The following is a 55039-nucleotide window of genomic DNA, read 5'->3' as shown; positions in this document are numbered from 1 at the left end:
GCAGGTCACGCTCCCGCTGGCCGTGGGCAGCTCGATCGCGGGCTGGAAGGCCATCCGCATCGTCAACACCGGCGGCCGCGACTCCGGACGGGCCGCCTACACGGTGACCTGCACGACCACGCCGCCGACCTCGCCGAGCCCGTCACCCTCGCACAGCCGGTCGCCCAGCCCGTCGCCTTCGCCCAGCCCGTCCACGAGCCCGAGTCCGTCCACGAGCCCGAGTCCGACGCCGCCGGCCGTGCAGACGCCGGTGCCGCGGATCGTCGACCTCACGCCGGGCGACTACGAGGGCGGCTGCCTCGAGCCCGTCGCGTACCAGGCCGGCGGCCAGATCTCGCTCCCGGCGGGCGCGGCCCAGAGGGTCAGATACTGGTGGAGCCTCGACGGCTCCATGTGGCAGGAACAGTTCGCCGACTTCCCCGCCGGCGACCAGCCCCGCGTGCAGAACGTGTCCGCGACCTGGAGCCTCGACTCCACCCGGAGCGGCTCCCACACCCTCGGCCTGCGGGCCGAAGGCGGCCCCGCCCAGCCGGCCCAGCGCACGTTCACCTTCACCTGCGTGGCCGAGGGCGGCGACGCCAACCTGACCGTCGAGTACATGCTGACGCCCCACTTCAACGGCGAGTGCGACGGCTCGTTCCCCATGCGGGCCAGCGCGATGGTCCTGACGGACCGCGACGCGGAGGTCAGGTATCGCCTGGTCGTCGATGACAAGCCGGGCGTGCTCAGGACGGCCCAGCTCAAGCCCGGGGTGCGGAGCACGATCGGCGACTTCTGGTACGGCAACGCCAGGTCCAGTGGTTCTGGCGTCGTCCGCCTGGAGATCCTGAACCACAACAAGCCCGTCAAGCAGGTGCCGTACACCTGGACGTGCGTGGCGCCGGACCCGTCGCCGGGCACCGTGCAGATCACCGAGATCGAGTCCGTCGGCTACTACGGCGACTGCGTCATCGCCCCCTACGTGACGGCCTTCGGCGAGTTCAAGGCGCCCGCCGGGACGGAGGTCACCTACCGCTGGGTGGTCGACGGCGTGAACCAGCAGACCTTCACCCACACGATCCCGGAGAGCGGCGTGCTGGGCATCCAGGCCTGGTACTGGACGCGGGCCGAGAAGACCGACGGAACGGTCAAGATCGAGGTCTTGAACCACAACAAGCCGACGGCGCAGGCCACCTATCCCGTCCACTGCCAGAGCTGACGAAAAACCAGGTGAGCGCACGGTCCGGCCTCATGGGCCGGGCCGTGCGCCACCGCTGTAATTTGAAGTGTGGATCCACGGAGGCGGGTGCCGCGCACCGACGCCGTGCTGGCCGATCCGCGGCTGGTCGCCGCCGCCGAGCGGCTCGGCCGTCCGGCGGTCAAGGGCGCGGTCGTGCGGGCGCAGCAGCGGGCGCGGCAGGGCGAGATCGAACCGGAGGACGTCGCGGACGTCGCGCTGGCCGCGCTGCCGCGCCACGCCACGAGCCTCCGTCCTGTGATCAACATGACCGGCGTGCTGCTCCACACGAACCTGGGCCGTGCGCCGCTGTCCCCGGCCGCCGTCGAGGCGGTGACGGTGGCGGCGGGGGCGACCGACGTGGAGTTCGACCTGACCACGGGGGCGCGGGCGCGCCGGGGACGCGGCGCGGTCGAGGCGCTCGCCCGGGCCGTGCCCGACGCAGAGGGCGTCCACGTGGTCAACAACAACGCCGCCGCCCTCGTGCTGGCCGCCACCGTGCTCGCCGCGGGGCGGGAAATCGTGATCAGCAGGGGTGAACTGGTCGAGATCGGCGACGGTTTCCGCATCCCCGACCTGCTCGTGTCCACCGGCGCGCGCCTGCGCGAGGTGGGCACGACCAACCGCACCACCCTGGCCGACTACCGGGACGTGATCGGGCCGCAGACGGGGTTCGTGCTCAAGGTCCACCCGTCGAACTTCCGGGTCGAGGGCTTCACCGGCTCGGTCGAGGTGGACGAGCTGACCGGGCTGGGCGTGCCCGTGGTCGTCGACATCGGCTCGGGGCTGCTCGACCGCGATCCCCTCCTGCCCGAGGAGCCCGACGCCGCGAGCGTGTTGCGGGCCGGCGCCGACCTGGTCACCGCGAGCGGTGACAAGCTGCTCGGCGGCCCGCAGGCGGGCCTGCTGCTCGGCCGCCGCGACCTCGTCGAACGGCTCAGACGGCATCCGCTCGCCCGCGCGCTGCGCGTGGACAAGCTGACGCTGGCCGCGCTCGAGGCGACGCTGCGGGGCCCGGAGCCCCCCGTACGGCAGGCTCTCCACGCCGACCCGATCGTTCTCGGCGAGCGGGCCGAGGCGCTGGCCAAGGCGCTGTGCCAGGCGGGCGTGGACGCGGCGGCCGTGTCCGCGGAGGCGACCGTGGGCGGGGGCGGAGCCCCCGGAGTGCGTCTGCCGAGCGTGGCCGTGAGCCTGCCGGAACGGCTGGCCGCACCGCTGCGGCGGGGCGAGCCGCCGGTCGTCGGCCGGGTCGAGGGGGGCCGCCTGCTGCTCGACCTGCGCGCGGTGCCGCCGGACCGGGACGGCGAGGTCCTCGCGGCCGTCCTGAAGGCGACCTCCTGATGGCCCCGGGAACGCACGTCGTGGCCACGGCCGGACACGTCGACCACGGCAAGTCGACGCTGGTGCGGGCGTTGACCGGGATGGAGCCCGACCGGCTGGCGGAGGAGCGGCGGCGCGGGCTCACGATCGAGCTGGGTTACGCCTGGACGACGCTGCCCTCCGGGGAGCGGGTGGCGTTCGTCGACGTGCCCGGGCACGAGCGGTTCCTCGGCACGATGCTCGCCGGGGTCGGCCCGGTGCCCGCCGTGATGTTCGTCGTCGCCGCCGACGAGGGGTGGATGCCCCAGTCGGAGGAGCATCTGGTCGCGCTGCGCACCCTCGGCGTACGGCACGGCCTGCTCGCCGTCACCCGCGCGGACCTGGCCGACCCCGCGCCCGCGCTGGAGGACGCGCGCGACCGGCTGGCGGAGGCCGGACTGGGCGACGCGGAGGCCCTGCCGGTCAGCGGGCGCACCGGCGAGGGCCTGGACGGGCTGCGCGCCGCCCTCGACCGGCTGGTGGCGGCGCTGCCCGCGCCCGATCCGCGGGCCCCGGTGCGGCTGTGGATCGACCGGGCGTTCAGCGTGCGCGGCAGCGGGACCGTCGTGACCGGCACGCTGCCCGCCGGCCGCGTCGAGGTGGGCGACGAACTGGAGCTGGACGGCGAGCCGGTGCGGGTGCGCGCCCTGGAGTCGCTGAAGGAGCACGTCGAGTCGGTCACCGGGGTCGCGCGGGTGGCGCTCAACCTGCGCGGGCGGATCGCGCCGCAACGCGGGCACGCCCTCGTCACGCCCGGCGCCTGGACGGCGACGAGCCTGGCCGACGTGCGCGTGACGATGGCGGAAGGCGCCCGCGGGCCCCTGCCCGCCCGGCTCACCGCCCACATCGGCTCGGCGTCGGTGCCGTGCGAGGTGCGCCCGCTCGGCGCCGAGGCCGAGGGGGCGGCGGCCCGGCTGCGCCTGGCCCGGCCGCTTCCCCTGCACCTGGGAGACGCGCTGCTGCTGCGGGACCCGGGCCGGGGACAGGGCGAGCCGCGGGTGCTCGCGCGGGCGACCGTGCTCGACGTGCGGCCCCCGGAGCTGCGCCGCCGGGGGGCGGCCAGGGAGCGGGCCAAGGCGCTGGCGGACGCGTCGGCGGACGCGGCCTCCCTCCTGCGTACGCACCTGCTGCTGCGCGACGGCGAGCTGGCCGCGATGGGCTGTCCGCCCGGGGGACGGCCGGTGGTCGCGGGCTGGCACGCCGACCCCGATCACTGGTCGGATCTGTCCACCCGGCTCCCCGAGGTCGTACGGCGGTACGCCGCCGATCACCCCCTGGAGCCAGGGATGCCGGTGGAGGCCGCCCGCCACGAGCTGGGCCTGCCCGACCGCCGGCTCGTCACGGCGCTCGTACGGCCGCCGCTGACGGTGGCCGACGGGCGGATCACCACGACGGGCCGCGTCGTGGCCGGGACGGCCGGGCTGCCCGCCCCCGTCGCCGGGGCGGTGCGGGCCCTGCTGGACGACCTGGCCAAGGCCCCGTTCCAGGCGCCGGAGGCAGGGCGGCTGGCCGCGCTGGGGCTCGGACCGCGCGAGCTCGCCGCCGCCGTACGCGCCGGGGCGCTGCTGCGCGTGGCCGAGGGCGTCGTGCTCGCGCCGGGCGCCGACGCGCGGGCCGCGGCGCTGCTGGCCCGGCTGCCGCAGCCGTTCACGGTCAGCCAGGCCAGGAGCGCGCTCGGCACCAGCCGCAGGGTCGCGGTGCCGCTGCTGGAACACCTCGACCGCGAGGGCCTCACCGAGCGGGTGGACGAGGTCCACCGCCGGTCAACGTGAGGCGACGTCGCGCTTGCCGGCGGCGGGGTTGCCGGGGTCGACGCCGAAGCTGATGATCCGCCGCGGATGGACGCGGATGATCGGGCCGGACAGTGGGGCCTTCGAGCCGGCGGGTTCGGTGAGCGCCTCGCCGTGCCCGCGTATCTCCAGGCAGCGCACCTGCCAGGGATCAGTGGACGGGAGGTCGTCCACGACGAACGCCACCTTGCCGTTGGCCAGCACGTTGCGGAACTTGCGGCTGGCCGCCATGTCGCGCCCGCCGATGTCGATCGTCTGCAGCTCACGGTTGAAGCGGAACCCGACCGGGCTCACCTGGAGCGTGCCGTTCGGATGGAGCGTGGCCAGGCGCCCGATCCGCTGACCGCCGAGGTACTCGATTTCGCGCTCTGTGAAGATCATGCGCTCATCCTAATCAAGTAGTTGATTGACATTTGTCATTCAACTGCATGATTGGCTAGGGTGCGGCGCATGGCTTCAACAGCACGGCGTGCGCCACAGGAGCGCGGGAAGGCGGCCGAACGGACCCGTGAGCGGATCCTGGAGGCGGCGGTCGAGGAGTTCGGCGCGAAGGGGTACGCCGGAGCCCGCACGGCCGCCATCGCGGCGCGGGCGGGGGTCAACCAGCAGCTCATCTCGTACTACTTCGGCGGAAAGCAGGGGCTCGTCGAGGAACTGCGGCGCAGGTGGGCGCGGGCGCAGGAGAGCGTGACGCCGCCCGGCGCGACGTACGCGCAGAGCGTGGCGGCCCACCTCGACGCGACGCTGGACAACCCGGACTGGTCCCGGCTCGTGGTCTGGCAGGCGCTGGGGGACAGCCCGGCCGCCGCAGGCGACGACGAATGGGCGGCGGCGCAGCGGGCCCGGCTGCGCCAGGCCGTGGAGCGGACCCGCCGGCGCCAGGAGGACGGCGAGATCACCGGCGAGCTGGACGCCGAGTTCGTCCTGCTGGTCGCCTACGCGCTGGCCTTCGCGCCCATCGCGCTGCCCCGGATGGTCGAGGGGATCGTCGGCGCCGACCCGCTGTCGAAGGAGTACCGCGAGTGGGTCGTCGGCCAGCTCGCCGCGATGACGAGGAGAGACTCGTGAGCAGGACGGTCGTGTTCTCCGCCTACGGCGGCCCGGAGGTGCTCGAGGTCGTCGAGACGGAGCCGGACGAGCCGGGGCCGGGCGCGATCAGGGTGCGGGTGCGGGCGGCGGGCGTGCAGCCGTTCGACGCGCTGTTCCGCGGCGGGGGCGCCCACGCCTACGTGCCCGCGACGTTCCCGCAGCGGCTGGGCAACGAGTTCGCGGGCGTGGTCGACGCCGTCGGGGAGGGTGTCACCGGCGTGGCCGCGGGCGACGAGGTCGTCGGCTGGGCGATGCTCGCGTCGTACGCCGAGCACGTCGTCGTCCCGGCCGGCCAGGTGGTCGCGAAGCCCGCGTCGATGCCGTGGCCGGAGGCCGGGGTGCTGTCGGCGTCGGGGCAGACCGCCGACACCGCGCTGGAGAAGCTGCGCGTCGGCGCCGGTGACACCCTGCTCGTGCACGCGGCGGCCGGCGGGGTCGGCACGTTCGCCGTGCAGATCGCCCGCGCGGTCGGGGCGACGGTCGTCGGCACCGCGAGCGAACGCAACCACGCCTACCTGCGCGACCTCGGGGCGATTCCCGTGGCGTACGGCGACGGGCTGGCCGAGCGGGTGCGGGCGGCCGTCCCACACCGCGTGGACGCCGCGCTCGACGCGGCCGGGACCGTGGAGGCGCTGGAGGCCTCGGCGGCGCTCGTGGCCGACCGCACCCGGACCGGCACGATCGCCTACCAGCCCGCCGCCGAGCGGCTCGGCGTCCGGCGGCTGGGCACCGAGCGCTCGGCGGACCGGCTCGCCCGGCTGACCGCCCTGTACGAGAAGGGCGACCTGAAGGTGCGGATCCAGGAGGCGATCCCGGTCGAGGAGGTGGCGCGGGCACACCGGCTGATCGAGACCGGCCACACCACCGGCAAGCTCGTTCTGATCTTCTGAGCGGTCAGCCTTCGGCGACGGCGGCGATGAATCGGTCCACCGCCGTGGCGACCGCGTCCGGCGCCTCCACGGGCAGCAGGTGCCCGCTCCCGGCGACGACGTCCAACCGCGCGTGGGGGATGTGGGGCAGCAGGTGGTCGCGGAGCACCTGCGGCGGCTCGACCCGGTCGTGTTCGCCGGAGAGCACCAGCACGGGAGCCTCGATCGTCCGCGCGGCGGCGGTGATGTCGGCGGCGATGCCGTTGAGGGGCCACTCCCGGCCCGCGGGGTCGTCGGCGGCCAGGCTGTCGCGCACGATCGCCTCGCGGACCGCGCCGGGGATCGCGGTGGCGGTCAGTGCGGTGTCGATGGCCTGTCCGACGGCCTGCGCCGAGTCGTAGGCGCCGGCGAGGAACCGCCTGTAGTCGGGCGTGACGGTGGCGGGCGGCTCCGCGGGCGCGGGCGCGACCAGCACCAGACCGGCCAGGCCGGCCGGACGCCGGGCGGCGGCCAGTTGGGCGATCTTGCCGCCCATGGAGTGCCCGACGAGCACGTATCGTTCCAGGCGCAGCTCCCGCACCACGGCGGCCAGGTCGTCGGCGAGCTGCTCAAGGCCGTACGGGCCGGGCAGCCCCCGCGAGGCGCCCCACCCGCGCGGGTCGTAGCGGACCGTGCCGCGTTCGCGCGGCAGCCGCTCCACGACCGCGTCCCAGGTCGCGGCCGACCCGCCCCAGTAGGGCAGGAACACCGCCGCCGGCGTGCCGCCTCCCTGGTGGCGCACCTCGATCGTGCCGCCCGTCACCGGGACGTCCTGAGTTGTGAAAGTCGTCGTCATCATGTCCTCCGATCCATGGCACGAGCAGGCGTACGTGAGCGGTGCGTCCCGCCCTCCGACGCCTCTGTCGTGCAGGGGTGTGGAGAAAACGCTAGGGTGACGGGCCGGGGAGATCCCGGTCGAAAGGCGCTCGGTGCTTGTGGAAAACGGTCAGCTTCCCGGTGTCCGGCAGCTCCGCTACGCCCCGGCGCCGGGACCGGACTTCGGCGTCGAGGTGCTCGGCTTCGACGCGCTGCGGCGCATGGACCCCGATCGCCGCCGGGCCGGCCCCCAGCGTCCCGACTTCCACGTCCTGGCCCTGATCCGCTCCGGGCGCGGCCGGCACACCGCGGACTTCGTGGACCATCCGCTGTGCGAACGCACCGTCGTGTGGATCCGTCCCGGCGTGGTGCACCGCTGGACCGACGTCGATCGGGTCGACGGGTCTCTCGTGCTGTTCGAGCAGGGCGTCCTTCCTGCGTCGGGACCCGCGGCGCGGGCCGCGGCCGACGTCTTCGCCCCTGCCACCTGGCGGGCCGGCGAGGACGCCTGGCCCCTCTGCCTGACCGCCGCCGACCACCTGGGCCGGGAGCACGCGGCCGCCCTGGCGGATCCCCGGCCGGCGTCGGCGCCGATCCTCGCCCATCTGCTCGCCGCGCTCGTGCTGCGGATGGTCCCCGAGACGGGCTCCGCGCCGGGCTCCGACGGCCCCGAGCACGAGGTGTTCCGCCGGTTCCGGGCCGCGGTGGAACAGTCGTTCGCCACCTGGCACCACGTGGCCGACTACGCGGGCACGCTCGGCTACACGCCCCGCACCCTCACCCGGGCCACCCGCGCGGCGGCCGGAGTGGGCGCCAAACAGTTTCTCGACCAGCGGATCCTGCTGGAAGCCAAACGGCTGCTCGCCCACACCGACCTGTCCGTCGCGCGGTGCGCGCAGCGGCTGGGCTTCGACGATCCCGCGAACTTCACCACGTTCTTCCAGCGCCAGACCGGCATGCCGCCCAGCCGCTGGCGGGACGGGCACAGCGGCCGTCACGCCCTGAGCTCACCTCCGAGGGGCGAGGAGGGGTAGCCCGGCACGCCGCCGCGTACCCTCCACGGCTCGTGGACCAGGTCGCCGGGCAGCGACGCGAGCTCGGGGACGTAGCGCCGCACGTACTCCCCCTCCGGATCGAATCTCTTCGCCTGGCGCAGGGGATTGAGCGTGCGGTAGGGCCGGGTGTCGTTGCCCGTCCCCGCGACCCACTGCCAGTTGCCGCAGTTGTTCGGCATGTCGCCGTCGAGCAGCCACTCGGCGAAGTGCTCCAGCCCGGCCCGCCAGTCGATCCCGAGGCGTTTGGTCAGGTAGGAGCCGGTGATCAGGCGCACCCGGTTGTGCATCCAGCCCTCGGCGCGAAGCTGGCGCATGCCCGCGTCCACGATCGGAACCCCGGTCGCGCCCTCCCGCCATGCGGCCTCCGCCTCCTCGTCGCGCCGCCATTCCACGTCCCTCGGCCGGTAGTCGCGCCGGCCCATCTCGGGGAAGGCGTCGACGACCTGGTAGTGGAAGTCGCGCCAGCACAGTTGCCTGACGTACTCCTCGCCGCCCGGCCGTTCGCAGGCGCGGTCCACCACCTCCGACGGCGACACGCAGCCGAAGTGGAGGTAGGCGCTGAGCATCGAGGTGCGCCCCGCCATCCGGTCGCGGGTTTCAGCGTAGGAGGCCAGGCCGTCACCCACCCACCGCTCCAGCCGCCGCCGCGCCTCGCTCTCCCCGCCCCGCACGATCCCGTACGGCTCGGGGGACGCCTCGGGCAGGAGGCCCGTATCGATGCCGGGCGGCAGGCACAGGCGGTGGGGCGCGCCGAGGACCGGCCGTCTCGCGGTGGCCGACCAGGCCCGCCAGTAGGGCGAGAAGACCCGGTAGTGGCTCCCGCTGCCGGGTCGCAGCGCGCCGGGGGGCACCACGGTCACGCCGGGGAAGAGGCGGAACTCCAGCCGGTGGGCCCGGCACTCCTCCGCCAGGCGCCGCTCCCGCCGCCGCGCCAGCGGGCTGACGTCCGCGCTCGCCCAGATCGCCGACGCGCCCGCCTCCCCGGCGACCCGTACGGCGTGGGCCACCGGGTCGCCGTGCCGTACGACGAGGTCCCCGCCGAGCACGCGCAGGGACGACCGCAGGTCGTGGAGGGACGCGTGGAGGAAGTCGCGGCGGTGCCTGGCCTCGATCGCGGGGTCGAACACGAACAACGGAACGACGTGCCGGGCCACGGCGCACGCCTCGGACAACGCCGGGTGATCATGAATTCGCAGGTCCCGGTTGAACAGCACGACGACGGTCTCCACGCGTACCTCTTCGACGTAGGTCGCGCCCGTGGTTGCGGCTCCCGAGTAAATCGGGAGATCGTTTCGTCGTACGGCGGAGGCTGCTTCACGCCGAGACCGGTCGTGCGCATGCTGTAATGCCGAAAAAGCATGGAATGCTGGTTATTCCCCGGAAATATGAAGGCTATTCACATCGGATGTGGCGTACGGATGACGGGCGAAAGGCGGGCCGGGAAACCCGTCCATCTCCGGGAGGGTTACATGCGTGGAAACGGAATGAAAGGGCAGGTCATCCGGCCTGTGGGGCGGCGAGAGCAAGCATGATCCGCAACTTCTCCAGACAAGTCGGGAGATGATAACGGTGCCGCGACTGGGCCCCTTTCGGATGACCATATCGGTGTTATTTGCGGCTTATCCTCAACTCAGGATTTCTCTGGTTCTTTTCCTTCCCAACACATCGCAGTCAGTCTAAGATCTCGTTCTATGTATCGGTATGCATCAAGATTTCCTGTTAGGCAAGTGCGATGCCTAAGTCGCAGGGATGCTCTGGCCGAACATGACGCCGTCGTCATCCTCACCCCGATCCGGTGCGCATGAACCCGCCCGCCGGGGATCTGACGCTCGACCCCGGCCGGGGGATGGCATGGGTGGACGAGCATGGCGCCCACCTCGTCGACTACGCCTCCGGTCATCTCGAGTCCGGCCCCATGCTCGCGGCGGTGATCGCCGCGCTGGAGTCGTGTGCCGCCCGCGAACGGCCCGGGAACGTTTCAGACCGGGCCTGGCTGCTGTCCGCGCTGCGCCGTGAGGTCGCCACCGGCCCGGGGCGGGGGTTCCTGCCCGGGCCCGGTCCCGGCGGGCCCGACCACCTCGCGGTGCGGCGCGCGTGGCGCCTGGCGGACCCCCTGGGCGCGGAGACGCTGCTCCTGCTCTACCGCCACGAACTCCCGCTTCGGGATCTCGTGTACGTGCTCGCTCTGCCGCTGAAGGAGGCCGGCAGGCTCATCGCGCGTACCCAGGACGTGGTGGAGATCCTCGTGAGCGGGCTGGACGGCCTCGCCCGGGGCCGGCCGATCTGTCCGGAGATCGCGCCGCTGGCCGCCGCCGTCTTCCCGGACGAGCACGGCGAGGCGGCCGACTTCGGCGCCGCCCGTACGGCGCTGCTCCGCCACATCGTGACGTGCGTGGTGTGCAAGCGGCCCATCAACATCCGATACACCGTTCCGCAGATCCTCTCCCGCCCTCCGGTCGCCGACCTCACGCCCGAGACCAGGCAACGACTCCTGGACGCCCTGAACAGGGACCGGCCCGCGCCGGTGGAGCGGACGGGGCACCGGCCTCCCTCGTCGTTCGGCATGCCGCTGTCCGCTCCCGTGGACACCGCTCCCGTGCACACCGCGCCCGCACCTGCCGCCCCCGCACCGGCGTTCCCCGTGTCGTCTCCGGCCGCTCCGCCGCCGGTGCCGCCCGATTCCGGCCTGTCGCCGGCCGTGTCCCGTGAGGAGCCCCGCCCGCCGTCCCGGGAGGACACGAGACCCGGCCGCCTGGTCCCGCCCGCGCAGCCGGAGGCGCCGCGTCCTGCAGGCACAGTGACGAACACAGTGGCGAACACAGTGACGAACCCTGCTGCGAACCCTGTGGCCGGCACAGTGGCCAACACCGGGGCTGACACTGCGGCCGACACTGTGGCTGAGAGTGCGGCCGGTGCCGGGCCCGAACTGCCGGAGCGCCCGGTGCGGGCCATCTCGCAGGAGGACACCCAGCCGAGCCTGCCGTGGTCGCCGGGGACGTTGAAGTCACGCGGCGCGCAACGGCCCAACCCGTTCCCCGGGCCGTCGCGCGCGGCCGACTCACCCGGGTCGCGGGGCGCGACCGGCTCACCCGGGTCGCGGGGGCCGGGCTCGCCTGGGCCGGTTGGGCCGGTCGGACCGGTTGGGCCGGCGCGGGGGGCGCACCCGGTTTCAGGAGAGGGCACCGCGCTCCCGCCGGGGCAGGACACGCCTCTCTACAACGCGCTGCTCTCGCAGATCAGGGCCAGGGAGGCCCTGGCGCACGCCGCCGAGGCGGTTCCCGCCCCCGCCCACGTCGCCGACGTCACCGATGTCGCCGACACGGTGGGGGAGGTGGACCTCACCCACAGGCCGCTCGCCGGTGCGCAGATCAGGATCGTCGAGGTCCTGGCCCGGGTCGGCTCGCTGCTCCGGGCGACCGCCTTAAGGATCGTCATCGTCGTCGTCGCGGGGGCGGCGGGGACCGTGACGGGAATCAACCTCTTCGCTCCTGCCCCCCAGTCCCAGAAGGGGTCGCTGGAGGCGAGCGTCGCGCAGGCGTCCGCCGATCCGGCGGGAACGGGAACGGGCGCGAACCCCTTGGCGGCCGGCCAGACGGACGGCGCTGCGGTGGGCGGCGCAGCGACAGACGGAGCGGCGACCGGCGGGACCACGGCGGGTGGCGCGGCGGTGGGCGAGCGCGCGACGAGTACGGCCTCGGGCACGCCGCGGGCCACGGTGACCGCGACCGCCGCGGGGGCCGGGGGCGCCGCGCAGCCTGGCGGGCAGAGCACCGCGGCCGGGGGCGCCGCGCAGTCCGGCGGGCAACAGGGCACCGCGGCCGGGGGCGCCACAGGCGGGGGTGCCACGCGGCCTGATGGGCGCGGCGCCGCTCCGGACGCCCCCGCATCTCCCGGCGCCTTCCTGATGGGCGCCTGGGGCGTGCAGGCGCCGTCCGTCGTCACACTCGACGCGTTCGGGAGGGGAACCCTCACTCTCTCGACGACCTCCGGAAAACCCGTGAAATGGCGGATATCGGCTCCCGGCCTGGTGGTCGAGCCGTCCAGTGGAACGCTCAAGCCCGGGCACACCGACGTGCTCACCGTGCGCGCGATGCGCGTCCGCTACTGGTGCGGGGTCCCCTCGCCCGTGACGGCACCGCTCGAACTGCACGCCCCGAAGGGCAAAGGTACCGCCACCGTGCGATGGAGCACCTGCTGACCGCCCCCGTTTCCTCCCGTCCTCGGTGAAAGGACCCCCATGACCGAGATTCACACTTCGGTGCCCACTCCCGCCGAGCAGTTCCCGGAGAGCGTGCCTCTCACGGCAGAACATCTGTTGACCAACCGCCGCATAGAGCCGACCGGCGGGTGGCGCCGGCTCGTCTACCAGCTCTCCGGCGGACGGATCATCCCCTCGGAGTCGGCGGCAGAGCTGGAACGGCGCACACTGATCGCCCAGGCCCAGACGCCCGTCGCCAGCGGTCACCACAGGATCGCGGTCATGAGCCTGAAAGGCGGGGTGGGGAAGACCACGACGACGGCGGCGCTGGGCAACACACTGGCCTCGCTGCGCGGCGACCGGGTGATCGCCATCGACGCCAACCCCGACAGGGGGACGCTCGGCATCAAGGTCAAGTCGGAGACCGCGGCGACGATCCGGACCCTGCTGGCTGAGGCGCCGCACATCGTCCGGTACGCCGACGCCCGCGCGTTCACCTCGCAGTCGTCCGCCCGGCTGGAGGTGCTCGCGTCCGACACCGACCCGGCCGTCAGCGAGGCGTTCAACGCCGAGGACTACCGTACGGTCGCCAATCTGATCGAGCGCTACTACTCGATCTGCATCACCGACTGCGGCACCGGGCTCCTGCACGGCGCCATGGGCGCCACGCTGGAGCTCGCCGACCAGATCGTGCTGGTCACCATGGTCGCCGTGGACGGCGCGAGCTCGGCCGCCGCGACCCTCGACTGGCTGACCGCCCACGGCCACGGCCACCTCGTCAAGAACGCCATCGTCGTGCTGAACGCGGTCGAGCCGAAGTCGCACGTGGACGTCGACCTGCTCGAACGCCACTTCGCCGGACGCTGCCGCGCGGTGGTGCGGGTGCCGTTCGACCCGCATCTCAAGGAGGGCGCCGAGGTCGACCTGGCCCGGCTGCGGCCCACCACTCGCGGCGCGTACCTGCGCCTCGCCGCGGCTGCCGGGCAGGCGTTCTCACAGCGGCCAGACCGGAGCAAGTAGTGGGACCGGTCATCCCCGATCCGGCGCTCGACTGGGACCTGGGACCGCCGCGACGGTGGGATCCCCGGCACCTGATCGTCGCCATCGCGGGGGTCGTCACCGTCATTGCCGTCGCGGTGATCGTGCTGCAGACCCGGCACGCCGAGGCGCCGTCCACGCCGGCGCGCGTCGTCGCGCCGTCCGTCGCGCTGGCGGCGCCGACCGGTCATGAGGGCGACGGAGGCTATCCCGTCGGCTTCCCCCACAGCGAGATCGGGGCGGCGTCCGCCGCGGCCGCCGCCCTGGAGGCCGCCTGGACGCTCGACGTCGGCCAGGCGGAACAGGCGGCCGCGCTGTACGCCCCGCCGGACCAGCGTGAGGCGGCACGCGAGGGTGCTCGCGACGCCGTACGCGGCTGGCGGGAGACCCTCGGCCTTCCCCCCGAAGGCGAACTCCCCGCCGGGGCGGCCCTGCGGACGCAGACGATCGGCGTCCAGTGGAAGGTCCGCTCCGAGGACCAGGTGCAGGTCTCCGTCCTGGTGCAGGTGACGGCGACCACGGGCGCCGGTGCCACCGGCCCCGTCTACTCCAGCCCCTACGCCATGAGCCTGCTGATGGCGTGGAAACCCGATATGCGCGGTGCGAACAAGGGCGACTGGGTGAACATCCCCGACCCTACGCCTCCGTCCGTGCCCGCAGCCGCTCTCCCAGGGACGCCCGAGTTCGCCGCGGCGGGCTGGAAGTCCCTCATCGGTCCCCGGCCCACTCCCTAGATCGAGGAAGAGCCCCTCAATGACCCCCCGAATGTCCTCCCGGCGCGCCACCCTGGTCTCCGGCCTGCTCCTGGCCGCGGTATCCGCGACCGGCGGCGCCGTCGTCGCGCAGCCCTGGGCCGCCGTGGCCGAGCCCGGCCTGGACGCCCCCCCACCGATAGAAGGCGCCGCCCCCCTGGCCGCGCCCACCTCCGACGAGCCCGGCAACGCCTCGTCGTCCTCGTCTGATTCGGCGTCTGATTCGGCATCGAGCGGCTCGGGCGGTTCCGGCGGCTCGGCCGGCGAGGCCGACGGCGCGAGCGCCGACGCGGGCAACAGCCCGCAGGACGGCCCCGCGAACGCACCGGACGACGCCGCGCCTGACTCGCAATCGGCGGACAAGGCCGGTTCCGGTGCCTCTGGCGGCTCGGGCGGCACGGCCCACGACTCCCACAGCGGCCCGGACGGTCCGGCCCATGACTCCTCGGGCGGCTCCGGCGGTGCGTCGGGTACGGCGCAGGACTCGCCGGGCGGCCCGGGTGGTTCGTCCGGTTCTACGCACGACGACTCGCCCGGTGCCTCGAACCAGTCCGATGACACCGCGAAGGCAGCGGGCGACGCCGCGCCTGACTCGCAATCGGCGGACAAGGCCGGTTCCGGTGCCTCTGGCGGCTCGTCCGGCAGTTCCGATGGCTCGTCAGGGAAGTCACAGGAGTCCGCGGGGCCGTCCTCCGGGTCGTCCGGCGTCGCCGTGGGCGCCGGATCGAAAGACACCTCCACCCGAGACCGGACGGCCCACGAGTTGCGTGATCAGGACCGTGATGCCCGGAGCCGCGTCACGGGCGACCAGACGGCTCGCGACTCCCGTGCTTACGGCCGCCACGGGTCCGGCGGCAGCAGCGGCGACCGGCGGATCGGCACGTCGCGTCACGCGGGCGGCGACAGGCGCGCCGAGGGCTCCGCTCCGCCGCCACCCGCCACTCCGTCGCCGGACACGCCCGGTGGCACGGCGACGCCGCCCGTCCCCTCGCCATCAGCTCCGCAGGGGCCCGTCCCCACCGCGAGCAGCGGCCCCATGATGAAGGCCCTGGCCGCGCCGGGCGGGCAGGGAAAGCCGGCGCCGAACGGCGGGCAGGGCACCGCGTCGACTCCGAAGCCGACGGCCGGCGGCGCTGCCGCCGCCTCCTCCGGCCAGACCGGTCAGGGGGCGCCCGCGCCGGTCGCGAGCAGCGGGCCCGCCTCGACGGCGACTCCCGCACCGGCCGCGAGCGGCGCGACCGCGGCCACACCGGGCAACGGGCCCGCCTCGACGGCGACGCCGCAGGCCACCCCGCAGGCCACCCCGCACGCGACCGTCTCGGTGGACGTCTCGCCCGGCACGGGCTCCACGGCGAACCCCCAACCGAGCCCCACGGCCACAGGGAAGCCGACGGACAAACCCTCGGGCAAGCCCACAGACAAGCCCACCTCGAAGCCGACGGACAAGCCCACGGCCAAGCCGACGGCCAAGCCGACCTCGAAGCCGACGGACAAGCCGACGGACAAGCCCACCTCGAAGCCGAAGCCCACAGACAAGCAGGCGCCGAGCGGCAAACCGACGCACAAGCCGACGCAGCAGCAGCCTCAGGAGCCCAAGCCGAGCGCGACCGTCACCTCGACCGCGCTTCCCGCCGCCACTCCGCCCGCCGTCCCGCAGGCGGGCGGTACGGCGACGCCGACGCGGACGGCCCTTCCGCCCGTGACGCCTACGTCTCCCACCGCTCCCACAGTTCCCACAGTTCCCACAGTTCCCAGAGTTCCCACGGCCCTCCCGACGTCTCCGGGCAGCGCGGCGTGGGAGATTCCCGCGCCGTCGCTCACCGGCCGGTCCGCGGCGGTGCCGCCTCCCGCGGTCGGACAGCCGCCGGCCGCGCCGATCGCGATCCCGGGATATCTGCCGCTGCCGCCGCTGGTCGCCCAGGCGCGTGATCGATGCGGGGACGACGGCACGGCCGGCTGCTGGAGCCTGGCGCCCTGGCGGAGCCGTACGGCCGGGCACTCCCACGAGTTCTCGGGCGGCGGGGGGACGGGCGGCACGGCGACGCCGCGGTGGGCCTTCGCCCCGCCGAGCGTGAAGTCGGGCGTGCCCAGCCCGTCGGGCGTCCCCGGCGCGTTCCGCGCGCCGTTCGCCGGGTTCGCACTCGCGGCGGAGGAACCGGACGCGGGCCGGGCCGGATGCTGGGCCTTCAGCCCCTCCGCCCACTGCGCGAGATGGGACTGACCGTGCGCCGCTGACCACCTGTTATGCCGTCACCGTCTCGGGCAGGCTGCACCGCATGGAGCACATGGCGGAGGACCCGGCCACGGTGACGGCGGTCACGGTGACGCCCTGCGAGGACGGCCCGCTGCTGGTGCGCGGGCCGTTCGCGCTCATGACGCAGGACGGGCGGCGCATCGATCCGGGCAGGGCCACGGTGGCGCTGTGCCGCTGCGGCCGATCCTCGACCAAGCCGTTCTGCGACGGCTCTCACAAGGCGGTCGGCTTCCGCGCGACGAGTGAGCCCGATCCGCCCGGCTGACGGAGCCCCGACCACCGCCAGGCAACGCCCGATCCGGAAGGGACGGACTTTTAAAGTGCCCGGCGGCGGAGCCGGCGCGTCGAGTGCGCGGCGATCCGCAGGCGCCGCCCCGCGTACGGCACGCCGCCGAGCGCGAACCTGGCGGCCAGGGCCGCCCAGCTGCAGGTGGCGCGTTCGAGCACCCAGACCGGCGCGAACAGGCTGGCCGCGGCGGGGAAGATCCGGCGGCCTCCGGCGCGGCGGCGTCCGATCTCCGCCAGGCCGACCGCCGCCACCGCGCCCGCCGCGATCAATTCCGGCCGGCGTCGCCACAAAGCCGCGCCCACGCAGGGGAGGACGGCGAGGAAGACCGCCATCCGCGCGGGTTGCGCCAGGTCGTCGTACGCCTGCCGGACCCGCTGGGACCAGAACCGGCGGGTGCCGGGCGGCAGGCGCCGCACGTACAGGTCGAGCGGGCGGACCTCCCGGCCGCCGTGGGCACGGACCGTGCGGATGAGCTCCAGGTTCTCGAACAGCACGTCGCCGTCGTAGCCGCCCATCTTCTCGAACGTCGAGCGGCGTACGCCGAAGGTCCCCGGATAGTCCGCCCCGAGGCCGCGGTTGAGCAGGGTGCGGGCGCTGTCCCAGCGGGCGTGCCAGGGGAGCGGGTGGAAGTGGTTCTGCGGGCGGACGAGGTCGGCGTGGTCGAGCAGGGCGTGGACCCGGGCGAGCGCGCCCGCGTCGTAACGCACGTCGTCGTCGGCGATGACGACGTGCTCGCCCCGGGCGCGGCGCATGCCGGTGAGCACGCCCGCCACCTTGCCGTTCGCGACGGTCAGGTCGTCGTCGGGCCGCACGTGCTCGGCGATGCCGCGCCACAGGCGCGCGTGCCCTTCGAACAGCGGCGGCGGCGAGCCGTCGACCACCACGATCCGGGCGCGCCGGGACAGGCCGCGCAGGTAGCCGGTCAGCTCCGCAAGCCCGGCGTCGTCGTGCCAGCGCAGCGGCAGCACGTAGTCGATCTCCGCTGCGACAGGGCCCGATTCTGTGACAGGGCCCGACTCTGTGACAGGGCCGGACTCAGGCGGGCGGGGGCCGCGCGTGATCATCGCATCGACACCTGGGCGTCGGCCCGCCACAGGGAGGTGCGCCCCTCCCGCCAGCGGCCCAGCAGATGCTCCGCGAAGAGCCGGTCGAGGGTCAGCGCGCAGGCGGCGCCGTAGAGGATGTCGCCGGCCAGGCCGGGGTGTTCCGCGGCGAACGCGCCGCACATGTCGTGCGCGGCGATCTGCTCGTGTACGGCGTCGGCCTGCACGTGCTCGTCGTAGTAGCGGCGCGCGCCGGCGTCGCCGCCCAGCCGCCGCAGGCCCTGGCTGTAGCGGCGGTTGGGGAGCGACGAGGTCATCTCGAACGCCGCGAGGTGCCCGAGGAGCGCGCCCCGGTGACGGCGGTGCAGCCCGAACAGCGACATGACGTTGCTGATCGCGAACGTCACGCCGGGGACGCTGCCCAGGTAGGCGCCGTAGGAGTCGTCGAGCCCGAGCCCCCGCATGGTCGCGCGGAACAGCTCGGCGTGCATGCGCTCCGGCCTGCCCCCGCCGTACTCGTCGGACTGGATCTCCACCAGCGCGGCCTTCGGCCGCCCGAGCAGGCGCGGGATGCCCCACGTGTGGGGATCGGCCTCCTTGAGCTGGTAGATCGACCGGTGGACCACGAACTCGCGGAACTGCGCGGCGTCGCCTCTCCCACGCAGGTACGCCGACAGGGAGGGGCCGTCGTCGGACGCCACCAGCGCCGCCAGGGCCCGGGGCACCTCCCGCGGCGGCGGAGCGGGCGGGCGGGACACGCGCCGGGCCAGCCACCCCTCGAACCACGTCTCCAGGCGCTCCCGCAGGGCCAGCACCGACGGGTTCCACTCCCAGCGGTCGTCGACGCCGTCGAAGCCCTGGTAGTGCAGCTCGTAACAGACGAACAGCGCGAGCTGGGCGTCCTCCTCGTCGCCGTACCGGTCGCCGCATGGGTCGCCGTACGGGCCGGCGGGCGGCGGGCCGAAAGCGTGAGGCGGCCGGGCCAGCTCCGCGAAGAGCCGGTCGGTGAGCGGGCCTCTGGGCACGGGCAACTGCATCAGCTCTCCAGCAGGCGGTAGACGGACACGTGGGCGCGGCTGTCGTCCGTGAAAGGGGCGCCGGACCAGCCGGCCCAGCGGCGCTCCCGCGCCATCCCCGCGAGGCGGGCCATGAGGTCCAGCTCGCACGGCCAGGCGTAGCGGTGGTCGGCCGGCAGCAACCGCAGGCCGTCCGCGGTCATCCGCAGTTTCGTGGTGTGCATGAACTGCTCGGCCGGGCTCAGCCGGGCGGCCTCGACGACGACCTCGTCCTCGCCGAGCGACAGCAGCCGCAGCGACGTCCGGTCGCGGAAGGCCGCGGGGTCCGGCACCCACGCCTCGATCACGAAGCGCCCCCCGGGCCGCAGGTGGGCCGCCGCGTTGTGGAAGCACCGCACCTGGGCGTCCTGGGAGGGCAGCGCGAAGACGGTGTTGAAGGCCAGCAGGACGAGCGCGAACCGCCCCTCGACCCGGACCTCGGAGAAGTCGCCCACCGTGACCGGGATGTGGTCACCGCCGGGCTTGTCGCGAAGGACCGCCACCATGTCGGGCGACCCGTCGACACCCGCCACGGTCAGGCCGCGGGCGGCGAGGGGGAGCGCCAGCCTGCCGGTGCCGATCCCGAACTCCAGGACGGGCCCTCCCTCGGCCAGCCGGAAGACGCGCTCGACCGCCGGACCGGTGGGCAGGTGCTCCACCATCTCGTCGTAGACGTCGGCGATCGTCCGCCCGTACGCGGACGCATCGAACTCCCCCATACGTTCGTTCCCCCCAACACGACCGGCACGCGCTATGGGGCTGCCGGTCGGCCCGTCACGCCCCCAGGTCGCGGGCGACCGTGTCGAGCCGGTCCGCGAGCTCGCCGAGCCGCCGGTCGTCCACCGGGCCGTCTCCCAGCAGGCTCTCCAGGTCGCGCCTGCCGGCGATCACGAGGCCCTCGGCGCGCGACTCCGGCACGACCTCGCACCGCCCGCCCACCAGCACCAGCGTCGCGCCGGGCAACGGCGACTCCAGCAGCGCCCGGACCTCGTCCCGGCCGACGACACTCATGACATCTCCTTCCGGCCCCGATCGACCCCCTCCGCCTACCCCTGCGACCTGGGCGTACACGCTCGCGCTTACGGCGCGTCGGTGGGCAGCAGCGTGCCGAGGGGTCCCAGGTCGAGGTTGAGGTCGGACGGTGAGAGGTCGAACCGCTCGCACAACTCGGTCATGGCCTCCTCCAGGCGCATCAGCGTCAGGCCGAGCGTTTCGACCTGCTCGTCGGACAGGTCGCCCTGGTCCATCCGCCGGATGGCCTGCCGTTCCACGAGCTGGCGCACCAGCTCGACGAGCGTCAGCACGAGACGGCTCAGGTCACGCCGCACCGCCTCCGGGTCGGTGTTCAGCCGCCAGGGGCTGCCCCTCCCGGCTTCCGCGTCCCGCTCCCACTGGTCCTGCTCCCACCGATCCGGGCCGCCCGCCTCGGTCTCCACGCCCATCCGCCAGGGCCCTGCCGCGGTGTCCCACGGAGCGCTCCTGGCCTCACCACCGGTCATCCCCACTCTCCCTCCTGCCGCGGCGCGAGATCGTCCGTTGCCCGTCCGCCCTCCGCGTACGGCTCGCCGAGCGGGTCGAACGGCTCGGTGCCGCGTACGGAGCCGAGCAGCGCCCGCAGGGAGATACGGACGAGGTCGATGTCGGCGATCGACAGCACGATGTCGCCGGTGATCACCACGCCGCCCGCGAGCAGCCGGTCGAGCAGGTCGACGAGCGCCACGCGCTCGGGCGGCAGGCGGCCCTCGGCGGCGAGGGCGGCGCCCCGCGGCCGCTCCGGCAGGTACGCCGGGGTCCCGCCGGGTGTCATCGCACGCCCCCGGCACGGCCCGCCCCGAGGTCGATCGAGGTGAAGGAGTAGGGCGCCCACGGGCCCGTGAGCTCGACGTCCAGGAACCGGTCGCGGTAGCCGCCGAGCACCGCGGCGAACTCCTCCTCGCGGGCCGGATCCACCAGGTAGGCGCCGTTGAGCACCATCGACTCGCTCCGCCCGGACAACTGGGGGTCCTGCGGGCGGTGGCGGCGACTCGCCACGGCGACCTGCCCCAGCGCGGCGTGCAGGAGCTCGGCCCGCTCGGCCGCCGCGCGCCACAGGTCCTCCCTGCCGCGCAGGCTCTCCTTCTTCCGGCGCAGGTACGCCATGCCGGGGCTGTCGCCACCGGCCGCGGCGGCGGCCGCGGGCGCGGGAGAGGGGGGTGGCGTGTCCCGGCGCAGGTAGGCCTTGACGCCCCACTCCCGCCGTCCCGCGACATGCGACAGGATCTCCGCGAAGTCGTCGTGCCGCCGGTCGAGGAGGTCGCGGACCTGCTCCTCTCCGGTGTAGACGGTCACGAGACGCACAGGGGCGGTCGGCCCTGCCGCCGCCAGCGCCTCGACGACCCGATGATGGGCGCGGGCCACTCCCTCCACCCAGCCGAGGTCCTCCAGCGAGCGGCGCAGCGGTTCCTCGCCGAACCGGTCGAGGGGGACGTCGCCGATGTGGGCCACGAGCCCGCCGCAGGACACGGTCCGCACCACGCCGTCCATGACGCCGCGCAGGTCATGAGGGGGCTCTCCGCCGGACGTCACCGCGTACAGGTAGACCCCCTGGCCGGAACCGCCAGGGGTGGCGGTCTCACGGGCAACGCGCGGGGCGTCAGGGGCGTGGGGCTCCTGCGCCTTCTGCGACGGGGCGGCGGGAGCGGCGGGGTGGTTCTCGCCTACGGTGGGCTGGATCTCGCCCACGGTGGGCTGGTTCTCGCTCACGGCGGCGTGGTTCTCGCTCACGGCGGGGTGGTTCTCGCTCACGGCGGGGTGGTTCTCACTCACGGCCGGGCTCCGTTCCGCCGAGGCGGCCGAGCCGCCGGCCGCGGGCCTCGGCTTGGCGGTCGCCCCGCCGCTCACCCGTGCGTTCACCTTGGCGCCGGCCCGTGCGTTCTTCCGCGCGCTCGCCCGGTCGCTCGCCGGGTCGCTCGTGCGCGCGCTCGCCCGGTTCGAGTTCCGTCCGCTCCTCCCAGGCGAGCAGGCGCTCCTCGACCGCGCTCAGGCGCTCGCGGAGCCGGCGGTTCTCCTCGACCAGTTCGCGGTCCTTGCCGCTGAGCCACGGGTCGCGCTCCCACCAGTCGATGCCGATCTCCCGCGCGGTGTCGACCGAGGCGATGACCAGCCGCAGCTTGATGGTCAGCAGCTCGATCTCCAGCAGGTTCACCCGGATGTCGCCCGCGATCACGATGCCCCGGTCGAGCACGCGTTCCAGGATGTCGCCCAGGTTGGTCGACTCCCGGCCCATGACGGCCGGCGGCGCGTACGACGACTCGCGCAGGATGGGACGCGAGCGGGGATCGGTCATAGCCCACCGCCGTAGGCGCCCGTGCCGCGCCGGTAGGTCCGGGTGCGCCGGTAGGACATGAGATTGCCCTCGTCGTCCACCTGGCACTCGTAGATCGACAGCATGTCGCCTGTGGACGGGATCCTGCGGTCCTCGATGACCTCGACGTCCACCAGCCAGCCGTTCTCCACGGGTTCCACCGACGTGACCCCCTCCGTGTCCTTGGAGGTCAGATCCGCGATGTAGCGCAGGCCGAGCCGTCCGGCGGACACCGCGTTCAGCGCGGCCCGCCGCCGGCGCGGCTCGGCAGCGCGGTCGTCCCCGCGCTCACTCCTGCGCTCGTCCTCGTATTCGCCCTCGGACTCGTCGTACGGCCCGTCCTCCTCCTCGGGCATGCCCGAGGAGGCCCGCCGCCCGTAGGGCGCGGCGTCCTCGTCGTAACGGGCTCTCCGCCGGGGAGGCATGGGACGATCACCCCCTCCGCGGGCCGCTCATGAGCCTGAGGATCTCCTCCACGGCCTGGGCCTCCTCCTCTTCGGAGATCTGGCCCGAGCGTCTGGCCTCCTCGATGGCCTCCAGCCGCCGCCGGACCGCCGCCGGATCCCTCAGCTCATGCTCGACCTGCTGCTGGATCAGCTCGCCCAGCCGGATGACGCCGTGGACCGGGGCGAGCGGCCAGGTGAACAGCAGGCTGATCAGTCCCACGGCAGCCTCCCCTCACGAGTCAGGTGGTGACGAAGTCGTACGGCGCCATCGGCCCGAGCGACCGGACCTCGACCCGGTCTCCCCACTCGGAGCGCAGCTCCCCGACGACGCGTTCGAAGTCGGCCTGGCGGTCGTTCTCCACGAGGAACGCGACGTGCGCGGCGTCCCGCTCGTGGCTGGGGTCCCGGACCACCGCGCCGACGGTGCAGGGCTCGAAGCGTTCGACGACCGCCCGGGTGTCGGCCTCGCGCTTGGCCGCGATGATCTGCGTGATCAGTTCGCCGAGGCGGATCCGTTCGTTGCGTGTCACCTCTTCCGGCAACTGCCTGATCCGCTCGCGCAACTGCCTGGCCTCGGCGTTCTCCGTCAGCACCTCGACCAGCACCGGCTGCTCGGCGTACCGCGCCTTGAGGACGAACTGGGCTCGGCCTTCGATCTGCTTCAGCGCGGCCGCGAACGAGTCGTGGTGCGGGGCCAGCAGCTCCTCCACGACCGCCTCCGGCGTGGTCATCACGGCGCCGAACCGCAGGGGGAGCACGGGGACCTCGGCCGCGGCCTCGTCGAGCAGTTGCTCGTGGGCCACCAGGTCCTGGGCGCGGCCGAGGGGGCGGTCCACGTCGACGTCGCTCACCAGAGCGGCGATCTCACCGTGCCTGATGATCGTGATCCGGCCGGGAGGATCGCCCACCCCGACGGCGTCCTCGCTGATCTCGACGTCCTCGGGGAGGATGCCGTAGACGTAGCACGCCGTGTTGCGCTGCGGGGCCTCGGCCCGGTCGCCCGCCCCGGACTGCCTCGTGGAGCCCGTCATCTCAGTCCTCCTCCCTTCGACGCCTGCGGGTACGCGGGGCGGGTTCCTCCTCCGCGTAGTTCGCCAAGAGGTCCTGCAGCTTCTCTCCGGCCGCCTCGATCACGCCCTGGGCCACGCCCTTGGACTTGCCGCGGGCGATGCTCTGGGGCGCACTCGACAGGAGGTCGGGCAGCCCCTGCTGCTGGGACGCCAGGTCCAGCCGGTTCACCGCCTCGGCGAATCGGAGATAGGTGTCGACGCTCGCGACGACCACACGCACGTCGATGGTCAGGATCTCGATGCCGACCAGTGAGACCCGTACGTAGGCGTCGATCACGAGGCCCTTGTCCAGGATCGTGTCAATGACGTCGGCCAGGCCCGATCCCGACGACCGGCCCGGCAATCCGCCGCCACCCGCCGGTGGAACGGCTACCGTCATGCGCTTCCCCTCCTCGATTCCATGTCGTGTTTCCGTGCCTGCTATTCCGTGCCTGCTATTCCGTGCCTGCTATTCCGTGCCTGCTATTCCGTGCCTGCTAATCCGGGGGACGGCGGCGCCGGACCAGGGGACGGCGGCGCGTCGGCCGCTCCTCGGCCTCGCCCGTCTCCTCGGTCTCCTCGCCTCTGCGGGCCTGCTCGCCCCTCCGGGGCTGTTCGCCTTCGCCCCGCTCGGCCTCCGCCCCGCGCCGCCTGGCCGGCGCCCGCGTGCCGCGCTTCTCGGGCTCCTCCCCGCGCCTGCGGGTGACCGGCGGCCTGGCGCGTCCGCCCGTCTCGGCGCCCGTGTAGGCGGGCCTGCGCGCCCGCTCGGGCTCCTCCTCCTCTTCCTCTTCCTCCTCCTCTTCGTACGGCTCCTCCTCGAACTCCTCGGGCTCGTGGGCCTCCCCGGCTTCCTCGCGCTCCTCGGGAGCCTCTTCCTCGGCCTCCTCGGGGGCCTCCTCGCCCCGCTCGCGGCCCTCGCGTTCGCGCTCCTCGCGCAGCGCCGTCTCGTGGTCCTTGACGACCTCGCTGTCGCGGATCTCGCCCCGCCAGCCCTCGATCTCGTCGGGACGCAGCAGGGCGTTGGTCATGACGTGCCGTCTGAAGTGCTTGAACTCGAGCCGGACCCGGCGGCCCTGGGCCCGCCACAGGTTGCCGAGACGCTCGAACAATCCCTGCGGGTGATACTCGACGACGAGCAGGACCCGGGTCAGTTCGGGAGCGATCTCGTGGAAGGTCACCGAGCCGTCCGGGAAGCCCTTCGGCCCCTGCGACCGCCAGATGATCCTGCTGTCGGGGACCTGCTCGACGATCGTCGACTCCCACGTGCGGTGGGACCAGAAGATCTGGGCCTTCCACCCGAGCTTCTCGTCGGACTTCTGCTCGACGGTCTCGACCTTCTTCATGAAGCTCGGGAAGTCTTCGAACTGTGTCCACTGGTTGTAGACCAGGCGGAGCGGCGCGCCGATGTCGAGCGACTCGACGATGTTGGTGACCTTGAGCTTCTTGCCCTTGCGGCCCTTGCCGCCGCCGCCCCCGCCGAACAGGCCCTTGATCTTCTCCTTGCCGTACGCCATGAGGGCCGCGCGTACGGGGTGGCCGCCTCCGCCGTCCTCGGTGAGAGCGCTGGTGAGAGCGCCGAGCAGGCCGCCTCCGCCCGTCGCGCCGAGCCGGTCGGCCGCCGACTTGAGCAGGTCCCGGGCGTTCCGGCCGCGGGTGAGGCCGCCGAGCAGCCCGCCGAGCGCCTCGCGTCCGCCGCCCTCTTTCCCCGTGAGCGCGCTGAGCAGCCCGGAGCCGCCGTGCTCCACGTAGTCGGTGAGACGGCCGGCGAGACCGTCGATCCTCTCGGCGACCCGGGACAACGCGCGCTCGGCCACGGCCGTGGCGAGGTTCTGGAACTCCTGCCCGAGCCGTTGCGTGGGCAGCGCCCCTTCGTCCGGAGCCCGTGCGCCCTGTGCCCGCTTCGTCTGGGCCCGCTCCGTCTCGGCCCGTTCCCGCGTCTGTTCGGTCATCGGTCTCACCTCCTCCGCAGCACCGGGCGGGTGGGACGGATCCGGGGTCGGCGCCGCTCCTCGGGTTCAGGCTCCTCCGCCTCCTCCTCGTACGGCTCCTCCTCGTACTCCTCTTCCTCCTCGTAGCCCTTTTCTGGCTCAGGCTCGCGCTGCTGCGGGCGGCGGCGGGGCACCCGGCGGCGGCCCTCCTCCGGACGCTCCTTCGCCTCTTCCTCTTCCTCCTCCTCCGCCGCCCGGCCCCGGCCCTTGGGTTGCCGGAGCGCCTCGGCGCGTTCGTGCAGCTTGTCGCTCAGGTTGTCGATCTGGCGGCTGGTGGCGCGCATGGCGGCCGCCTTGCCGATGTCCAGCAGGTCGCCGCGTACGCGCTCGGTGATCTTGCCAAGGTCGGGGGCGGCGCCGCCGAGGATCTTGGGGACCTGTTCGAGGAGGGCTCCCGCGGCTCCCTCTCCCTTGAGGCGGGCGGCGAGGATGGCCAGCGCGAGCACCAGCGCCAGGCGCAGCTTGTGGTGCCGGCCGAGGTAGTAGCCCGCGATGACAGCCAGGGCCACCTTCAGTCCGTCTTTCATGATCGCGCCTCCTACTGGCCGCCCCCCGAAGCGCCGTTCCGGCCATCCGCCCGTCTCGCCGTACGGCGCTGCGATCCGACTGAACGGTATGAATGCCCTAGACAGGCACATAAAAACTCGATCTCGTACATACCGGGCAGTTTTGGTCGGACTTGATCCAGTTCTTAGGGCTGTCCGTTCTGACCCCGGCCGGGCTCGCCGGTCTTGGTGTGTTGGAGGGGTTCCGATGACCCAAACTCGTCCGACCTCGGATGATTACTGAGTGCAAACCGGGTATCACGGGCGTGTATCGGCGGTAAGCGGTACCTACCGCGCGCGTGAAGCGGGGGAGTCACATGACCGAGACCAGAACGTCGTCGACCGCGACCGTCGAGCCGGCACCCGGGCGGTCCCTCGGGACGCAGGGCGGCTCCGGCCTGGTGACGGAGCGGGGCCGCACCACGATCGCCGACGAGGTGGTCGCCAAGATCGCCGGTATGGCGGCCCGCGAGATCGACGGTGTCCACGACTTCGGCACCGGCACGGCCCGCGCGTTCGGCGCGATCAGGGGCGCGCTCGGCGGGGAGGACGGCGTCACCCGGGGCATGTCGGTGGAGGTCGGCGAGCGGCAGGCCGCCGTGGACATCCACCTCATCGTCGAGTACGGCGTCGCGATCCCCGACCTCGCGCAGGCCGTGCGGAGCCATGTGATCCGCGCGGTGGAACGCATGTGCGGGCTGGAGGTCACCGAGGTCAACATCGCGGTCGACGACGTCCATCTGCCGAGGCAACAGGAGCCGCAGGCGCCCGCGGACGGGGAGCCGCGGGTCCAATGAGCGCCGTCCCGGAGAACGCGGGGGCGGAAGGCGGCGGCCGGCGGGTCGCGGTGCCCGAGCGGGCCGGGCCCGGCTCCCCGGGTGGCCCGCCGCCGGAGCGGGATGCCGGAGCGGGGCGAGAAGGCGAGGAACGCGAGGTTTCCGCCCGCCGGATCGCGGACCGCGTGCTGTCGTGTCCCGACGTCGCAGATCTGTCCCGGGGACCGTTCGGCGTGGTCGCGACGTACCTGCCCGGTGGTCTCGTCCCGGGCGTAGCCATACGGGACGACGCGATCGAGGTCGACATCGTCGCCCGGTACGGCAGGCCGCTGCCGGAGATCGCCGACCTGGTCCGCGACGCGATCGGCGGCCTGGCGGGCGGCCGCAAGGTGGACGTGACGATCGCCGACGTGGTCACAGACGACGGCGGAAGAAAGGAATGATCATGGAAGGCTATCCGCTCTGGGGCCTCGTGGGGCTGCTGTTCGGCACGGTGCTGGGGGTGGTCGGGGCCTTCGGCGGCCTCAGCGCGTTCATCATCGTCCTGGTCCTCGGCATCGTCGGGTTCCTCGTCGGCCTGGTGCTCGAAGGCGGCGTACACCTGCCGCAGATGCACCCGAGACGACAATGAGCGAGCCCGCGGCACACGGGACGACGACGATCTCGGACCGGGCCTTCGCGAAGATCGCCGAGCAACTGGCGAGCGAGGACGAGCACGTGACCGGTCTGCCCCACGTGTCGGCGTCGGTGTGCGGGGCGGTCGCGGCGGTCCACTGCGATCTGGCCGTGCGTTATCCGGCGCCGGTGCCGCGGCTGGCCGCGAAGATTCGCGAGCACGTCCGGCGGCGGCTGCGTGAGCTGACGGGCATCGCCGTGGAGAACGTGGACATCGAGGTCGTGGAGCTTGTGCCCGAGCGGAGGTCCGGGCGGAAGCCCGAGCGGAGGGGTGGCGATGAGCGAAGGCCGAGGCCTGTCTGAAAGGGTGCCGCGCTTCGTCCCGATGCGGGGGTTCGGGGACGGGGGAGCCCGCCGGGCCTTCCGGCCCAGCCGGGGGCTGCCGGCCGCGGTCGTCGCGCTGGCGCTGCTGGGGATCGGAGGCCTCACCGCCGTCCACGTGGTCTCCGCGCTGCTGGGGCTCCCCGTCAAGCTCGTGCCGTACGACCAGTGGGCCCGATGGGCGAGCACCACGGCCTGGGACGACGGCCGGGTCCTCGCGGTGGCATCCGCGCTGGCCCTGATCGGCCTGGTGCTGATCCTGATCGCGGCCGTCCCCGGCCGGGGACGGATGGTCGCGCTGCGCACCGGGGACCCCGACCTGATGGTCGGCCTGCCGCGCCGCGCGCTGGCGCGGGCGCTGAGAGCCAGGGCGACCGAGGTGGACGGCGTGCGCGAGGCCGGAGCGCGGATGTACGGCTGGCACGCGGACGTGTCGGTCCGGACGGACCTGCGCGACACGGCAGCGCTGGGGGAGCGTGTGCGGGCGGCCGTCGAGGACGAACTGGCCCGGCTCGCCCCCGCCCACCACGTCTCGCTGCACCTGCGCGTCCACGGCCCGTCCTAGGCGAAGGAGGCAGGACCGTGAAGACGAGATCAGGCAAGGGCAACCGGACGGGGCTGGCGCTGTCCGGCCTGGTTCTGCTGGCCGCGGGCGGCCTCGCGCTCGCGCGGGCGCTGGGCGCCTTCGGCGATGCCGCCGTGCGGGAGCCGGTGGTGGACGCCGGGGCAAGGGACCTCGCGGCGACGGCGCCGTGGTTCTGGCCGGTCGTGGCCGCCATCGGATTCGTGATCGGGCTCATCGGGCTGGCCTGGCTGCTGGCGCTGCTGCGGGTCGACCGGCCGCGGCGGCTGCGCCTGGAGTCGGGCACGTCCGGGGTAACCGAGGTCGACGCGCATCCCGCGAGCGAGGCCCTGGCCGAGCAGGTCAGCGCTTATCCGGACGTGCGCAGGGCGCACGCCGTGCTGCGCGGCCCGTCCGACGACCCGCACCTCGACCTCGGCGTCTCCGCGGTGGAACCGGCCGACCTCGGGGCACTGGTCACCCGGTTGCACGACGAGGCCGTCCCCGACCTGCGCACCACGCTCGGCCTGCACCGCCTCCCGGCGATGGTCCGGCTCGACATCACCGGCGGCCGCCGCACCCGCGCGGTCCACTGAGCGAGCCCGCGGCGGAGGGCGGCCCACCTGGTGTCCCGCCCTCCGCGGTCGTCACAGGTCGTTCTTGGTGCTACAGCTCACGAGGAAGGCACTTTGGCCCAGGCCCTGATAGGGGGAGGAGAGCTCCACCTTGAAGTAGCCGTTCTCCGACACGCTCGTGCTGTATCGGGTGGTTATGGTCTTCTCCTGTGCCCCGGTCGAGGTGAAGACGGCGCTCCCGGCGCCGAGGTAGACCCACTGGTTGCGGGTCTGGTTGCTCTTGCGATACCAGCGGTAGTCGACGGTGGAGGGGCCGTCGGCCACGGCGAGCTTCGCGGTGAGTGTGAGCTCGGCGGGCGCGCCGGGCCCGCACACCTCATTCTCGTCCGTGCGCTGCTTGCTGATGTCGGACACGGTCGGCTTGACGCAGACCGTGTCGAACGAGGCGGCCTGAGTGTCGGCGACGCCGGCCGGCTCGACGATCCTGAGGCGCATCGTGCCCCTGAGGCTGGTCGTGCGGAAGAAGACGTTGCTGACCGTCTTGCTGCCCGGCGCGTCGAAGGTCACCGAACCCGCGGTCCAGAAACCGTAGTCGGCCATCCACGAATAGTTGACGGTCATCGGCTTGCTGACCGTGATGGTCGCCGAGACGATGTGCTCCAGGCCGTACGGCCCCACTTTGCACGAGCCGGTGTAGGTGGAGGGAGTGACCTTCATGTCCGACGCGGTGACGTACGGGTTCGCCGTCGCGGCGGCGCTGGGCGTTGGGGTTGCCGTGACCGCCGCCTGTGCGGTCGCCTGCTGCACGGGCACGGCGAGCAGCAGCCCCGCCAGCAGCACACCGGCCGTTCCGAGCCTGCGGAGAAACGCTGAACGTCTCACATGACATCCCTTCTGTGATCGGAAGACGCTCATGATCTCCGGCCGGAATGGGAGTCAACTTGCGGATCACTGCAAGGGCGGGTCAGCCGGACAGGACCTCGGCGAGGACGGCGGCCTGGCTGTGCTCGACGTCCCTGGTCGCGGTGAGCAGGGTCAGCCGGCCGCTCTCCATGAGCCGGCGCAGCCGGTCGAGGGCGGCCTGCCGCTCGGGATCGTCGAGCTCGGCGAGGTAGCGGCTGCGGAACTCGGCGAACCTCTCGGGGACATGGCCGTACCAGGAGCGCAGGGCGCCGGACGGCGCGACGTCCTTGACCCATTCGTCCAGGTGAGCGGCCTCCTTGGTGAGGCCGCGCGGCCACACCCTGTCGACCAGCACCCGTGTGCCGTCCCCGGGCGCGGGATCCTCGTACACGCGGCGGACCGTGACGGACATCGCTCCCCACCTCCTCCTGCCGCCATACTCCCCGGCCGACGGCGGCGCACGCCGGTTTCCGGGAGCCGGACAGCACGTGTGACTGAAAGTTTCACTTTCCGTAAGGACGTTGTCGCTGGTCGGGGTTTCGTCCAAGTTGTCGATCAAATCCGCCCATGTCGCCCGTACTCGTCCCATGTCTATGGTCCGGGACATGAGGATGCGAATGATCACGGCGAGCCTCGCCATGCTCGGCTCGGTCGCCGCGTCGCTCGTCGTCGGTCAGGCGGCGCACGCGGACACGACGATCTGCGAGAAGTACGGCAGCACCACCATTCAGGGCGGCAAGTACGTCGTCATGAACAACGTGTGGGGGAGCAGCGCCCCGCAGTGCATCAACGTCACGAACACCGGCTTCACGGTGACGCAGGCGGGGCACAACAACACGGGCGGCACCCCGGCGGCGTACCCGGCCATCTACGCCGGCTGCCACTACGCCAACTGCTCCAGCGGCAGCGGCCTGCCCCTCCAGGCGAGCAACAGCCAGTTCAACACGGTCCAGACCAGCGTCAGCATGAGCTATCCCGGCTCGGGCGTCTACGACGCGGCGTACGACATCTGGTTCGACCCGACGCCTCGCAAGGACGGCCAGAACACCGGCGCCGAGATCATGGTGTGGCTCAACCACACCGGCTCGGTGCAGCCCGTGGGCTCCCGGGTGGGCACGGCGAACATCGCCGGAGGCACCTGGGACGTCTGGGAGGGCAACATCGGCTGGAACGTCATCTCCTACGTCCGCACCTCGCCGACGAACTCGATCAGCTTCGCCGTCCGCTCGTTCTACGACGACGCGGTGAACCGCGGCTACGCCCAGCGGTCGTGGTACCTCACCAGCGTCCAGGCGGGATTCGAGCCCTGGATCGGCGGCACCGGCCTCGCGGTGAACAACTTCTCCTACAGCGTCGGCGGCGTGGTCCAGAGCCCCTCGCCGACGCCCACCGCCAGCCCCACCCAGGGCAACGGCGGCGGCGCGTGCCGGGTGAGCTACAGCAAGAACGAGTGGCAGGGCGGCTTCACCGGCAACGTCACCGTCACCAACACCTCCTCCAGCCCGGTGAACGGCTGGAACGTCGGCTTCTCCTTCCCGAACGGCCAGAAGATCACCGGCTACTGGAGCGCCGACGTCACCCAGAGCGGGTCGTCGGTGACCGCGAAGAACCTGTCGTACAACGGGTCGATCCCGGCCGGCGGCAACGTCTCGTTCGGCTTCCAGGGCACCTGGAGCGGCTCGAACGGCGACCCGACCGGCTTCACGCTGAACGGCACCCGCTGCTCCTGACACCCTGACACCCCCCAGAAAAACAAGCGCCGCCGGAGGGACGTCCCTCCGGCGGCGCCGTCACGTCATCAGGGGTTGATGTTGATCGTGAAGGTGGACGTCGTGTTCTTGATGTCCTGGTAGTTGTCGCTGAGTTTCAGATTGTTGAAGGTCACCGACCCGACCGCCGGTCCCTGGTCGGGCTCCGGCAGCTCGTTCGCCCAGAGGCCGAAGCCCGACTTCGCGTCGAACGCGTCGCCGCTCCTGTGCGCTCCGGAGATCGAGATGTTGGTGAAGACGGTGTCCTTGATGGGGTTGACCGGCTGGCCGCCGAGGTACTGGGTCTGGAACATGATCCCCGAGTACGTCGGATCGACGATGTCCACGTTGCTGACCCGGATGCCCTGGAACACCTTCGAGGCGGAGAACAGCCAGATCGCCGGGAAGGTCTGCTGGCCCCAGAAGTGGCCGCCCGCGCGGACGATCGAGATGTTGTCGAACACCGTGGGCGGGCTCGCGCCGAAGCCGTTCATCGGGTAGCCGAAGTCGAGCGAGCTGATCGTGATGCCGGAGTAGGTCAGCGTGTCCGCGATGTAGATGTTCCTGAAGGTGTTCGCGTACCCGCCGTACACCGCGATGCCGGCCGCGCGCCACGGCAGGATCGCGGTCAGGTTCTCGTAGACGTTGTTCTTCTCGTCGGCGCCTCCCGCGTCGATGGCCGAGAACAGCGCGAAGCTGTCGTCGCCGGTCGTCCTCGCCTCGTCGTTCGAGACCAGGTTGTCGGTGCTGCCGTTGGTCATGTTGACGCCGTCGGCGAAGGTGTCACGGATCCGCGAGTTCCTGATCGTGATGTTGTCGGTGTTCGCGCCCCAGTACATGCAGACCTGGTGCTCGACCCAGACGTTGTCGATCGTCATGTTGGCGACGTTCTGCCAGTCGAACACCTTGCCCGGCCCGTCGATGCGGCTGGTGTAGTTGCCGAAGTAGGCGAACCCGGAGAACGTCGAGCCGTTGGCCGACGACTCCGCCCGGAAGCCGATGTCGGTGTTCTCCTGGTTGGAGGGCGCGTAGAACCGGGTGAACCACGGCCCCGCGCCGACCACCTTGACCGCCTTGCCGTACACCTGGAACTTGCCCGACGTCTGGTAGTCGCCCGGCGGCAGGTAGACGCCCACGAGCTTGCCCGTGGTGTCCATCCGCACCTTGTCGAGCGCGTTCTGCACGTCCTGGTGGGCGAACCCGGTCGGGACGGCGTACGTCGCGGGGTCGGGGTTGGGGATCGCCGACGCCTGCTCCAGGTTCACGAAGTCGATCGCGTACGTGGAGGTGTTGGCGGCGTCCTTCTGCAGCCGGATCTTGCTGCCCTTCGGGACGGTCGTCCCGAGCAGGATGTTGGCCTCGTCGTAGATGTGCCGCGGGGCGCCCGCGCCCGGCGAGTTGCCCGGGCCCGCCTCCGGGCCGTACAGCCACGCGTACTTCGAGGTCAGGTTGACCGCCTTGAGGAAGCCGCCGTTGACGTAGACGTTGAGCGTGGCGTCGGTGCCGCCGCCGCCCGCCGCGTCGGGGATGGAGAAGCGGGTGACCAGGGTGTTCGTGTCGGCCCTGGTCGTCCACTCCACGTAGCTGCCGGTGGTCGTGAGCCGGACGGCCTTGCGGCCGGACGCCTCGCCGGCCAGGTCGCCGATGGTCCGGTTCGGGCCGACCACCGTCGCGCCGCCGCCGGTCACGCCGTCCTCGGCCTCGTACATGTCGTAGGGCATGTTCGCGCCGCGGCCGACGAAGAACGGCAGCGTGGAGGTGTTGTTGGCCTGCTTGACCGGCAGCTCGCCGGCGTCGGCGGCGAGCACGGTCTTCACCGTGTACCTGCCGTTGGCGGCCGTCCACGTGCCCAGGTTGACCGGGCCGGTGGTGGACCCGGCCGCGATCGCGCCGCTGTAGGAGCCGGTCAGCGTCTTGACCACGGTGCCCGAGTCGTCGGTGATCGTGAGGGTGATTCCGTGGGCGCCGCCCGCCGAGGCGACCGTGCCCTGGTTCTTGATCGCCACGGTGAACGTCACCGTGCTGCCGGCCGCCGGGTTGCCGGGCGACCAGCTCACCGGGGAGGCCACCAGGTCGGAGCTGTCCACCGGCTTCACGACCAGCGGAGAGGAGGCGGTGAAGGCGTTGTTGGTCTCGTTCTGCTCGATCACCGCGTTCGACTCGTCGACCTTGGCGCTCAGCGGGTAGCTGCCCGCGTCGCGCTGGCCGATGTTCGCCGTCACGGTGGCCGAGGCGCCGGCCGCGAGCGCGCCGACCGAGGCGGTGCCTGCCTTGGTCCCGCCCAGGTAGAAGTTCACGGTGGTGGCGCCGGAGCCGAGGCTGCCCGTGTTGCGCACGGTCGCCGACAGCGTGACGGCGTCGGTCTCGACCGGTGACGCGGGGGAGGCCGACAGCGCGGTGACGGTCAGGTCGGGGTTGGGCGCCGGGGAGCCGATCACCTGGAACTCGGCGACCTGCCCGGCCGGGGCGCCGGAGTTGGCGGTGAACTTGAGCTGCACGTCGGCGACCGTGCCGGAGACCGGGATCGTCACCGTGTTGCCGGTCGCCGGGTTGAAGGTGTAGGTCGCCGCGCCGGTCAGGTTGGTGAATCCCGACGCGCTCTGCTCACGGCCCAGCACCTGGATCGTCTGCGTACGGGTGGACCAGGCGGCGTCGGGGTTGAGCTTGAGCACGACCGAGCTCACGACCGCGTTGGCCCCGAGCTGGACGGTCAGCGTCTGCGGGTAGGAGCCGCCCGCGCCCTCCCAGTATGTCGTCACGTCGTTGTCGTTCGCGTTCGCGGCGACGTACGTGAACGTGGAGGAGGAGGCGGTGATCGGCTTGCCGACGGCCATGTTCGAGCCGCCGCCCGAGCCGTTGCGGGTGACGGTGTTGCTGTTGATCGACTCGTTGCTGGCCGCGTCCTTGGCCCGCACGTAGTAGGACACGGTGGCGCTGGTGGGCTGCGTGTCGGTGTAGGTCGTGGTGTTTCCGGCGACGCTGCCGCGCAGCACGTTGTTCGCGTAGACGTCGTAGCCGGTGACGCCGACGTTGTCGGTGGAGGCGGTCCAGGTGAGCTTGACCTGCCCCGGCGTGGTCTCGGTGTAGGCGAGGTCGCCGGGCGCGGTCGGGGCCTGGGTGTCACCGGTCGAGCCCTTGCGGGTGACCGTGTTGCTGTCGGCCGACTCGTTGCCGGCCGCGTCCTTGGCCCGCACGTAGTAGGACACGGTGGCGTCGGCCGGCTGGGTGTCGGTGTAGGTCAGGACGTTCCCGGCGACGCTGGTGCGCAGCACCCCGTTGGCGTAGACGTCGTAGCCGGTGACGCCGACGTTGTCGGTGGAGGCCGACCAGGTGAGCCTGATCTGGTTGGCGCCGGGCTCGGTGTAGGCGAGGTTCGAGGGCGCGGTCGGGGCCTGGGTGTCACCGGTGGGCGCCGGGCCGTACACCTCGAACTCGGAGACCTGCGCGGCCGGCCAGGCGGTGTTGGCGGTGACGTTGACCCGGACATACCGGACGTTGGCGGTGGAGAAGCCGATCGTGACCGTGTTGCCGCTCGCGGGATCGAAGGCGCGGCCCGCCGAGGCGGCGAGAGTGGAGAAGTTCGTGCCGTCGGTGCCGCCCTGAACGGCCAGCGTCTCGGTGCGGGCCTCCCAGGTGGGCGGGAGCTTCAGCACCACCTTGTTCACCGCGGTCGAGGCGCCGAGGTCCACCTGGAGCCATTGGGGGAAGGCGTTGTTGGCGCTCTCCCAGTAGGTGGCCTGGTTGCCGTCGTTGGCGTTACCCGCGCCGTACACGTCGGCGTGCGCGCTCTCCTTCATGGTCTTGCCGATTGCGAGGTTGCCGGAGGCGATGGCCGCGCCGTACACCTCGATCTCGGACAGCTGCGCCGCGGGCCAGCCCGTGTTGGCGGTGACGTTGATCCGGACGTACCGGGTCGTGGTCGCGGTGAAGCCGATCGTCACCGCGTTGCCCGAGCCGGGGGCGAAGGAGCGGCCGGCCGAGCTCACGATCGTGCCGAAGGAGGACCCGTCGGTGCTGCCCTGCACCGACAGCGTCTGGGTGCGGGCCTCCCACGTCGCCGGCAGCTTGAGCACGACCTGGTCGATGCTCGTCGCACTGCCGAGGTCGATCTGTGCCCACTGCGGGAAGGCGTTGTTCGAGCTCTCCCAGTAGGTGCCCTGGTTGCCGTCGTTGAGGTTGCCCGCGACGTACGGGCTGTTGCTGCTGCTCGTGGTCACGGTGCGGCCGGCGGCGAGGTTGGGGCCGCCGGCGGCGGAGGCGGGGAGGAGAGGCGCGGCCACGGCGAGCAGGCAGGCCGCGGCCACCACAGCGATCAAGCGCAATAACGGGACATGCGTTTTCGACATTTGCGTTCCTCTGTCCGGCAGGAACCGACCGGCGGGTCATCCGATCCGCGGTCGTGGGGGGATTTCGAAGATCGGGGCGCGCTGGGGTCGCGGCGGCGACCGGTTGCCCACTGCCGTGGCCGACATCACCTCGTGTCCTTTCATGCGAAAGGTGACGGTGGCGGGGCGCACGGACGCAGTGCTTCCTGCCGGAACTTGCGGAGAACCGCAAAGTCTCGATTTAGAGCTGCAAATTTCTTACATTAGGTTGCCCAGATGTTACATAGGGGCCACCGTGCCGTCAATGGGTCGGAACAGCCGGGTGGAAGGTGACAGGTCTGTCCCGTCCCCAAGCCGGGTCCACCTGGGGATACTTCAAGTGGGCGCCGGTCCGGAACCGGTCCTGCGCCCGCCCGCGGGTCCCCCAACTCGCGAAAGGAACCCGGCAGAGGAGCCCTCATGTTTCTGCCCCCCAAACGCTCGCTCGCGGCGTTGGCCGTGCCGCTGGTGAGCCTGCTGGCGGCCCCGGCCGCCGCGACACCCGCCCCGTCGTACGCGGCCGTTCACGCGGCCCCGCGCGTGGCGACCCTGGTCGACGTGCGCGCCTCGCACCAGCCCGGACTCGACCGGGTCGTCTTCGAGTTCCGCGGACCGCTCCCGGCGCGGCGCGACGCCGGCTACGTGTCCCGGCTGATCGCCGACGGCTCGGGCCGCACGGTCCCGGTGGCCGGTGACGCGATCCTCGGGCTGCGCTTCGGCGGCGCGACCGGCCACGACGACAACGGGCGCCCCACCTACGGGCCCGCCCGCGAGACCTTCGCGCTGCCCGGCGTGATCCAGGTCGTCAACGCGGGCGACTTCGAGGCGCAGCTCACGTTCGGCGTCGGCCTGAGCAGGAAGGCGTCCTACCGCGTCTACACCCTCACGCATCCGAGCCGGGTGGTCGTGGACATCAAGACGCCCTACCGGACGGTGCCGGTGCGGACGTACTTCCTCGACTCCCGGGCGTACGCGGCGGGGCGGCGGCCGTACACGGCGGCGGTGTCGCGGCCGGTGGCGCCGCCGTCCACGGCACGCGGCGCCCTCCAGCGGCTGTTCGCCGGGCCCACGCGGGCGGAGTACGCCAAGGGGCTGCGCTTCGTCGCCTCGGGCGCCACCGGCGTCCGTTCTGTCGTCGTCCGCGACGGGGTGGCCCACGTGCGGCTCACCGGTTCCCTCGGCAGCGGCGGGTCGGCGTTCACCGTCGCCGACGAGATCACGCTCACGCTCAAGCGGCTTCCCGGCATCCGCTGGGTGAAGATCTACGACGCCCAGGGCCGCACCGAACGCCCGAAGGGGCACTCCGACTCCGTTCCGGAGAGCCTGGAACCTTGACGACCAGAGGGCCGGGGCGCCCCGGCCCTCTTCCCCGGTCCGTAACCGGCGGGGTCAGTGCCCCTGAACGGAGAGGTGGACCTGGGAGAAGTCGCGCGCGGCCAGATGGTCCTTACGGATACCCCAGATCAGCCACGCGCCGTCGCCCCAGATCATCCCGGCCCTGGTGTCCTCGGCTACCTGCAGCAGCGTGACCCACTGCCGCGCCTCCTCCTGGAAGGCCGGATCGCCGTACCAGCCGGTGCCGGCGGCATGCGCCGCCACGGCCTCGATCGGGCTCTGGAGCCCGTCGGAGTACCCGCCCACCTGATGCGGCGGCCCATCCCTCCCTCCGTCCTCGAACAGCGTGAGCTGCTGGTCGAAGGTCTCGCCCGTGTCCTCGTCCAGCACGTGGTGCCACACCATGTCCTCGGCCTGATCGAGGCTCCCGAAGATATCCAGGAGAGCGGGGTGGTTGCGCGGCGGCCAGCTCGGCTCGGTGACCGCCGCGAGCGGCAGCTCGGCGTACGCGGTGGCGCGGTCGGGCGCGGGCCGCTCGGCGACGGCGGTTCCGTGCGGCACGTAGATCACTTGGTGCTGCCCCGCGTCGGTCGTGGCGAAGAATAGCAGCGTGCCGGCGCCGGGCAGGGCGATGTCCACCTCGTAGCGCGCCAGTTCCCCGCAGTCGAGCTCGGTCAGGAACGACAGCGGCGGGCCCCCGTTGGAGAGGGACGGCCACGCCATGCCGTCCGGAAGCTTCGGGAGTCCCCCGAGCCGCCCGACCACGATCTCCCCGTCTTCGGCGGCGGAGAGCCGGATGGCGGGCCGTAACAGCCCGATCAGCCGCTCCGCGGTGTCCTCCGGCAACTCCTCGCGCGCGAACTCCGCGAAGTCGATCATCCAGTCCTTCATGCCGCCCATGATGCTTCCCGGGTATGACAGACCCGCCGCCGTTGGCGCACCAGTCACTGCGGTCGCGACCACATACCTGTTCCTCGGTTGGGCGCGGTACGACGCGGAGTTCGACGGCCGGGTGTCTCCTTACGGCCTCTCTCGTTGAAACTTTCGGAATAGGCCGTATTTGTTGTCAGCTCTCTTCTGGCGTTTCCGCTGGTAATTCTCGAATTTTCCGTCCGGCATTGACCCGTGACGGGCCAGTTCGTAAGGTACGTCAACAGAAAGTTAGGGGATTGTGTCGAAAGTTTCGGCTCATGAAGCATTCCCGGAACGTGCATCTGGACGTCCGACCCCGTACCCCCGACCGGAGGACCTTCCTCATGCTGCACAGATTCGCCGCGGCCCTCGCCGCGGCTGGGCTCGTCACCGCGCTCGCGGCGGCCCCCGCCTCCGCCCACCCCGACCGGCACCACGACAAGACCCTGGGTGAGCTGGCCGCCGCCTCGCACCGCTACCTCGGCTCGGCCACCGACAACCCCGAGTTCTCCGACGCGGCGTACCTCAAGATCCTCGGCAGCGAGTTCAACTCCACCACCGCGGGCAACGCGCTCAAGTGGTACGCCACCGAACCGCAGCAGGGCGTGTTCGACTTCACGCAGGGTGACCAGGTGCTCGACTTCGCCCGCAAGCACCACATGTCCTTCCGGGCGCACACGCTGGTCTGGCACAACCAGCTCCCCGACTGGCTGACCAACGGCACCTTCACCGCCGACCAGCTCCGCGCGATCCTCAAGAACCACATCCTCACGGAGGCCCGCCACTACCGGGGCAAGGTCTATTCCTGGGACGTCGTCAACGAGGCGTTCAACGAGGACGGCACTTACCGCGACACGATCTTCTACCGGACGCTCGGTCCCGGCTACATCGCCGACGCGCTGCGCTGGGCGCGCCAGGCCGACCCGCACGCCAAGCTCTACCTGAACGACTACAACCTCGAGGCGATCGGGCCGAAGAGCGACGCGTACTACAACCTCGTGAAGCAGCTCAAGGCCGAGGGCGTGCCGATCGACGGCGTCGGCTTCCAGGGGCACCTCGCGCTGCAGTACGGCTATCCGGACACGCTCCAGCAGAACCTGCAGCGCTTCGCCGACCTCGGCGTGGACGTGGCCATCACCGAGCTGGACATCCGCATGTACGTGCCGGCAGACGAGGCCAAGCTCGCGACCCAGGCCGACTGGTACTCCAGGGTGACCAAGGCGTGCCTCGCCGTCCGCCGCTGTGTCGGCATCACGATCTGGGACTACACCGACAAGTACTCCTGGATCCCTGCCGTCTTCCAGGGTGAGGGCGCGGCCCTGCCGTACGACGAGAACCTCCAGCCCAAGCCGGCCTACAACGCGATCCGCGACGCCCTGCGCGGCGCCGGAAGGCACTGACCCGCCCCATGACGGTGCCCGCGCCCATCGGGGGCCGGGCACCGTCTCGCGTTTCCGAGAGGCATGAGAGGTCGATGGAAGCCCCATGACGGCAGGCGGGCCGCTCATCATTGCAGGTGAATGAGTTCAAGAAAGAGTCGAGCCAATTAGAGCCGCTGAACAGGGCTCACTTTGATAGGAGTCTAGGTATTTCGGTAAACGGGACGTACGATGGGCCGGTCGGTTGACATGATGATGCGTGGCACGCGGACTCGGTTGTCTGGAGGGTTGCATGACGCTTCGCCTGCGGCTTATCGTCCCGCTAACCCTGGCAGCCGGGCTGATGATGTCCGCATGCAGCGAACCGGAACCAACCGCAGCCGAAGCCGGCCAGGTCCTCAAAACTCACATCGACCAAACTATGAAGAATGTCCGCGCTGTCGATGTGAAGGTGACCGACCCCGGCGGCAAGGACATCGCCTGTGGCGACGGAAAATATAAGCGTACATATGCTGTGAAGGCAACGTCCGGGGCCGGATCTGGAAATCCTGAGACTGTCATTCTCATGCTGGTCAGCGCGCTGAAGGGCGCAGGTGATTATGAGCTGATCGGCACTGATGTGAATGCGGCCACCCAGGAAGCCGTCAACGCTCAATATCACACGCGAATCACAGTTTCCTCTCCGGCTCAGGGGAAGATAGCGGCGCAGGGTGAGACGGACTGCCTGCCTTCGAGGTGAGGTGTGCCGTCACTCGTAGGGTGATGGACCCATGGATTGCGCGCGGTCTTTGGCTCCTCCGAAAGTCCCTTCAACGACCACTTGTGCCTCGCCGAGTTGGGTTTTGTTCGTGCCGCCGGAGCCGTTGGCGATGAGCCAGTTGTCGAAGTTGCGCACGGCCTCCTTGTTCTTGGCGATCTGGGAGAAAGGCAGCAGTGTGCCGTCGGCTCCGGCGATCGGCGCATTCGAGAAGCGCGGGTCGTTCGGCGGGACCTCGGCCTTGAAGCCGTTGGACATCAGGATGTTCGCCAGCCAGGTTTCCCGCGCCATCCAGGCGGCGCGATCCTTTTCGTCCAGCTCACTCATCCGGCTCTTGCCCGGAGTGATCCCCGGTTCGGCGATGAGTGGCGAGAAGCTGGACACCCCCACCCATAGAATCTGCCCGGTCATGCCCGGAACGGCGAGCCCGACGACGCCGAGACCGAGGCCGTACGCGAACATCTCCGCCTTGACCCGGGCCTGGTCCTCGGCGTCGAGCTTTCCCTGCACGTCTCGTTCCGTCGCGAACTGCATCCCGGCGACGTAGCCGAGCGCCCGCATCGCGCGCTCGAGATGGTCGGTGCTCTTGCCGTTGTCCATTTTCGCGGCGGCGTTGACGATCCTGTCGGTGAGGTTGCCCATCCCCTCCTCGAAGGGCTTGATGTGCGCAGCCGTATCCGCGAACGTCCTGACGAATTCTCCGGTGTCTTTCGGGCTGAGGCGGAACACCGGGTTGAGGCCGGGCACGATTGTCTTGACCGGTCCGAAGGCGCTGGGCTGGGTGCGGTTGGCGTCACTGAGGTTGGCTCCCTCGGTGAATTCGGTGGCGTAGGAGCCCGCGATCTCGGCCATCGATGTCCGCATCGGCTCCAGGACGCCGAGCTTGGGCATCTCTCGGATCACGTCGAAGGCGAACTTCGCGGCCTCGGTCGAATGGGCTCCGTCCTTCTCGTCGTACGCTCCGGAGGCCGTGGCCAGCACCCGGCCGAAGACGTCGGCGACGTCGTTACCCGAGGCGACGGATTTGCTGTAGCCCAGGAACCGCTTCATCTTTTCGAGCTGGGTGAGCGTGACCCCGTCGCCGCCCATCTGGGTGAAGGCGGCCCGGGCGGCCTTGCCGTCCCCGGCGAGGACCTCCAGCGCGAGGGCGACGGTGTCGGGGGAGTAGCCGTACGTCCTGGTCTCGTCGAGTCCGGCGCCGGTCCGGTCCTGGCGGGGGTTCTGCACGAAGTCGTCCAGAGCGAGTGCGCGGGCGGCGGCCACGCGGACGTCCGTCGGAGCCTTCGCTCCGACGAGCAGCGCGAGCCGGTTCCACGCCACGCTCCGGTTCGCCGGTTTGCTCACCAACTCGGCCTTCACCTTCTCCATCGCCGGAACTCCGGGGGCGCGTAGCGCGGCGCCGAGGGCGGCGCTGAAGGCGGCGAGATCCTGCTTGGCGGTGGGGCTGCCGGTGTTCATGAGCAGGTTGGGCAGCGCGTCGCGCACCTTCGCCGGCAGTGTGGCGAAGAACGCCGCGGCGGCGGCGGGGTCCTTGGCCAGTGCGGTGATCTCTTTGATGTGCTGGTGGGCGAGCTCGCCTTTGGTCTCGACGCTGGTGGCGGGGTTGGTGAGGATGTCGGTGCCGTACATGAGGCCCAGGCCGCGGCCGGCCGCGAAGCTGTCCAGCGCGTCGGGCAGGCGGGCGAAGGTGTGGTCGCCGGTCCCGTTCAGCGCCTTGATCAGCTCGGCCCGCTCGGACAGCGTGGGGACCTGGCTTCTGCCCCAGTCGGCGATGGCGGCGATCTGCGCGAGCGGCGTGGTGCTCACTCCGTTCGCCCGGAAGAGCCCCTCGAAGTCGGCGGCGAAGGAGGTGAGCCGGTCGGACGCCCGGCGCAGGTCGGCCGCCATGGCGTTCATGGCCGCCGGGTCGATGCCGCAGAAGTCGCCGCTGGGGGATGTCATCGCGTCCTTCCGTGGCTCGGGGTCAGGGGCGTCCGGTCAACTGACGGCGGATGAGCTCGGCCTGGGAACGGGTCACCATCGCCGGGTGCCGGTGCAGTTCCTCCTCGATCGCGTGGGTCATCTGCCGTACCAGCTGCGCCAGGCGGTGATGCCGGTCCGCGACCTCGGTAGTCCATTTCGTGGCGGTCGGTCCCGTCCAGACCTTGCCCGACTGCATCGACGCGTAGACGCGCTGGTATCCCTGCCCGACCTCCTGCGATCGGTTGTGCACCTCTTTGAGAAGTTCCACCAGCTGTGCGTGGCGAGGGTTGGGCACCATCTCTTCCGCCACGCCGCCCCCTGCTGCCGCCCGCCCCCGAGCCATGCTCGATGTCAAAGGTAGACATCGCCCTAAAGCGCGGCAACCCCGAAATAGCTTGGTATTTCGAGAGCGAACCGTTTCCGGATTTGACTGACGCTTTTCTGTCTCGCAAGGCGAAAACGTCCTCCCGCGTGGGAACTTATCCCCGCCTCGCTCACGTCGCCAGTAGGAAGAATCAACTACTTGGAGCAACAACCGGCACCCGCACCCGCCCCCGCCTGCGGCCTTTTCGATCGTGTCGACCGCGTGAGTGCCCGGCTACGTACGTATTCCCGGCTGGTAATCGGGCTGTAACGAAGAGTGGCGATCATCGTGGGCGACGAGGTCACGCACACGCGGGAGGAAAGCGCTATGGCGTCCATCTTCGATCGGATCGGCGGTTCGGACGCGGTCGCGGCCGTGGTCGACGAGTTCTACACGCGGGTCGTCGCCGATCCGATGCTGCGGGGCTACTTCGCGGGCGTCGACATGGCCAAGCTCAAGGCACACCAGCGCAGCTTCGTCGCCGCCGCGCTCGGTGGTCCCCAGGAATACCGCGGCAAGTCGATGGACGAGGCGCACGCCGGGCTCGGCATCACGGCGGAGGAGTTCGAGCACGTGGTCTCCCATCTGGTCGGGGCGTTGGAGTCGTGCGGCGTCGACACCGAGACGATCGGCTCCATCGCCGGAGCCCTGGCGCCGCTGAAGGAGCAGGTCGTGCAGAGCGCCGTCGCGGCCTGAGCGGTCGCCGGCGGGCGTGCCCGGTCCGTCCATCCGGTGAGACGGACCTTGACCCTTAACCGGTTCACAGATGGACTGGCCGGTGATGGAATCGCGATTTGAGGACGTCGCCGCCCTGGGCGTGGACCCGGCGAGGGCCCGGGTCTACGCGGAGGGCTGGCAGTCCTGGAGCGTTACCGCCGTGCTTCCCCTGGCAGTGACGCCCTATCGGGTGACCCTGCCGAACTCGCTGGTCATCGACTGCCACTACGGCTCCGCCCCCGACGAGGGCGTGTTCCGGGGAGAGGGGCTGCTGGCCGTCGATCCCGGGGACGGCGGTCCCGTCCACGTCTTCGGTGCCGCAAGTGCCGAGACGGCCGCCTCCCGCGTGCCCGTCATCGAGGCGCGGCCGCGCGGCGGCCAGGTCGTGATCGCGTCGGACACACCCGTGCATCACGTGCAGCATCAGGGCGGGCTGGAGGATGCGCTGGCCCGCTGGGGCGCCGCCGTCGCCGAGGGGGCCGGCGTACGCCCGCGCCCGTCGCCCACGGTCTGGTGCTCGTGGTACCAGTACTTCTCCGAGGTCACCCAGGAGGACGTCGCCGAGAACCTCACGGCCATGGACGACCTGGCGGTCCCCGTGGACGTCGTGCAGATCGACGACGGCTACCAGGCCGCGCCGGGCGACTGGCTGACGTCCTCGGGCCGCTTCGACGACCTGCCCGGGCTGATCCGGCGCATCCGTGAGCACGGACGACGGGCCGGGATCTGGATCGCCCCCATGGTCGTGGCCCGCAAGAGCGCCCTCTACGCCGCGCACCCGGAGTGGCTGGTGACCGATCCCGCGAGCGGCGACCCGGTCTTCGCGGGGGACGTCCTCGGCGGCTCCTGCGCCGCGCTCGACCTCACCCACCCCGGCGCGGCCGACTACCTGGCGGACACGCTGCGGACCATGCGCGGCTGGGGCGTCGACTACTTCAAAATCGACTTCGTGTACGCGGGGGCGCTGGAGGGCCGCCGCCACGAGGACGTGACCGGCGTGGAGGCCTACCGCCACGGCCTGCGGCTCATCCGCGAGGCGATCGGTCCCGAGGCGTACCTGCTGGGCTGCGGCGCGCCGATCCTGCCCTCGGTCGGCATGGTCGACGCCATGCGGGTGGGCCCGGACATCGCGGCGTACTGGCAGAACCCGAGCGGGCACCCGTCCGAGCCCAGCCAGGCCAACGCCACCAGGAACACCGTCGCCCGGGCATGGCAGCACGGCAGGTTCTGGATCAACGACCCCGACTGCCTCATGCTCCGGCCGGAGGTCGAACGGCGGGAGGACTGGGCGCGCACCGTCGAGCGGTACGGCGGCCTGCGGGCCTCCAGTGACCGGCTGCGCGGCCTGGACGAGTGGGGGCTGGAGACCACCCGCCGCCTGCTCACCCCCGCCGACCCCACCCCGCTCGTCTGACCCGTGATCGCTCCAGTCCTCGCGAAGCACGGCCGTGCGTGCTCTCAGGGAACGAGTCTGAGTTGGGGGCGGTGGGCGGGCAGGCCGATCAGCTCGCGTACGCGCGCCATGGGCCAGGCGAGCTCCCGGGCCAGCGCGGGCACGGTCAGCCCGGTCTCGGCCGCCGCCAACTCGAAGGCCTGGGAGAGCAGGACCGGCTGCTCGCCTGGGTAGCCCGACACCGGCTCGGTGGCGAAGCCCGGCTGTCCGCGCAGCGCGGCGAGTCGCTGATAGGCGCGCCCGGCCGCGGAGTCGGACAGCAGGCCGACCTCCCGGCACCGGTACAGCAGGGAGTCGACCGACACGCCCCAGACGCGGCGCAGCTCCGCCAGCCGCCGCAGGTCCGCACGGGCGGGCAGGCCGGGCAGGATGCTGTCGCGCGGCGTGAGGAACTCCGCGGCGAAGGAGTCGGCCTCGCGCTCCTGCTGGCTGTCCCCGGCCGCCGCGTCCCCGTGCAACACCAGGTGCCCCAGCTCGTGGGCGGCGGTGAAGCGGTGCCGGTAGACGTCGTCGAAGCGGTTGGGCGTCAGCACGACGATGGGCCGCGGCAGGCTGGCGGTGGAGAAGGCGTCCACCGTGACCGCGTCCTCGTCGGCCTGGGGGAAGACGACGACGATCCCGCGGGACTCCATGTGCCGCACCAGGTGGCTGATCGGCCCGGTGCCGAGCCCCCAGTGGGCCCGCAGCGCGCGGGCCGCGTCCATGGGGTCGCGGGGCAGGGCGCTGCCCGAGTGCACCTCGCCCCCGGCGAAGCCGGGCAGGTCCACGAAGGGGAGCCGCACCCGCTTCTCCAGCGCGTACGTCAGCTCCCAGACCTGTTCGACGAAGGCCACGGCCTTGGCGCGCTGGTAGGCCCTGGTGGAGCGCAGGCTGCGGAAGTGCGCCATCGAGCCGTCCAGCTTGCCGTGCGGGCGGCCCGGCAGGAAGAAGGCCGCGGGCACCGAGAGCACCTCGGCGAGGAGCGGGACCAGATCGGGACGCGGCCGGGTGACCCCGGCCTCGTACTGGCCGACGGCGGCGGGTGACACGCAGATGCGCTCGGCCACCTCCTTCTTCGTCAGCGCCGCCAGCCGCCGCGCCTGGGTGAGGCGGGTTCCGTCGAAGGCGTCCGCCACGGCCTGCGGGCTGGGTGCCGTGTTGCCGGATTCGGGGGGGACGGTCTCCTCGACCAGGCGCAGCCGGTCATCGTCCTTCATCGGCGGCGGCGTCCGGTGCGTACGGCGCCTCGCTCATCGGAGGCAGGGCGGTCGCGCGCTCGTACGGCGGGCGCGGATTCAAAGCCGGAGCCGGCATCGCGCCCCGGGCGAACGCGGACGCCTCGCCGACGGGGACCGCCACCCCGGGCAGCTCCGCCGCGGGCGCCTGTCCGGCGAGCGGGATCGGCTCGCAGTGGTGCCAGCGCAGGCTGCCGGTGCGGTCGAGCAGCTCGGCCTCGCCCCACCACACGTCGAGCAGGCCGGCTCTGGCGTTGCACGCGTACGCGATGAGCACGAGGCGGGTGCCCTCGGGCAGCCGGGTGAGCGCGCGGGCGGCCGGAGTCGCGGGCTCCGGCAGGGCGGCCGCGACGCCGCCGAGCGTGAGCTGCTCGGCCCAGGGCCGTGGGCCGAACCTGGTGAACAGCGCCTGCACCAGCCCGGACGGCCTGCCGTCGCCGATCCTGGCGTTGACCACGCTGACCGAGCGGTCCTTCGCGTAGCGGAAGGGGAACAGCAGGTTGCCGCCGAGCACGACGAGCTCGTGCTGCGAGCCAGGCGGCTTGACGGTCTCGACGTCGGGCATGTCCGCGAACGTGCTGGCCAGGGCCTCGAACTTGCGGGACATGAGCGTGAAGCCGAACGGGTGGAGGAGCTCGGTCTGCGCCGTCTTCTGGGCGTCCTGGGCGTTCTCCAGCGCGAGCGCCAGCGCCTCGGCCACCCCCTGGCGGATCTGCTCGGCGCGCGGGCCGAACGTCTCCAGCGCCCAGGTCGACAGCATCGCCACCTCCGGTGTGCTCCGCGCAGTGCTGGTTTCCAGTGCTACTTCGTCCAGTGGCCACCGGACACCGAGGGCACTTTATTTTCCGACATCATAGTCCCGCGAACGCTTCACACGTCACGTACGTCACACCTCTTTGACCGCCGGGGCCGACCAGGCTCCTTATGGTGAGGTATGGGGGAGATCCTGGTCGGCACGGCGTCGTGGACCGACAAGACGCTGCTGGAGTCGGGGTGGTATCCGCCCGGCGTCACGACGCCGGAGGAACGCCTGCGCCACTACGCGAGCCGGTTTCCGCTGGTGGAGGTCGACTCGACCTACTACGCGCCGCCCGCCGAGGCCACCGTACGGCTGTGGGCCGAGCGCACGCCCGCGGAATTCGTCTTCGACGTCAAGGCGTTCTCGCTGCTCACGCGGCATCCGACCCGGCCGGCCGCGCTGCCGAAGGACCTGCGTCCGAGCGGCGGCGGCAAGAACCTGTACGCCCGCGACCTCGACCAGAAGGTCGTGGACCAGGTCTGGGAGCGGTTCCTCAGCGCTCTGCTGCCGCTGCGGGAGGCGGGCAAGCTCGGGGCGGTGCTCTTCCAGTTCCCCCGGTGGTTCCCGATCGGCCGGGCGAACAAGCACTACATCCTCGAGTGCAAGCGGCGCTGCGAACCGCTGCGGATCTCCGTCGAATTCCGCAACCACACGTGGATGAGTGAGGAGAACCAGGCCGAGACCCTCGATTTCCTCCGCTCGTACGCCATTCCGTACGTGTGCGTGGACATGCCGCAGGGCTATCCGGACTCGATTCCGCCGGTCGTCGCGGCCACGTCCGACCTGGAGGTCGTGCGGTTCCACGGGCACAGCGACAAGTGGACCAGTCACGACATCCACGAGCGCTTCGGCTACCGCTACTCCCTCGACGAGCTGAAGCGGTGGGCGCCGAGGCTGCGCGAACTCGGCGGCCAGGCGTCCACGACCCACGTGTTGCTGAACAACTGCTACCGCGACTACGCGCAGGTCAACGCCCGCCAGCTCGCCGGCGTGCTCGCGGGCCTGCCGGACTGCGACGTACGCCCCCGGCCGGACGGGCCCGGCCGCGAGCTCACCGAGGAGAGGACCTGATGGAGACGGACCTGCCCAAGATCGGTAACCCGGCGACGCGGGCACTGGCCGGCGCGGGCTACACGCGTCTCGAACAGCTCACGCGGGCGACCGAGGCCGAGCTGCTCGCGCTGCACGGCATGGGCCCGAAGGCGATGTCGGTGCTGCGGCAGGCGATGGAGGAGCACGGCCTGTCCTTCCGCACTGGTTGAGCGGCCGGCCGGCCGTCGTGATTCGCCCTCGGGTGATCTCCAGATATGGCAGGATCCGGCATGTTCTGGTGAGGACCTTCGGCATCGCAGGGGAGCGCGACGAATGCGGGAAAGGTCGGAGCCGGCCGGTCGCGACCGCCGCTCGTGACGGGATCGGCCGTGCCTGCGCGCCCCCTCGATCCCGGTGACCCTCGCGAGATCGGCGGCCATCGGCTGACCGGTGTGCTCGGCGAGGGCGGCCAGGGCACCGTCTACCTCGGGCAGGGCGCCGTCCGCGTCGGAGAGGACGGGGCGGGCGGTCTGGTCGCGGTCAAGGTGCTGCACACCAGGGCCGCGATGGACGCCGGCGCCCGCCGCCGGTTCCTCCGTGAGGCGGAGACGGCCCGCAGGCTCGCCCCCTTCTGCACGGCCCGCGTGCTCGACGCCGGATCCCACCACGGCCGGCCGTACATCGTCAGCGAGTACATCCCGGGGCCCTCCCTGGCCGCGGCGGTGGCCGAGGACGGCCCACGGACGGGCAGCGGGCTCCACCGCCTCGCCGTGGCCACGCTGACGTCCCTCGCCGCGATCCACCGCGCCGGGATCGTGCACCGCGACTTCAAACCCGGCAACGTGATCCTCGGGCCCGAGGGTCCGGTGGTCATCGACTTCGGCATCGCCCGCGCGGACGACCACACCGTCAGCGGGGCTGGCATGGCGGGCACGCCGGCCTTCATCGCTCCGGAACAGCTCGCCGGCGCCGAACCCGGCCCCGCCTCCGACGTCTTCAGCTGGGCCGTCACGATGGCGTACGCCGCCACGGGACGGCTGGCCTTCGCCGGCCCGAGCGTCCCGGCCGTGCTGATGGCCATCTCGACCCGCGAGCCCGACCTGTCCGGAGTGCCCGCCGATCTCCGCCCGCTGCTGGAGGCCTGCCTGGCGAAGGATCCCACGGCCCGGCCCACCACCGCCGGCCTGCTGCACGCGCTGACAGGAGGCGACGCGTCCGCCGCCGGGCTCCCCGTGACGGTCCCCGACGACGCGCCGCCCACCGCAGGACCGGCGGACGAGGTTCCGACGACCGCAGGTGCGGCGGGGCGGCCGCGCACCTCCGGCCTGCGGCGGGGGTGGATCACGGGACTCGCGGCGGGTGTGACGGCTGCGGCTGTCGCGGGCGGGGTCCTCCTGCTGAACGGACCGGGTGGCGGCGAAGTCCCGGAGGGCGGCGCCCCCCTCTACAGCGACGACTTCGGCGACCGAGGCGACTGGGACGGCTACGACTTCGTTCCCGACGCGGCGGGGGACCGGCGCACGACGCGGGGATACGAGATCGACCGGGGGGTCTACACAATCCGCGCCGACCGCACCGATCCGTACAATCCAGCGCTGTCGCCCGTACCGGCCAAGACAGCGGCGGCCGAGGGGCGCGACGTGCTGGTCGGCGTGACGGCCGACCCGCGCGCGGGGTCGGCGGGGCAGGGCGGCTTCGGGCTGCTGTGCCGGTGGGACGAGGACACGCCGACGGGGTACGCGTTCCTGCTCGGCCTCGACGGCACGGCGCGGGTGGTCAGGAACGACCGGGGGAGCCGTCTGGACGTCGCGCCTCCGGTGACGGTGACGCCCCCGAAGGCAGGACGGGCGGTGCGTCTCCAGGCCGCCTGCCGGGGCTCCCGTCTCACGTTCTGGATCGACGGCGAGCAGGTTCACGACGTCGTCGACCCCCAGGTCCTGCCGGCCGGGCCGCACAGTCAGGCCGGGATCGTCGCGCGCGTGCCCGAGGCCGGTGGCGGCACGGTCACCGTCTCCTTCGACGACTTCAGCGTCCGTAAGGCGGTGTGACGGAAGGTGCGGTGATGTTGAACCCGCACCTTTCGCCTAAAGTCACCTGAATGGCAGCAAACCGCACTCGGCTGGCATGGCTGGACGCCTTACGCGGGATCGCCGCTCCGGCCGTGGCGCTGCACCACTCGGCCTGGACCTTCCTCCCGGCCGTCTGGGCGGAGGTGGACCGCAGGGTCGACGTCGGCACGTGGGGCGTCTTCGTGTTCTTCCTGGTCAGCGGGTACATCATCCCGGCCTCGCTGGAGCGGCGGGGCGACCTGCGGGCCTTCTGGACCGGCCGGGTCTTCCGGCTCCTCCCGCTGCTGCTCGCCGCGCTCGCCCTCGCGCTGCTCCTCGCGTACGCCGGGGTGTTCGCGACGTCGCCGGACCTCGACCGCCGGCCGCCGCCGCTCGTCGCGCTGGCGAACCTCACGATGCTGCAGGAACTCCTCGGCGTCCCCTCGGTGATCAACGTGATGTGGACGCTCTCCTACGAGATGGCGTTCTACCTGATGACGGCGGGGCTGTTCGCCGTGCGGCAGGCGCACAGGTCGGCGCCGATCGCCGTGGTCCTCGCGGTGGCGGCCGTGCCGCTCGGGCTGCTCATGCCGGGCGCGACGATCAACGGCGGCGCGGACCTGGTCGCCGCGCTCATGGGCGTCGCGGTGGTCCTGGTCGTCGTCGTGACCGTGGCCGCGAACGGGCGCATCAGGACGGCGGCCGCGATCGTCGGCGGCCTGCTCGGCCTGGCGCTGGTGATCCTCGGCAGCCGGATCGGAGCGGGGCAGGGCCTGGTCATCGCGGCCGTGATGTTCGCCGGGACCGCCGTGTGGCGCGCCGAGCAGGGCACGCTCCGGCCGGTCTGGGCCGTCGCCGCCCTGCTGACGGTCCTCGTCTGCGGCGTCCTGGTGGCCGACGAGCCCGCCTGGGCCGCGGCGGTCCTGCTGGCGGCGGGCTTCTTCGCGCTCGCGTTCCGGCTGCGGCACCGGGCGTTCCCCTGGTGGCTCGCCCACCTCGGGGTGATCAGCTTCTCCCTGTATCTGCTGCACCCCCTCCTGCTTCGGGTCGTCCCGAACCTCCCGGTGTTCTTCCTCGTCCTGCTGGTGCTCGGTCACGTGGCGTACCGGCTCGTGGAGGCCCCCGGACAGCGCCTCGGCCGCCGCCTGAATGCGTACGGAAAAATCGCGTCAACTCCGACCGGTGGCCGTGTGGGCGGCGCGTCCGTGGGGGACCAGCGGCTCTGATGCCTGCACACAGGAGGGGACGGGTCATGAGTGAGGACCGGGAACTCCACGACCCGCACCGTCAGGGCCATGAGGCGGGCGTCGAGGGCAGCTCCAAGATGACCGCCGAGCAGCTTCGTGAGGCGCTGGCCAGGGTGGGCAAGGGCGAGGACACGCAGTCTGCCAAGGCGGAGGCCGAGAGCGACCAGTGACCGCCGCACGACCAGGGCCGCCGGCTCCCCCGGGAAGCCGGCGGCCCTTCTGCGGATGCGCCGGGGGGCGGTCCCGGTCCCCGGGCGGCCGCGAGCGGTCGATCGCGGCGCCGCGGCGCGACGGCGGCCTCTGCGCGTCCCCGGTCAGCCGGCGTCGGAGAGCGCGTCCAGGCGGGCCATCTCCTCGTCCGTGAGGCGCAGCGCGGCGGCGGCGACGTTCTCGGTCAGGTGATCGGGGTTGCCGGTGCCCGGGATGGCCAGCACATGCGGCCCCTGCCGGAGCGTCCAGGCCAGCCGCACCTGCGCGGGGGTCGCTCCGTGCGCGCGGGCCACGGCGCGCACCTCGTCCTGGTCCGTGCCGCTCGCCCCCGACTCGCGGCCCTCGCCCGCGATCGCGAAGAACGGCACGAACGCGATTTCCTGCTCGCCGCAGGTGCGCAGGAGCCCTCGGCTGCGCGTGGCGCCGACGCCGTACCGGTTCTGCACGCTCACCACCGGCGCGATCGCCTGGGCCTGCGCGAGATGCCCGGGCCGGACGTTGGAGATTCCGAGGTGCCGGATGAGACCGGCCTCGCGCAGCTCGGCGAGCGCGCCGAAGTGTTCGGCGATCGAGTCGAGCCCCGCCTGGCGCAGGTAGACCAGGTCGAGGTGGTCACGGCCGAGCTGGCGCAGGTTCTCCTCGACCTGGCCGCGCAGCTGGTCGGGCCGGGCGAGCGGCAGCCACTCGCCGGACGGGTCCCGTCCCGGGCCCACCTTGGTCGCGATGACCAGGTCGTCCGGATAGGGCGCGAGCGCCCGGTTGATCAGCTCGTTGGCCGAGCGCAGCCGCGAGAAGTAGAACGCCGCCGTGTCGATGTGGTTCACGCCGAGGTCGACGGCGCGCCGCAGCACCGCGATCGACCGTTCGCGGTCGCTCGGCGTGCCGAGGTCGAAGGCGGCGCTGCCCGTCAGGCGCATCGCGCCGAACCCCATCCGGTTGACCGTGAGGTCGCCGAGCCGCCAGGTCCCCGCCGCCGCCGCGCTGATCGTCTCCGTACTCATCCCTGAAGGGTGCCATGAACCGGCGTACCGGCGCTCTCACCACCTGCGGGACATCACGAGGCGAGAGTCGGAATCTCGTTCATACGCACGTGAATGTGCCATTGAAGTAGTAATCATAATATTTCGCCTTCGTGGTCGTGTGGCCATCCTCGTCCTTTAATCCTTCGAGCCGAAATAAGGAAGGCTCATTATGTGCCGGCTGTTTCTCGGATTTCATTGAGGAATCAATGGGTGGCGGGAGTTGGAGCCCCAATTTTTGCTGTTTTCTTTCCTTCTGCTCGGACGTACAGTTCACCTGTCCGGCCGCGAAAAGATCAGCGGCGATTCTTGAGAGAGAGGCGAAGAATGAGCGAACCGAAACCCCCGGAAGCGGCGACATGGGTTCCGGCGGCGAGCGACCCCCAGAAGCTCAGGGAGTGGGCCCGTGCGCGGAAGCTGGAGGTCAAAGGCATACACGGCACGATGACCATCAAGAACTCCCTGCCGTCCATGGACGAAGTCGGACTCCTGGCGGAGAAGCTGAACGCTCTGGAGTGGGCGAACGACTCCGACAAGGTCAGGACCACCCTCGTCGATCAGTTGAAGGGACCCCTCTACAGCGCCTGGCTCTACTACCTGGAGGAGCAGGCCGCGCTGGATCGGGCCCGTGAGGAGCAGGAGCGGGAGGCGCGCCGGCAGCGGCTCAAGCAGAAAGCCGTGGCGGCGGCCGTCAAGTACCGCAACCAACATGCCCGCACCTCGGGGACGGTGGTCACCGGACTTGTCGACCTGGAGACGGAAGACGTCTACGTCGGCCAGAGCGGCACGGCGAATCGCCTCACCCCCACGCTGCACCCCGTCATGTATGAGCTGCTCGGCGGGAGCGGTCCCGTCGCCCAGTGGCCGACGGATGTGTGCGGCGAGGTCAACGTGATGAATGAATACCTGCACAAGTCCAATTTCACCTCGGCGTCCCAAATTCCGAAGAACTCTCTGGTCTTCCATTCGGAGACATTCAACTCCGGTGGCACCGTCATAAACAGGCAGACCGGCAAGCCGGCCGTGAAGACGCCGCACTGGGAGTCGCGGGGAGCCTGCAAGAACTGTGCGCGGTGGATCAACAGAATCGAGGCGGAAACGGCCTGAACGGGCAGATCCGAGGTCCGGCCGGTGAGGGGCGACGACCGGCCGGAGCCGCGTCTCCAGAGGCGTGTCACCGGGGGGCGGGCAGGCCCATGCTGTCGGCGAGAGCGTCCATGACGGCGTCGAGCAGGGTGGCCCCGCTGTGACCCATGCCGGCGAACTGCCCCTGGACCTCCAGGCTCACCACGCCCTGGAGCTGTGACCAGGCCATCACGGTTCCGGTGAGAGCGGTCGCCGGATCCCCTTCCGGGGCGAACGCGCGCACCCACTCGGCGACCGCCGGGGTCTCCTCCACCCACCGCCGCATCTGCTCCCGCAGCGGTTCGGTCCCCGGTCGGCAGTGCCCCCCGGCGAACACCGGAAGGAAGGGCCCGAGCACGTTCCGGGCCCGCAGCACGCTCTCCGGGGGAGCCTGGTAGCCGGGAGAGGGCGTGCCGGCCAGCAACTGGAACAGGCGCGGATTGGCCACCGCCCATCCGTGGAAGGCCCGGGCCAGCGCGTGCAGCCGCTCCCGCGGCGCGCCCTCGCCGGCGGCGGCCCGTACGGCCGCCGCGACCTCGTCGAAGCCCTCCAGGATCAGCTCGGTCAGCAGGTCGTCGCGGCTGCGGAAGTACTTGTAAAGCGCCGGGCCCGTGACGCCGAGCTGTTTCGCCACCGCGTTCAGGCTCAGCGCAGCCGCCCCGCCCTCGCCGATCTGCACGAGGGCGATCTGCTTGATCTCCGAACGGACCTGGTCTCGGTAGCGCTGTCGCGGCGTTGACATCCTCTCATTATGGTGAGTGCCTCTCATCGGCGTCTCCCGCCTCATCGCGTCTGCCGGGTCAGAGGGATCATCAACTTGTCTGCTTGAGCGCCGTCTGCTCGAGTGCGGCGAGCCAGGACCGGAGCGAGCCCTCCAGCGCCGCCCGCATCCCCTCGGGGTCGGCCTCGACGGGCGGGCCCGCCCACGACTCCCGGGTCCGTACGAGCACCCCTCCGTCGATCTCCTCGAAGGTCCAGACGTGCACGCCCTCGATGCCGTGGGCCGGGCCGCCCCAGACGACGCGGCGGCCGGGGACGAGTTCGGCGACCGTCGAGGCGATGACCAGCCCGTGTGTCTGCCAGTCGAAGGTGGCGCCGACGGCGAGGTCGCCGCGCAGGCGCGCGGAGGAGACGTCGGGGTTCCAGCTCGGCCAGGCGTCGATGTCGGTGTGCAGCCGCCAGACCTTCTCGATCGGGGCGTGCACAGTGGTTTCCAGCTCGACGATGACGGGGGCGTTCCTGTCGATGTCCATCGTTCTTCCTCTCAGTTCTTCCTCTTAAGGGGGATGTCAGTTGTCGGAGATCCACG

Annotated in this window: 58 protein-coding genes (2 of these 58 only partly in view); 29 read left to right on the top strand and 29 right to left on the bottom strand. The window is 71.8% G+C overall.

The features are described 5' to 3' along the window. The 3 genes from QSK36_RS25830 to selB form a co-directional block, all read left to right on the top strand. A protein-coding gene (locus QSK36_RS25830) for a hypothetical protein (RefSeq protein WP_285784176.1) crosses the window boundary here: on the top strand, positions 1-1198 show its 3' portion. Its footprint begins 677 nt before the window's first position; 1198 of the gene's 1875 nt are visible here — the last part of the coding sequence; the start codon falls outside the window, past its left edge; its stop codon occupies positions 1196-1198. Positions 1199-1267: 69 nt separating this feature from the next. Then, the gene (gene selA / locus QSK36_RS25825; protein ID WP_285784175.1) at positions 1268-2557 is read left to right on the top strand and encodes an L-seryl-tRNA(Sec) selenium transferase; all 1290 of its coding nucleotides are present in this window, start codon (positions 1268-1270) and stop codon (positions 2555-2557) included. After that, the gene (gene selB, locus QSK36_RS25820; RefSeq protein ID WP_285784174.1) at positions 2557-4347 is read left to right on the top strand and encodes a selenocysteine-specific translation elongation factor; all 1791 of its coding nucleotides are present in this window, start codon (positions 2557-2559) and stop codon (positions 4345-4347) included. The genes selA and selB overlap by 1 nt, the downstream gene beginning before the upstream one ends. Here selB and QSK36_RS25815 read toward each other — a convergent pair. Next, complete coding sequence (locus QSK36_RS25815; RefSeq protein ID WP_285784173.1) at positions 4339-4746, bottom strand: PPOX class F420-dependent oxidoreductase; 408 nt, start codon at positions 4744-4746, stop codon at positions 4339-4341. The genes selB and QSK36_RS25815 overlap by 9 nt on opposite strands. A 69-nt stretch (positions 4747-4815) precedes the next feature. On the opposite strand from QSK36_RS25815, the gene QSK36_RS25810 reads away from it, so the two are divergent. Both QSK36_RS25810 and QSK36_RS25805 read left to right on the top strand, forming a co-directional pair. Next, positions 4816-5433, top strand: a complete 618-nt coding sequence (locus tag QSK36_RS25810; protein ID WP_183543461.1) for a TetR/AcrR family transcriptional regulator — start codon at positions 4816-4818, stop codon at positions 5431-5433. Beyond that, positions 5430-6344: an NADP-dependent oxidoreductase gene (locus QSK36_RS25805; RefSeq protein WP_285784172.1), complete on the top strand. Its 915-nt coding sequence runs from the start codon at positions 5430-5432 to the stop codon at positions 6342-6344. The genes QSK36_RS25810 and QSK36_RS25805 overlap by 4 nt, the downstream gene beginning before the upstream one ends. A 4-nt stretch (positions 6345-6348) precedes the next feature. Here the strand turns inward: QSK36_RS25805 and QSK36_RS25800 are convergent, their stop codons facing one another. Then, positions 6349-7161 carry an alpha/beta fold hydrolase gene (locus QSK36_RS25800; protein ID WP_285784171.1) on the bottom strand — a complete coding sequence of 271 codons (813 nt, stop codon included), beginning with the start codon at positions 7159-7161 and terminating at the stop codon, positions 6349-6351. A 130-nt stretch (positions 7162-7291) separates the two neighbouring features. Here QSK36_RS25800 and QSK36_RS25795 point away from each other — a divergent pair, with 130 nt between their 5' ends. Then, positions 7292-8212 (top strand): helix-turn-helix domain-containing protein, encoded by a 921-nt coding sequence (locus QSK36_RS25795; RefSeq protein WP_285784170.1) that lies wholly within the window; start codon positions 7292-7294, stop codon positions 8210-8212. Here QSK36_RS25795 and QSK36_RS25790 read toward each other — a convergent pair. After that, a complete protein-coding gene (locus tag QSK36_RS25790; RefSeq protein ID WP_285784169.1) occupies positions 8173-9462 on the bottom strand; it encodes a cryptochrome/photolyase family protein in 1290 nt (429 codons plus the stop codon). The two genes, QSK36_RS25795 and QSK36_RS25790, sit on opposite strands and share 40 nt — an antisense overlap. A 566-nt stretch (positions 9463-10028) precedes the next feature. On the opposite strand from QSK36_RS25790, the gene QSK36_RS25785 reads away from it, so the two are divergent. The 5 genes from QSK36_RS25785 to QSK36_RS25765 are packed head-to-tail and all read left to right on the top strand — an operon-like array spanning position 10029 to position 16740. After that, the gene (locus QSK36_RS25785) at positions 10029-12431 is read left to right on the top strand and encodes a hypothetical protein (RefSeq protein ID WP_285784168.1); all 2403 of its coding nucleotides are present in this window, start codon (positions 10029-10031) and stop codon (positions 12429-12431) included. Positions 12432-12470: 39 nt separating this feature from the next. Beyond that, positions 12471-13451: a MinD/ParA family ATP-binding protein gene (locus QSK36_RS25780; protein WP_183543471.1), complete on the top strand. Its 981-nt coding sequence runs from the start codon at positions 12471-12473 to the stop codon at positions 13449-13451. Continuing rightward, positions 13451-14203 (top strand): hypothetical protein, encoded by a 753-nt coding sequence (locus QSK36_RS25775; protein ID WP_285784167.1) that lies wholly within the window; start codon positions 13451-13453, stop codon positions 14201-14203. Before QSK36_RS25780 ends, QSK36_RS25775 begins: the two co-directional genes overlap by 1 nt. A gap of 19 nt (positions 14204-14222) precedes the next feature. Then, positions 14223-16442, top strand: coding sequence for a hypothetical protein (locus QSK36_RS25770; protein ID WP_285784166.1), 2220 nt, complete (start codon positions 14223-14225; stop codon positions 16440-16442). Between the two features lie 55 nt (positions 16443-16497). Then, entirely contained in the window at positions 16498-16740 is a 243-nt protein-coding gene (locus tag QSK36_RS25765; RefSeq protein ID WP_225898817.1) for a CDGSH iron-sulfur domain-containing protein, read from the top strand. Positions 16741-16790: 50 nt separating this feature from the next. On the opposite strand, the gene QSK36_RS25760 is transcribed toward QSK36_RS25765, so the two are convergent. From QSK36_RS25760 to QSK36_RS25695, 14 genes are all read right to left on the bottom strand, one after another. After that, positions 16791-17732 (bottom strand): glycosyltransferase family 2 protein, encoded by a 942-nt coding sequence (locus QSK36_RS25760; protein ID WP_285784165.1) that lies wholly within the window; start codon positions 17730-17732, stop codon positions 16791-16793. A 92-nt stretch (positions 17733-17824) separates the two neighbouring features. Beyond that, on the bottom strand, positions 17825-18844 hold the full coding sequence (locus tag QSK36_RS25755) for an iron-containing redox enzyme family protein (RefSeq protein WP_285784164.1): 1020 nt from the start codon (positions 18842-18844) through the stop codon (positions 17825-17827). After that, positions 18844-19581, bottom strand: a complete 738-nt coding sequence (locus tag QSK36_RS25750) for a class I SAM-dependent DNA methyltransferase (RefSeq protein WP_285784163.1) — start codon at positions 19579-19581, stop codon at positions 18844-18846. The genes QSK36_RS25755 and QSK36_RS25750 overlap by 1 nt, the downstream gene beginning before the upstream one ends. A gap of 55 nt (positions 19582-19636) precedes the next feature. Continuing rightward, positions 19637-19873: a hypothetical protein gene (locus QSK36_RS25745; protein ID WP_285784162.1), complete on the bottom strand. Its 237-nt coding sequence runs from the start codon at positions 19871-19873 to the stop codon at positions 19637-19639. Between the two features lie 68 nt (positions 19874-19941). Next, positions 19942-20361, bottom strand: a complete 420-nt coding sequence (locus QSK36_RS25740; RefSeq protein WP_285784161.1) for a gas vesicle protein K — start codon at positions 20359-20361, stop codon at positions 19942-19944. Next, positions 20358-20669: a gas vesicle protein gene (locus tag QSK36_RS25735; protein WP_183543480.1), complete on the bottom strand. Its 312-nt coding sequence runs from the start codon at positions 20667-20669 to the stop codon at positions 20358-20360. Before QSK36_RS25735 ends, QSK36_RS25740 begins: the two co-directional genes overlap by 4 nt. After that, entirely contained in the window at positions 20666-21667 is a 1002-nt protein-coding gene (locus QSK36_RS25730; RefSeq protein WP_285784160.1) for a GvpL/GvpF family gas vesicle protein, read from the bottom strand. The genes QSK36_RS25735 and QSK36_RS25730 overlap by 4 nt, the downstream gene beginning before the upstream one ends. Beyond that, entirely contained in the window at positions 21660-22187 is a 528-nt protein-coding gene (locus QSK36_RS25725; RefSeq protein WP_225898819.1) for a gas vesicle protein, read from the bottom strand. Before QSK36_RS25725 ends, QSK36_RS25730 begins: the two co-directional genes overlap by 8 nt. Further along, positions 22184-22630: a gas vesicle protein GvpO gene (gene gvpO / locus QSK36_RS25720; RefSeq protein ID WP_285784159.1), complete on the bottom strand. Its 447-nt coding sequence runs from the start codon at positions 22628-22630 to the stop codon at positions 22184-22186. The genes QSK36_RS25725 and gvpO overlap by 4 nt, the downstream gene beginning before the upstream one ends. Positions 22631-22637: 7 nt before the next feature. Beyond that, positions 22638-22871 (bottom strand): gas vesicle protein GvpG, encoded by a 234-nt coding sequence (locus tag QSK36_RS25715; RefSeq protein ID WP_030509755.1) that lies wholly within the window; start codon positions 22869-22871, stop codon positions 22638-22640. 19 nt (positions 22872-22890) lie between these two features. Beyond that, positions 22891-23682: a GvpL/GvpF family gas vesicle protein gene (locus tag QSK36_RS25710; RefSeq protein WP_285784158.1), complete on the bottom strand. Its 792-nt coding sequence runs from the start codon at positions 23680-23682 to the stop codon at positions 22891-22893. Position 23683: 1 nt separating this feature from the next. After that, positions 23684-24100 (bottom strand): gas vesicle protein GvpJ, encoded by a 417-nt coding sequence (gvpJ, locus tag QSK36_RS25705; RefSeq protein WP_139577517.1) that lies wholly within the window; start codon positions 24098-24100, stop codon positions 23684-23686. Between the two features lie 97 nt (positions 24101-24197). After that, positions 24198-25649: an SRPBCC family protein gene (locus tag QSK36_RS25700; protein WP_285784157.1), complete on the bottom strand. Its 1452-nt coding sequence runs from the start codon at positions 25647-25649 to the stop codon at positions 24198-24200. A gap of 5 nt (positions 25650-25654) precedes the next feature. After that, positions 25655-26215: a hypothetical protein gene (locus QSK36_RS25695; RefSeq protein ID WP_139577515.1), complete on the bottom strand. Its 561-nt coding sequence runs from the start codon at positions 26213-26215 to the stop codon at positions 25655-25657. 335 nt (positions 26216-26550) lie between these two features. On the opposite strand from QSK36_RS25695, the gene QSK36_RS25690 reads away from it, so the two are divergent. From QSK36_RS25690 to QSK36_RS25665, 6 genes are read left to right on the top strand one after another with little or no spacing between them, the layout of a single operon-like run. Next, positions 26551-27030, top strand: a complete 480-nt coding sequence (locus QSK36_RS25690) for an Asp23/Gls24 family envelope stress response protein (protein WP_183543488.1) — start codon at positions 26551-26553, stop codon at positions 27028-27030. Further along, positions 27027-27452 (top strand): hypothetical protein, encoded by a 426-nt coding sequence (locus tag QSK36_RS25685; protein ID WP_225898820.1) that lies wholly within the window; start codon positions 27027-27029, stop codon positions 27450-27452. The genes QSK36_RS25690 and QSK36_RS25685 overlap by 4 nt, the downstream gene beginning before the upstream one ends. A gap of 2 nt (positions 27453-27454) precedes the next feature. Further along, complete coding sequence (locus QSK36_RS25680; RefSeq protein WP_183543489.1) at positions 27455-27640, top strand: hypothetical protein; 186 nt, start codon at positions 27455-27457, stop codon at positions 27638-27640. Further along, positions 27637-27987 (top strand): Asp23/Gls24 family envelope stress response protein, encoded by a 351-nt coding sequence (locus QSK36_RS25675; protein WP_285784156.1) that lies wholly within the window; start codon positions 27637-27639, stop codon positions 27985-27987. The genes QSK36_RS25680 and QSK36_RS25675 overlap by 4 nt, the downstream gene beginning before the upstream one ends. Continuing rightward, positions 27962-28570 carry a DUF6286 domain-containing protein gene (locus QSK36_RS25670; RefSeq protein WP_183543493.1) on the top strand — a complete coding sequence of 203 codons (609 nt, stop codon included), beginning with the start codon at positions 27962-27964 and terminating at the stop codon, positions 28568-28570. Before QSK36_RS25675 ends, QSK36_RS25670 begins: the two co-directional genes overlap by 26 nt. 17 nt (positions 28571-28587) lie before the next feature. Then, the gene (locus tag QSK36_RS25665; RefSeq protein WP_285784155.1) at positions 28588-29163 is read left to right on the top strand and encodes an Asp23/Gls24 family envelope stress response protein; all 576 of its coding nucleotides are present in this window, start codon (positions 28588-28590) and stop codon (positions 29161-29163) included. A gap of 51 nt (positions 29164-29214) precedes the next feature. On the opposite strand, the gene QSK36_RS25660 is transcribed toward QSK36_RS25665, so the two are convergent. Next, positions 29215-30024: a hypothetical protein gene (locus QSK36_RS25660; protein WP_285784154.1), complete on the bottom strand. Its 810-nt coding sequence runs from the start codon at positions 30022-30024 to the stop codon at positions 29215-29217. A gap of 82 nt (positions 30025-30106) precedes the next feature. Continuing rightward, positions 30107-30457, bottom strand: a complete 351-nt coding sequence (locus tag QSK36_RS25655; protein ID WP_285784153.1) for a DUF488 domain-containing protein — start codon at positions 30455-30457, stop codon at positions 30107-30109. Between the two features lie 193 nt (positions 30458-30650). On the opposite strand from QSK36_RS25655, the gene QSK36_RS25650 reads away from it, so the two are divergent. Then, the gene (locus tag QSK36_RS25650; RefSeq protein ID WP_221264464.1) at positions 30651-31775 is read left to right on the top strand and encodes a glycoside hydrolase family 12 protein; all 1125 of its coding nucleotides are present in this window, start codon (positions 30651-30653) and stop codon (positions 31773-31775) included. Between the two features lie 68 nt (positions 31776-31843). On the opposite strand, the gene QSK36_RS25645 is transcribed toward QSK36_RS25650, so the two are convergent. Further along, positions 31844-36100 (bottom strand): galactose-binding domain-containing protein, encoded by a 4257-nt coding sequence (locus QSK36_RS25645; RefSeq protein ID WP_285784228.1) that lies wholly within the window; start codon positions 36098-36100, stop codon positions 31844-31846. A gap of 477 nt (positions 36101-36577) precedes the next feature. Between QSK36_RS25645 and QSK36_RS25640 the strand changes: the two genes are divergently transcribed. Then, a complete protein-coding gene (locus QSK36_RS25640; protein ID WP_285784152.1) occupies positions 36578-37492 on the top strand; it encodes a GerMN domain-containing protein in 915 nt (304 codons plus the stop codon). A gap of 54 nt (positions 37493-37546) precedes the next feature. Here QSK36_RS25640 and QSK36_RS25635 read toward each other — a convergent pair whose 3' ends face one another. Then, a complete protein-coding gene (locus QSK36_RS25635; RefSeq protein ID WP_285784151.1) occupies positions 37547-38383 on the bottom strand; it encodes a DUF1963 domain-containing protein in 837 nt (278 codons plus the stop codon). A gap of 365 nt (positions 38384-38748) precedes the next feature. Here QSK36_RS25635 and QSK36_RS25630 point away from each other — a divergent pair, with 365 nt between their 5' ends. Then, the gene (locus tag QSK36_RS25630; RefSeq protein WP_285784150.1) at positions 38749-39804 is read left to right on the top strand and encodes an endo-1,4-beta-xylanase; all 1056 of its coding nucleotides are present in this window, start codon (positions 38749-38751) and stop codon (positions 39802-39804) included. 271 nt (positions 39805-40075) lie between these two features. Then, positions 40076-40522, top strand: a complete 447-nt coding sequence (locus QSK36_RS25625; RefSeq protein WP_285784149.1) for a hypothetical protein — start codon at positions 40076-40078, stop codon at positions 40520-40522. A gap of 9 nt (positions 40523-40531) precedes the next feature. Here the strand turns inward: QSK36_RS25625 and QSK36_RS25620 are convergent, their stop codons facing one another. Both QSK36_RS25620 and QSK36_RS25615 read right to left on the bottom strand, forming a co-directional pair. Further along, positions 40532-42481: a hypothetical protein gene (locus tag QSK36_RS25620; protein WP_285784148.1), complete on the bottom strand. Its 1950-nt coding sequence runs from the start codon at positions 42479-42481 to the stop codon at positions 40532-40534. Between the two features lie 22 nt (positions 42482-42503). Further along, positions 42504-42812 (bottom strand): hypothetical protein, encoded by a 309-nt coding sequence (locus QSK36_RS25615; protein ID WP_285784147.1) that lies wholly within the window; start codon positions 42810-42812, stop codon positions 42504-42506. A 381-nt stretch (positions 42813-43193) separates the two neighbouring features. Here QSK36_RS25615 and QSK36_RS25610 point away from each other — a divergent pair, with 381 nt between their 5' ends. After that, on the top strand, positions 43194-43562 hold the full coding sequence (locus QSK36_RS25610; RefSeq protein WP_183543515.1) for a group I truncated hemoglobin: 369 nt from the start codon (positions 43194-43196) through the stop codon (positions 43560-43562). Between the two features lie 85 nt (positions 43563-43647). Next, a complete protein-coding gene (locus tag QSK36_RS25605; protein ID WP_285784146.1) occupies positions 43648-44997 on the top strand; it encodes a glycoside hydrolase family 36 protein in 1350 nt (449 codons plus the stop codon). A gap of 44 nt (positions 44998-45041) precedes the next feature. Here QSK36_RS25605 and QSK36_RS25600 read toward each other — a convergent pair whose 3' ends face one another. Then, positions 45042-46232, bottom strand: coding sequence for a helix-turn-helix domain-containing protein (locus QSK36_RS25600; protein WP_183543519.1), 1191 nt, complete (start codon positions 46230-46232; stop codon positions 45042-45044). Next, on the bottom strand, positions 46219-47010 hold the full coding sequence (locus tag QSK36_RS25595) for a hypothetical protein (protein WP_285784145.1): 792 nt from the start codon (positions 47008-47010) through the stop codon (positions 46219-46221). The genes QSK36_RS25600 and QSK36_RS25595 overlap by 14 nt, the downstream gene beginning before the upstream one ends. A 174-nt stretch (positions 47011-47184) precedes the next feature. On the opposite strand from QSK36_RS25595, the gene QSK36_RS25590 reads away from it, so the two are divergent. The 5 genes from QSK36_RS25590 (at position 47185) to QSK36_RS25570 (ending at position 51546) form a co-directional block, all read left to right on the top strand. Further along, the gene (locus QSK36_RS25590) at positions 47185-48120 is read left to right on the top strand and encodes a DUF72 domain-containing protein (protein WP_285784144.1); all 936 of its coding nucleotides are present in this window, start codon (positions 47185-47187) and stop codon (positions 48118-48120) included. Further along, on the top strand, positions 48120-48311 hold the full coding sequence (locus QSK36_RS25585; protein ID WP_183543524.1) for a helix-hairpin-helix domain-containing protein: 192 nt from the start codon (positions 48120-48122) through the stop codon (positions 48309-48311). Before QSK36_RS25590 ends, QSK36_RS25585 begins: the two co-directional genes overlap by 1 nt. A 159-nt stretch (positions 48312-48470) precedes the next feature. Beyond that, the gene (locus QSK36_RS25580; protein ID WP_285784143.1) at positions 48471-50129 is read left to right on the top strand and encodes a protein kinase domain-containing protein; all 1659 of its coding nucleotides are present in this window, start codon (positions 48471-48473) and stop codon (positions 50127-50129) included. Positions 50130-50179: 50 nt separating this feature from the next. After that, positions 50180-51355, top strand: a complete 1176-nt coding sequence (locus tag QSK36_RS25575) for an acyltransferase family protein (RefSeq protein ID WP_285784142.1) — start codon at positions 50180-50182, stop codon at positions 51353-51355. A gap of 26 nt (positions 51356-51381) precedes the next feature. Next, positions 51382-51546, top strand: coding sequence for a hypothetical protein (locus tag QSK36_RS25570; RefSeq protein ID WP_182900567.1), 165 nt, complete (start codon positions 51382-51384; stop codon positions 51544-51546). Between the two features lie 144 nt (positions 51547-51690). On the opposite strand, the gene QSK36_RS25565 is transcribed toward QSK36_RS25570, so the two are convergent. Continuing rightward, positions 51691-52587, bottom strand: coding sequence for an oxidoreductase (locus tag QSK36_RS25565; RefSeq protein WP_285784141.1), 897 nt, complete (start codon positions 52585-52587; stop codon positions 51691-51693). 345 nt (positions 52588-52932) lie between these two features. On the opposite strand from QSK36_RS25565, the gene QSK36_RS25560 reads away from it, so the two are divergent. Next, positions 52933-53712 (top strand): hypothetical protein, encoded by a 780-nt coding sequence (locus QSK36_RS25560; protein WP_183543533.1) that lies wholly within the window; start codon positions 52933-52935, stop codon positions 53710-53712. Positions 53713-53779: 67 nt separating this feature from the next. On the opposite strand, the gene QSK36_RS25555 is transcribed toward QSK36_RS25560, so the two are convergent. From QSK36_RS25555 to QSK36_RS25545, 3 genes are all read right to left on the bottom strand, one after another. After that, a complete protein-coding gene (locus QSK36_RS25555; protein ID WP_221264465.1) occupies positions 53780-54472 on the bottom strand; it encodes a TetR/AcrR family transcriptional regulator in 693 nt (230 codons plus the stop codon). 70 nt (positions 54473-54542) lie between these two features. After that, positions 54543-54983: an SRPBCC family protein gene (locus QSK36_RS25550; RefSeq protein ID WP_285784140.1), complete on the bottom strand. Its 441-nt coding sequence runs from the start codon at positions 54981-54983 to the stop codon at positions 54543-54545. A gap of 36 nt (positions 54984-55019) precedes the next feature. Beyond that, positions 55020-55039, bottom strand: the final stretch of a protein-coding gene (locus QSK36_RS25545) for a carotenoid oxygenase family protein (protein ID WP_285784139.1). Its footprint extends 1324 nt past the window's final position; the window shows 20 of its 1344 coding nt (coding positions 1325-1344); its start codon lies off the right edge, out of view; it ends in the stop codon at positions 55020-55022.

This window comes from Microbispora sp. NBRC 16548, from assembly GCF_030268985.1.
Taxonomy (GTDB): Bacteria; Actinomycetota; Actinomycetes; order Streptosporangiales; family Streptosporangiaceae; genus Microbispora; species Microbispora catharanthi.
This window is presented reverse-complemented; position numbering and strand designations above follow the sequence as displayed.

Bases quoted from the DNA above. Each gene is read 5' to 3' on its own strand.
- QSK36_RS25695 (WP_139577515.1), bottom strand. From the start codon at position 26,215: ATGAAAGACGGACTGAAGGTGGCCCTGGCTGTCATCGCGGGCTACTAC.
- QSK36_RS25780 (WP_183543471.1), top strand. From the start codon at position 12,471: ATGACCGAGATTCACACTTCGGTGCCCACTCCCGCCGAGCAGTTCCCG.
- QSK36_RS25725 (WP_225898819.1), bottom strand. From the start codon at position 22,187: ATGACCGATCCCCGCTCGCGTCCCATCCTGCGCGAGTCGTCGTACGCG.
- QSK36_RS25555 (WP_221264465.1), bottom strand. From the start codon at position 54,472: ATGTCAACGCCGCGACAGCGCTACCGAGACCAGGTCCGTTCGGAGATC.
- QSK36_RS25585 (WP_183543524.1), top strand. From the start codon at position 48,120: ATGGAGACGGACCTGCCCAAGATCGGTAACCCGGCGACGCGGGCACTG.
- QSK36_RS25635 (WP_285784151.1), bottom strand. From the start codon at position 38,383: ATGAAGGACTGGATGATCGACTTCGCGGAGTTCGCGCGCGAGGAGTTG.
- QSK36_RS25690 (WP_183543488.1), top strand. From the start codon at position 26,551: ATGACCGAGACCAGAACGTCGTCGACCGCGACCGTCGAGCCGGCACCC.
- QSK36_RS25570 (WP_182900567.1), top strand. From the start codon at position 51,382: ATGAGTGAGGACCGGGAACTCCACGACCCGCACCGTCAGGGCCATGAG.
- QSK36_RS25550 (WP_285784140.1), bottom strand. From the start codon at position 54,983: ATGGACATCGACAGGAACGCCCCCGTCATCGTCGAGCTGGAAACCACT.
- gvpJ (WP_139577517.1), bottom strand. From the start codon at position 24,100: ATGACGGTAGCCGTTCCACCGGCGGGTGGCGGCGGATTGCCGGGCCGG.
- QSK36_RS25560 (WP_183543533.1), top strand. From the start codon at position 52,933: ATGAGCGAACCGAAACCCCCGGAAGCGGCGACATGGGTTCCGGCGGCG.
- QSK36_RS25810 (WP_183543461.1), top strand. From the start codon at position 4,816: ATGGCTTCAACAGCACGGCGTGCGCCACAGGAGCGCGGGAAGGCGGCC.
- selB (WP_285784174.1), top strand. From the start codon at position 2,557: ATGGCCCCGGGAACGCACGTCGTGGCCACGGCCGGACACGTCGACCAC.
- QSK36_RS25600 (WP_183543519.1), bottom strand. From the start codon at position 46,232: ATGAAGGACGATGACCGGCTGCGCCTGGTCGAGGAGACCGTCCCCCCC.
- QSK36_RS25605 (WP_285784146.1), top strand. From the start codon at position 43,648: ATGGAATCGCGATTTGAGGACGTCGCCGCCCTGGGCGTGGACCCGGCG.
- QSK36_RS25800 (WP_285784171.1), bottom strand. From the start codon at position 7,161: ATGATGACGACGACTTTCACAACTCAGGACGTCCCGGTGACGGGCGGC.
- QSK36_RS25595 (WP_285784145.1), bottom strand. From the start codon at position 47,010: ATGCTGTCGACCTGGGCGCTGGAGACGTTCGGCCCGCGCGCCGAGCAG.
- QSK36_RS25740 (WP_285784161.1), bottom strand. From the start codon at position 20,361: ATGACCGGTGGTGAGGCCAGGAGCGCTCCGTGGGACACCGCGGCAGGG.
- QSK36_RS25630 (WP_285784150.1), top strand. From the start codon at position 38,749: ATGCTGCACAGATTCGCCGCGGCCCTCGCCGCGGCTGGGCTCGTCACC.
- QSK36_RS25565 (WP_285784141.1), bottom strand. From the start codon at position 52,587: ATGAGTACGGAGACGATCAGCGCGGCGGCGGCGGGGACCTGGCGGCTC.
- QSK36_RS25670 (WP_183543493.1), top strand. From the start codon at position 27,962: ATGAGCGAAGGCCGAGGCCTGTCTGAAAGGGTGCCGCGCTTCGTCCCG.
- QSK36_RS25620 (WP_285784148.1), bottom strand. From the start codon at position 42,481: ATGACATCCCCCAGCGGCGACTTCTGCGGCATCGACCCGGCGGCCATG.
- QSK36_RS25655 (WP_285784153.1), bottom strand. From the start codon at position 30,457: ATGTCCGTCACGGTCCGCCGCGTGTACGAGGATCCCGCGCCCGGGGAC.
- gvpO (WP_285784159.1), bottom strand. From the start codon at position 22,630: ATGCCTCCCCGGCGGAGAGCCCGTTACGACGAGGACGCCGCGCCCTAC.
- QSK36_RS25680 (WP_183543489.1), top strand. From the start codon at position 27,455: ATGGAAGGCTATCCGCTCTGGGGCCTCGTGGGGCTGCTGTTCGGCACG.
- QSK36_RS25710 (WP_285784158.1), bottom strand. From the start codon at position 23,682: ATGACGGGCTCCACGAGGCAGTCCGGGGCGGGCGACCGGGCCGAGGCC.
- QSK36_RS25640 (WP_285784152.1), top strand. From the start codon at position 36,578: ATGTTTCTGCCCCCCAAACGCTCGCTCGCGGCGTTGGCCGTGCCGCTG.
- QSK36_RS25575 (WP_285784142.1), top strand. From the start codon at position 50,180: ATGGCAGCAAACCGCACTCGGCTGGCATGGCTGGACGCCTTACGCGGG.
- QSK36_RS25815 (WP_285784173.1), bottom strand. From the start codon at position 4,746: ATGATCTTCACAGAGCGCGAAATCGAGTACCTCGGCGGTCAGCGGATC.
- QSK36_RS25610 (WP_183543515.1), top strand. From the start codon at position 43,194: ATGGCGTCCATCTTCGATCGGATCGGCGGTTCGGACGCGGTCGCGGCC.
- QSK36_RS25770 (WP_285784166.1), top strand. From the start codon at position 14,223: ATGACCCCCCGAATGTCCTCCCGGCGCGCCACCCTGGTCTCCGGCCTG.
- QSK36_RS25755 (WP_285784164.1), bottom strand. From the start codon at position 18,844: ATGCAGTTGCCCGTGCCCAGAGGCCCGCTCACCGACCGGCTCTTCGCG.
- QSK36_RS25685 (WP_225898820.1), top strand. From the start codon at position 27,027: ATGAGCGCCGTCCCGGAGAACGCGGGGGCGGAAGGCGGCGGCCGGCGG.
- QSK36_RS25675 (WP_285784156.1), top strand. From the start codon at position 27,637: ATGAGCGAGCCCGCGGCACACGGGACGACGACGATCTCGGACCGGGCC.
- QSK36_RS25625 (WP_285784149.1), top strand. From the start codon at position 40,076: ATGACGCTTCGCCTGCGGCTTATCGTCCCGCTAACCCTGGCAGCCGGG.
- QSK36_RS25650 (WP_221264464.1), top strand. From the start codon at position 30,651: ATGAGGATGCGAATGATCACGGCGAGCCTCGCCATGCTCGGCTCGGTC.
- QSK36_RS25765 (WP_225898817.1), top strand. From the start codon at position 16,498: ATGGAGCACATGGCGGAGGACCCGGCCACGGTGACGGCGGTCACGGTG.
- QSK36_RS25750 (WP_285784163.1), bottom strand. From the start codon at position 19,581: ATGGGGGAGTTCGATGCGTCCGCGTACGGGCGGACGATCGCCGACGTC.
- QSK36_RS25700 (WP_285784157.1), bottom strand. From the start codon at position 25,649: ATGACCGAACAGACGCGGGAACGGGCCGAGACGGAGCGGGCCCAGACG.
- QSK36_RS25590 (WP_285784144.1), top strand. From the start codon at position 47,185: ATGGGGGAGATCCTGGTCGGCACGGCGTCGTGGACCGACAAGACGCTG.
- QSK36_RS25735 (WP_183543480.1), bottom strand. From the start codon at position 20,669: ATGACACCCGGCGGGACCCCGGCGTACCTGCCGGAGCGGCCGCGGGGC.
- QSK36_RS25745 (WP_285784162.1), bottom strand. From the start codon at position 19,873: ATGAGTGTCGTCGGCCGGGACGAGGTCCGGGCGCTGCTGGAGTCGCCG.